62 protein-coding genes and 4 pseudogenes (1 of these 66 only partly in view) are annotated in these 54747 nt (G+C 59.6%); 26 read left to right on the top strand and 40 right to left on the bottom strand.

From position 1 onward, the window contains the following. Positions 1 to 203, top strand: the final stretch of a protein-coding gene (gene ltrA / locus FS819_RS17700; protein WP_156629749.1) for a group II intron reverse transcriptase/maturase. Its footprint begins 1324 nt before the window's first position; the window shows 203 of its 1527 coding nt (coding positions 1325-1527); the start codon falls outside the window, past its left edge; it ends in the stop codon at positions 201 to 203. A 128-nt stretch (positions 204 to 331) separates the two neighbouring features. On the opposite strand, the gene trbK-alt is transcribed toward ltrA, so the two are convergent. From trbK-alt to FS819_RS17665, 7 genes are all read right to left on the bottom strand, one after another. Continuing rightward, positions 332 to 619 (bottom strand): putative entry exclusion protein TrbK-alt, encoded by a 288-nt coding sequence (gene trbK-alt, locus FS819_RS17695; RefSeq protein WP_156629750.1) that lies wholly within the window; start codon positions 617 to 619, stop codon positions 332 to 334. Positions 620 to 633: 14 nt separating this feature from the next. Then, positions 634 to 1380 carry a P-type conjugative transfer protein TrbJ gene (gene trbJ / locus FS819_RS17690; RefSeq protein WP_156629751.1) on the bottom strand — a complete coding sequence of 249 codons (747 nt, stop codon included), beginning with the start codon at positions 1378 to 1380 and terminating at the stop codon, positions 634 to 636. Then, positions 1377 to 3875 carry a conjugal transfer protein TrbE gene (trbE, locus tag FS819_RS17685; RefSeq protein WP_156629752.1) on the bottom strand — a complete coding sequence of 833 codons (2499 nt, stop codon included), beginning with the start codon at positions 3873 to 3875 and terminating at the stop codon, positions 1377 to 1379. The genes trbJ and trbE overlap by 4 nt, the downstream gene beginning before the upstream one ends. A gap of 10 nt (positions 3876 to 3885) precedes the next feature. Next, positions 3886 to 4167, bottom strand: coding sequence for a VirB3 family type IV secretion system protein (locus FS819_RS17680; protein ID WP_006724616.1), 282 nt, complete (start codon positions 4165 to 4167; stop codon positions 3886 to 3888). Next, positions 4167 to 4511, bottom strand: a complete 345-nt coding sequence (locus FS819_RS17675; protein ID WP_156629753.1) for a TrbC/VirB2 family type IV secretion system protein — start codon at positions 4509 to 4511, stop codon at positions 4167 to 4169. The genes FS819_RS17680 and FS819_RS17675 overlap by 1 nt, the downstream gene beginning before the upstream one ends. After that, positions 4508 to 5512 (bottom strand): P-type conjugative transfer ATPase TrbB, encoded by a 1005-nt coding sequence (gene trbB / locus FS819_RS17670; RefSeq protein WP_156629754.1) that lies wholly within the window; start codon positions 5510 to 5512, stop codon positions 4508 to 4510. The genes FS819_RS17675 and trbB overlap by 4 nt, the downstream gene beginning before the upstream one ends. Before the next feature lie 190 nt (positions 5513 to 5702). Further along, entirely contained in the window at positions 5703 to 6695 is a 993-nt protein-coding gene (locus FS819_RS17665) for a GlxA family transcriptional regulator (protein WP_156629755.1), read from the bottom strand. A gap of 53 nt (positions 6696 to 6748) precedes the next feature. Between FS819_RS17665 and FS819_RS17660 the strand changes: the two genes are divergently transcribed. Continuing rightward, positions 6749 to 7060 carry a DUF1272 domain-containing protein gene (locus FS819_RS17660; protein WP_156629756.1) on the top strand — a complete coding sequence of 104 codons (312 nt, stop codon included), beginning with the start codon at positions 6749 to 6751 and terminating at the stop codon, positions 7058 to 7060. Between the two features lie 25 nt (positions 7061 to 7085). Here FS819_RS17660 and FS819_RS17655 read toward each other — a convergent pair whose 3' ends face one another. The 4 genes from FS819_RS17655 to FS819_RS17640 all read right to left on the bottom strand — a co-directional run bounded on the left by FS819_RS17655 (position 7086) and on the right by FS819_RS17640 (position 10423). Continuing rightward, positions 7086 to 7523: a ribbon-helix-helix domain-containing protein gene (locus tag FS819_RS17655; RefSeq protein ID WP_156629757.1), complete on the bottom strand. Its 438-nt coding sequence runs from the start codon at positions 7521 to 7523 to the stop codon at positions 7086 to 7088. 12 nt (positions 7524 to 7535) lie between these two features. Beyond that, on the bottom strand, positions 7536 to 9530 hold the full coding sequence (locus tag FS819_RS17650) for a conjugal transfer protein TraG (RefSeq protein WP_156629758.1): 1995 nt from the start codon (positions 9528 to 9530) through the stop codon (positions 7536 to 7538). A gap of 141 nt (positions 9531 to 9671) precedes the next feature. Continuing rightward, positions 9672 to 10118, bottom strand: coding sequence for a hypothetical protein (locus FS819_RS17645; protein WP_156629759.1), 447 nt, complete (start codon positions 10116 to 10118; stop codon positions 9672 to 9674). Beyond that, positions 10115 to 10423 (bottom strand): DNA -binding domain-containing protein, encoded by a 309-nt coding sequence (locus FS819_RS17640; RefSeq protein WP_156629760.1) that lies wholly within the window; start codon positions 10421 to 10423, stop codon positions 10115 to 10117. Before FS819_RS17640 ends, FS819_RS17645 begins: the two co-directional genes overlap by 4 nt. A 106-nt stretch (positions 10424 to 10529) precedes the next feature. On the opposite strand from FS819_RS17640, the gene FS819_RS17635 reads away from it, so the two are divergent. Continuing rightward, positions 10530 to 10763 carry a helix-turn-helix domain-containing protein gene (locus FS819_RS17635; protein WP_156629761.1) on the top strand — a complete coding sequence of 78 codons (234 nt, stop codon included), beginning with the start codon at positions 10530 to 10532 and terminating at the stop codon, positions 10761 to 10763. 65 nt (positions 10764 to 10828) lie between these two features. On the opposite strand, the gene FS819_RS17630 is transcribed toward FS819_RS17635, so the two are convergent. Continuing rightward, entirely contained in the window at positions 10829 to 11773 is a 945-nt protein-coding gene (locus tag FS819_RS17630; RefSeq protein WP_234624749.1) for a LysR family transcriptional regulator, read from the bottom strand. Between the two features lie 487 nt (positions 11774 to 12260). Between FS819_RS17630 and FS819_RS17625 the strand changes: the two genes are divergently transcribed. The 3 genes from FS819_RS17625 to FS819_RS17615 all read left to right on the top strand — a co-directional run bounded on the left by FS819_RS17625 (position 12261) and on the right by FS819_RS17615 (position 14215). Continuing rightward, positions 12261 to 13178 (top strand): LysR family transcriptional regulator, encoded by a 918-nt coding sequence (locus FS819_RS17625; protein ID WP_156629762.1) that lies wholly within the window; start codon positions 12261 to 12263, stop codon positions 13176 to 13178. Between the two features lie 80 nt (positions 13179 to 13258). Further along, the gene (locus tag FS819_RS17620) at positions 13259 to 13747 is read left to right on the top strand and encodes a DUF6152 family protein (RefSeq protein ID WP_156629763.1); all 489 of its coding nucleotides are present in this window, start codon (positions 13259 to 13261) and stop codon (positions 13745 to 13747) included. 6 nt (positions 13748 to 13753) lie between these two features. After that, on the top strand, positions 13754 to 14215 hold the full coding sequence (locus tag FS819_RS17615) for a hypothetical protein (protein ID WP_156629764.1): 462 nt from the start codon (positions 13754 to 13756) through the stop codon (positions 14213 to 14215). Between the two features lie 31 nt (positions 14216 to 14246). On the opposite strand, the gene FS819_RS17610 is transcribed toward FS819_RS17615, so the two are convergent. The 17 genes from FS819_RS17610 to FS819_RS17530 form a co-directional block, all read right to left on the bottom strand. Further along, on the bottom strand, positions 14247 to 15101 hold the full coding sequence (locus tag FS819_RS17610; RefSeq protein ID WP_234889340.1) for a DMT family transporter: 855 nt from the start codon (positions 15099 to 15101) through the stop codon (positions 14247 to 14249). A gap of 80 nt (positions 15102 to 15181) precedes the next feature. After that, complete coding sequence (locus tag FS819_RS17605; protein ID WP_197434073.1) at positions 15182 to 16540, bottom strand: amidase; 1359 nt, start codon at positions 16538 to 16540, stop codon at positions 15182 to 15184. Between the two features lie 43 nt (positions 16541 to 16583). Further along, on the bottom strand, positions 16584 to 17603 hold the full coding sequence (locus tag FS819_RS17600) for an aldo/keto reductase (RefSeq protein ID WP_156629767.1): 1020 nt from the start codon (positions 17601 to 17603) through the stop codon (positions 16584 to 16586). A 28-nt stretch (positions 17604 to 17631) separates the two neighbouring features. Continuing rightward, positions 17632 to 18807, bottom strand: a complete 1176-nt coding sequence (locus FS819_RS17595) for an AMP-binding protein (protein WP_156629768.1) — start codon at positions 18805 to 18807, stop codon at positions 17632 to 17634. A gap of 78 nt (positions 18808 to 18885) precedes the next feature. Beyond that, a complete protein-coding gene (locus FS819_RS17590) occupies positions 18886 to 19167 on the bottom strand; it encodes a hypothetical protein (protein WP_156586939.1) in 282 nt (93 codons plus the stop codon). Further along, positions 19168 to 19557 (bottom strand): hypothetical protein, encoded by a 390-nt coding sequence (locus FS819_RS17585; protein WP_156629769.1) that lies wholly within the window; start codon positions 19555 to 19557, stop codon positions 19168 to 19170. Between the two features lie 11 nt (positions 19558 to 19568). After that, positions 19569 to 21182, bottom strand: a complete 1614-nt coding sequence (locus FS819_RS17580) for a prenyltransferase/squalene oxidase repeat-containing protein (RefSeq protein ID WP_498724154.1) — start codon at positions 21180 to 21182, stop codon at positions 19569 to 19571. A gap of 137 nt (positions 21183 to 21319) precedes the next feature. Then, a complete protein-coding gene (locus FS819_RS17575) occupies positions 21320 to 22618 on the bottom strand; it encodes a phenylacetate--CoA ligase family protein (protein WP_234624721.1) in 1299 nt (432 codons plus the stop codon). A gap of 430 nt (positions 22619 to 23048) precedes the next feature. Further along, the gene (locus FS819_RS17570; protein WP_498724465.1) at positions 23049 to 24170 is read right to left on the bottom strand and encodes a DUF3363 domain-containing protein; all 1122 of its coding nucleotides are present in this window, start codon (positions 24168 to 24170) and stop codon (positions 23049 to 23051) included. Between the two features lie 1222 nt (positions 24171 to 25392). Beyond that, positions 25393 to 26319 (bottom strand): lytic transglycosylase domain-containing protein, encoded by a 927-nt coding sequence (locus FS819_RS17565; RefSeq protein WP_234624722.1) that lies wholly within the window; start codon positions 26317 to 26319, stop codon positions 25393 to 25395. Positions 26320 to 26323: 4 nt separating this feature from the next. Beyond that, complete coding sequence (locus tag FS819_RS17560) at positions 26324 to 26659, bottom strand: DUF736 domain-containing protein (protein WP_156629772.1); 336 nt, start codon at positions 26657 to 26659, stop codon at positions 26324 to 26326. Between the two features lie 67 nt (positions 26660 to 26726). After that, positions 26727 to 27272 (bottom strand): S26 family signal peptidase, encoded by a 546-nt coding sequence (locus FS819_RS17555; RefSeq protein ID WP_156629773.1) that lies wholly within the window; start codon positions 27270 to 27272, stop codon positions 26727 to 26729. Next, a complete protein-coding gene (locus FS819_RS17550; protein WP_156629774.1) occupies positions 27269 to 27790 on the bottom strand; it encodes a DUF2840 domain-containing protein in 522 nt (173 codons plus the stop codon). Before FS819_RS17550 ends, FS819_RS17555 begins: the two co-directional genes overlap by 4 nt. Continuing rightward, positions 27787 to 28041, bottom strand: a complete 255-nt coding sequence (locus FS819_RS17545; RefSeq protein ID WP_156629775.1) for a hypothetical protein — start codon at positions 28039 to 28041, stop codon at positions 27787 to 27789. The genes FS819_RS17550 and FS819_RS17545 overlap by 4 nt, the downstream gene beginning before the upstream one ends. Continuing rightward, positions 28038 to 28676: a ParA family partition ATPase gene (gene parA / locus FS819_RS17540; protein ID WP_156629776.1), complete on the bottom strand. Its 639-nt coding sequence runs from the start codon at positions 28674 to 28676 to the stop codon at positions 28038 to 28040. The genes FS819_RS17545 and parA overlap by 4 nt, the downstream gene beginning before the upstream one ends. After that, the gene (locus tag FS819_RS17535; RefSeq protein ID WP_156629777.1) at positions 28673 to 29767 is read right to left on the bottom strand and encodes a replication initiator protein A; all 1095 of its coding nucleotides are present in this window, start codon (positions 29765 to 29767) and stop codon (positions 28673 to 28675) included. The genes parA and FS819_RS17535 overlap by 4 nt, the downstream gene beginning before the upstream one ends. Beyond that, on the bottom strand, positions 29768 to 30037 hold the full coding sequence (locus tag FS819_RS17530; RefSeq protein WP_156629778.1) for a helix-turn-helix transcriptional regulator: 270 nt from the start codon (positions 30035 to 30037) through the stop codon (positions 29768 to 29770). A gap of 348 nt (positions 30038 to 30385) precedes the next feature. Here FS819_RS17530 and FS819_RS17525 point away from each other — a divergent pair, with 348 nt between their 5' ends. Next, the gene (locus FS819_RS17525; protein WP_234624723.1) at positions 30386 to 30724 is read left to right on the top strand and encodes a RidA family protein; all 339 of its coding nucleotides are present in this window, start codon (positions 30386 to 30388) and stop codon (positions 30722 to 30724) included. Positions 30725 to 30735: 11 nt separating this feature from the next. Here FS819_RS17525 and FS819_RS17520 read toward each other — a convergent pair whose 3' ends face one another. The 4 genes from FS819_RS17520 to FS819_RS17505 all read right to left on the bottom strand — a co-directional run bounded on the left by FS819_RS17520 (position 30736) and on the right by FS819_RS17505 (position 33880). Then, positions 30736 to 31227 (bottom strand): DUF2285 domain-containing protein, encoded by a 492-nt coding sequence (locus FS819_RS17520; RefSeq protein ID WP_156629780.1) that lies wholly within the window; start codon positions 31225 to 31227, stop codon positions 30736 to 30738. Between the two features lie 46 nt (positions 31228 to 31273). Next, on the bottom strand, positions 31274 to 31528 hold the full coding sequence (locus tag FS819_RS17515; protein WP_156629781.1) for a transcriptional regulator domain-containing protein: 255 nt from the start codon (positions 31526 to 31528) through the stop codon (positions 31274 to 31276). A gap of 307 nt (positions 31529 to 31835) precedes the next feature. Continuing rightward, positions 31836 to 32678: a DUF932 domain-containing protein gene (locus FS819_RS17510; protein ID WP_156629782.1), complete on the bottom strand. Its 843-nt coding sequence runs from the start codon at positions 32676 to 32678 to the stop codon at positions 31836 to 31838. 317 nt (positions 32679 to 32995) lie between these two features. Continuing rightward, positions 32996 to 33880, bottom strand: a complete 885-nt coding sequence (locus FS819_RS17505; RefSeq protein ID WP_156629783.1) for a LysR substrate-binding domain-containing protein — start codon at positions 33878 to 33880, stop codon at positions 32996 to 32998. Between the two features lie 70 nt (positions 33881 to 33950). Between FS819_RS17505 and FS819_RS17500 the strand changes: the two genes are divergently transcribed. Continuing rightward, entirely contained in the window at positions 33951 to 35135 is a 1185-nt protein-coding gene (locus FS819_RS17500) for an MFS transporter (RefSeq protein ID WP_234624724.1), read from the top strand. Positions 35136 to 35233: 98 nt separating this feature from the next. On the opposite strand, the pseudogene FS819_RS17495 reads toward FS819_RS17500, so the two are convergent. After that, positions 35234 to 35329 (bottom strand): annotated as a pseudogene (locus FS819_RS17495) (DUF736 family protein); the annotation flags it as partial. A gap of 194 nt (positions 35330 to 35523) precedes the next feature. Then, positions 35524 to 35781 (bottom strand): site-specific integrase, encoded by a 258-nt coding sequence (locus tag FS819_RS17490; RefSeq protein ID WP_234624725.1) that lies wholly within the window; start codon positions 35779 to 35781, stop codon positions 35524 to 35526. A gap of 98 nt (positions 35782 to 35879) precedes the next feature. Here FS819_RS17490 and FS819_RS17485 point away from each other — a divergent pair, with 98 nt between their 5' ends. From FS819_RS17485 to FS819_RS17470, 4 genes and pseudogenes are all read left to right on the top strand, one after another. Beyond that, positions 35880 to 36059 carry a hypothetical protein gene (locus FS819_RS17485; protein ID WP_197434074.1) on the top strand — a complete coding sequence of 60 codons (180 nt, stop codon included), beginning with the start codon at positions 35880 to 35882 and terminating at the stop codon, positions 36057 to 36059. 452 nt (positions 36060 to 36511) lie between these two features. Next, positions 36512 to 37075: a TetR/AcrR family transcriptional regulator gene (locus tag FS819_RS17480; RefSeq protein ID WP_156629785.1), complete on the top strand. Its 564-nt coding sequence runs from the start codon at positions 36512 to 36514 to the stop codon at positions 37073 to 37075. Then, positions 37072 to 37944 (top strand): DMT family transporter, encoded by an 873-nt coding sequence (locus FS819_RS17475; RefSeq protein ID WP_156629786.1) that lies wholly within the window; start codon positions 37072 to 37074, stop codon positions 37942 to 37944. Before FS819_RS17480 ends, FS819_RS17475 begins: the two co-directional genes overlap by 4 nt. A gap of 252 nt (positions 37945 to 38196) precedes the next feature. Further along, positions 38197 to 38443, top strand: a pseudogene (locus tag FS819_RS17470) (transposase); the annotation flags it as partial. Positions 38444 to 38528: 85 nt separating this feature from the next. On the opposite strand, the gene FS819_RS17465 reads toward FS819_RS17470, so the two are convergent. The 4 genes and pseudogenes from FS819_RS17465 to FS819_RS17450 all read right to left on the bottom strand — a co-directional run bounded on the left by FS819_RS17465 (position 38529) and on the right by FS819_RS17450 (position 41015). After that, positions 38529 to 39176, bottom strand: a complete 648-nt coding sequence (locus FS819_RS17465) for a DUF1403 family protein (RefSeq protein ID WP_475392903.1) — start codon at positions 39174 to 39176, stop codon at positions 38529 to 38531. Further along, on the bottom strand, positions 39163 to 39258 hold the full coding sequence (locus FS819_RS17460) for a hypothetical protein (protein WP_234624750.1): 96 nt from the start codon (positions 39256 to 39258) through the stop codon (positions 39163 to 39165). Before FS819_RS17460 ends, FS819_RS17465 begins: the two co-directional genes overlap by 14 nt. 15 nt (positions 39259 to 39273) lie before the next feature. After that, positions 39274 to 39790, bottom strand: a pseudogene (locus FS819_RS17455) (DUF932 domain-containing protein); the annotation flags it as partial. Positions 39791 to 40103: 313 nt separating this feature from the next. Beyond that, positions 40104 to 41015, bottom strand: coding sequence for a LysR substrate-binding domain-containing protein (locus FS819_RS17450; RefSeq protein WP_156629787.1), 912 nt, complete (start codon positions 41013 to 41015; stop codon positions 40104 to 40106). An 84-nt stretch (positions 41016 to 41099) separates the two neighbouring features. On the opposite strand from FS819_RS17450, the gene FS819_RS17445 reads away from it, so the two are divergent. The 9 genes from FS819_RS17445 (at position 41100) to FS819_RS17405 (ending at position 48647) form a co-directional block, all read left to right on the top strand. After that, positions 41100 to 41819: an FMN-dependent NADH-azoreductase gene (locus FS819_RS17445; protein WP_156629788.1), complete on the top strand. Its 720-nt coding sequence runs from the start codon at positions 41100 to 41102 to the stop codon at positions 41817 to 41819. A 291-nt stretch (positions 41820 to 42110) separates the two neighbouring features. Beyond that, complete coding sequence (locus tag FS819_RS17440) at positions 42111 to 42539, top strand: MerR family transcriptional regulator (RefSeq protein WP_156629789.1); 429 nt, start codon at positions 42111 to 42113, stop codon at positions 42537 to 42539. Continuing rightward, positions 42475 to 42894, top strand: coding sequence for a carboxymuconolactone decarboxylase family protein (locus FS819_RS17435; protein ID WP_156629790.1), 420 nt, complete (start codon positions 42475 to 42477; stop codon positions 42892 to 42894). Before FS819_RS17440 ends, FS819_RS17435 begins: the two co-directional genes overlap by 65 nt. Then, positions 42891 to 43721, top strand: a complete 831-nt coding sequence (locus FS819_RS17430; protein WP_156629791.1) for an NHL repeat-containing protein — start codon at positions 42891 to 42893, stop codon at positions 43719 to 43721. The genes FS819_RS17435 and FS819_RS17430 overlap by 4 nt, the downstream gene beginning before the upstream one ends. 337 nt (positions 43722 to 44058) lie before the next feature. Further along, the gene (locus tag FS819_RS17425; protein WP_156629792.1) at positions 44059 to 44436 is read left to right on the top strand and encodes a helix-turn-helix domain-containing protein; all 378 of its coding nucleotides are present in this window, start codon (positions 44059 to 44061) and stop codon (positions 44434 to 44436) included. Then, positions 44436 to 44726 (top strand): hypothetical protein, encoded by a 291-nt coding sequence (locus tag FS819_RS17420; RefSeq protein WP_234624726.1) that lies wholly within the window; start codon positions 44436 to 44438, stop codon positions 44724 to 44726. Before FS819_RS17425 ends, FS819_RS17420 begins: the two co-directional genes overlap by 1 nt. A gap of 360 nt (positions 44727 to 45086) precedes the next feature. Further along, entirely contained in the window at positions 45087 to 45701 is a 615-nt protein-coding gene (locus tag FS819_RS17415) for a type IV toxin-antitoxin system AbiEi family antitoxin domain-containing protein (protein WP_156629793.1), read from the top strand. A gap of 178 nt (positions 45702 to 45879) precedes the next feature. Beyond that, the gene (locus FS819_RS17410; protein WP_197434076.1) at positions 45880 to 46608 is read left to right on the top strand and encodes a nucleotidyl transferase AbiEii/AbiGii toxin family protein; all 729 of its coding nucleotides are present in this window, start codon (positions 45880 to 45882) and stop codon (positions 46606 to 46608) included. A gap of 497 nt (positions 46609 to 47105) precedes the next feature. Further along, on the top strand, positions 47106 to 48647 hold the full coding sequence (locus tag FS819_RS17405) for a Fic family protein (RefSeq protein ID WP_197434077.1): 1542 nt from the start codon (positions 47106 to 47108) through the stop codon (positions 48645 to 48647). An 88-nt stretch (positions 48648 to 48735) separates the two neighbouring features. On the opposite strand, the pseudogene FS819_RS17400 reads toward FS819_RS17405, so the two are convergent. Then, positions 48736 to 49592 (bottom strand): annotated as a pseudogene (locus tag FS819_RS17400) (recombinase family protein); the annotation flags it as partial. Between the two features lie 755 nt (positions 49593 to 50347). On the opposite strand from FS819_RS17400, the gene FS819_RS17395 reads away from it, so the two are divergent. From FS819_RS17395 to glsA, 5 genes are all read left to right on the top strand, one after another. Next, entirely contained in the window at positions 50348 to 51004 is a 657-nt protein-coding gene (locus FS819_RS17395; protein WP_156629795.1) for an outer membrane protein, read from the top strand. Positions 51005 to 51410: 406 nt separating this feature from the next. Continuing rightward, positions 51411 to 52454: a helix-turn-helix domain-containing protein gene (locus tag FS819_RS17390; RefSeq protein ID WP_234624727.1), complete on the top strand. Its 1044-nt coding sequence runs from the start codon at positions 51411 to 51413 to the stop codon at positions 52452 to 52454. 328 nt (positions 52455 to 52782) lie between these two features. Beyond that, entirely contained in the window at positions 52783 to 53115 is a 333-nt protein-coding gene (locus FS819_RS17385; protein WP_156629796.1) for an STAS domain-containing protein, read from the top strand. Positions 53116 to 53166: 51 nt separating this feature from the next. Continuing rightward, positions 53167 to 53325: a hypothetical protein gene (locus FS819_RS17380; RefSeq protein WP_156629797.1), complete on the top strand. Its 159-nt coding sequence runs from the start codon at positions 53167 to 53169 to the stop codon at positions 53323 to 53325. Positions 53326 to 53456: 131 nt separating this feature from the next. Further along, on the top strand, positions 53457 to 54740 hold the full coding sequence (gene glsA, locus FS819_RS17375) for a glutaminase A (protein ID WP_234624728.1): 1284 nt from the start codon (positions 53457 to 53459) through the stop codon (positions 54738 to 54740). Positions 54741 to 54747 lie beyond the last annotated feature (7 nt).

Genomic DNA, 54747 nt, shown 5'->3' with positions numbered 1-54747 from the left:
GCTACTTCCACAGCGCCCCGGGACGACCGCGACAATGGACCGAAGGATCGAAACGCCTGCGGCTCCTCTATGAAGGAGGAACCATGCGGTACCCACACCAGAGTATAGAGAAAGCGAACGGATGGAATGCCCAGACGAAGTTTAGGCAACGCGAAAGCATGCTTGGCTTCCTGGATGCATTGGACCGCCTCAGACACGTCTGAGGCCCACCCATGGACGAGAAATCGCCCATGCATGGAGAGCCGGATGCGAGGAAACCCGCACGTCCGGTTCGGGAAGAGAGATGGAGAAACTTGTCTCCGAAAGGGGATGTAGCGCTTCATCTCTACTTTCACGGCGACGGCACCTCGCCGGTCTTCGGCGCGACCGGCCGATCGGTTGCGAAGAACCGGCGGCGATTTTCCGCCCAGGCATTGCGGCAGGCAGCGTCATCGGCAGCGGCCACGCCAAGGTCGCGGCAGCGCGCGAGCCCAGTGTTGACAGGCTCGCCGCCCGGACGCCCGATACTGGGGGCTTTTGCATCGGCTGCGTCTTCATCTTGCAGGGCCACGATTGCGGCGGTCAGCCCCGCACCAAGTGCGAAGACGGCAAGTATCCGGGCGGCGATCTTAAGGTCCATTGTCTCCGTGCTCCTCAATCGTGGAACATGCGGACGCTGGACGGACTATAGGCCGAACCGGTCATGAAGCGGCTGAACTGCTCGCGGGCCTGTTCCTGTGCCGCCGCAGCGCGTGCCTGCTCCAGCGCACTGGCCCTGCCCTGCGCGGCCAGCATGGATGTCAAATCGGCGATCTGTCTCGCCTGCACGGCCATGAGCTGGTTGCCGGCCTGGGTTGCCTGAAGCACACCAGCCGCCGACTGGCTGGCATCGACCAGTTCGCTGGTCTGCGCTTGTGTGCCCTCGATATTGTCGACCGCGACGGCACCCGCCTTCAGCGAATGCTCGAATGCGGAAACCGATTGCTGCCAGCGCTGTTGCGCTGCCGAGACAAGCTGCATTGCCGTCTGGTCACCGCTGGCAAAATCGCGATAGGTGGCGTTGAACTGCTCTTCGATGTTCTGAACATCGTAGGCAAGCTGATCAGCTTCCCCGAGCAATCCCTTCATCTTGGAAAAGTTGTCCTCGATCTGCGACAGAACCGATGTCGGCAGGTTGGTGAGGTTCTTCGCCTGATTGATCAGCATCTGCGCTTCGTTCTGAAGAGACGTGATCTGGTTATTGATCTGCTCCAGCGCCCGGGCGGCCGAAAGCAGGTTCTGGCTGTAGTTCGTCGGGTCGTAGACGATCAGCGCCGATGCGGGTCTGGATGCCAATGTGACGGCAAGAGCACCGGTGGCGAGTACACGGCGCAAGCTAACGCCCAGGGATAAATGCTTCATGGTGTAACCTCCTGTTCGGACGGGTCATCGGCAAACGGTCGGACCGTCGGCGCGGACTGATCGATGACGTTGGCAAGATCGGGAATAAGGTCGGACGCCCAACGCAGACCGTTGGCCTCGAGCCAGGCTTCGAGGAAGGTGGCCCGGGCACCTTTACGGATCAGTTCGTCCATCACCCCATGGTCAGCCTTGGTCGATGCGGCGCAAAGCGCCAGCGCAACGGAGCCAAGGCCCAGCTCGAACAGCCGGTTGCCTCTGCGGCTCTGGCAATAATAGTCCCGTTTCGGGGTCGCTCTTGCGATGATCTCGATCTGGCGCGCATTGAGCCCGAAGCGCTCATAGACAGAGGTGATCTGTGGCTCGACAGCCCGCTCGTTGGCGAGGAAGATGCGCGTCGGACAGCTTTCGACGATGACGGGCGCGATCGGCGAGGCCTCGATGTCGGCAAGCGACTGCGAAGAGAAGACGACGCTGACATTCTTCTTGCGCAGCGTCTTCAGCCATTCCTTGATCTTCTGGGCGAAGCCGCCGTCATCCAGTGCCCGCCAGCCTTCGTCGATGATGAGCAGGCTCGGCCGTCCGTCAAAACGGGATTCGATCCGGTGGAACAGGTAGGAAAGGACGGCGGGTGCTGCTCCCGTGCCGATCAGTCCTTCCGTCTCGAAAGCCTGCACCGACGCGTCTCCAAGCCATTCCATTTCGGCATCGAGCAGGCGACCGTAGGGGCCACCGATGCAATAAGGCCGCAAAGCCTGCTTGAGTGCCTGCGACTGCAACAGCACCGTCAGGCCAGTGACGGTTCGCTCCGCTGCCGGTGCAGAAGCCAGGGACGTCAACGCCGTCCAGAGATATTCCTTGATATCAGGCGTGATGGTGACGCCCTCACGGATCAGGATATCGACAAGCCAGTCGGCGACCCATGCACGTTCCGGCGTGTCCTCGATCCCGGCGAGCGGCTGGAGTGACACGGCATTAAGAAGCAATGTCTCGTCGGAGAGCGAACCGCCCAAATCCTGCCAGTCGCCATTCATGGCGAGCGTTGCGGCCCTTATGCTTCCGCCGAAGTCGAAGGCGAAGACCTGGGAACGGAGATAGCGGCGGAACTGCAGGGCCATCATCGCCAACAGCACGGACTTTCCGGCACCGGTCGGGCCGACGATCATGGTGTGGCCGACATCGCCGACATGCAGAGAAAACCGGAACGGCGTCGATCCTTCGGTACGGGCATAAAACAACGGCGGGGCGTCGAAATGCTCGTCCTTCGCTGGCCCCGCCCAGACCGCGGACAGTGGGATCATGTGGGCGAGGTTTTGCGTCGAGATCGGCGGCTGGCGGACATTGGCATAGGTCTGGCCGGGAATACTGCCGAGCCATGCTTCGATGGCATTGACGCTTTCGATGATTGCCGTGAAGTCGCGTGACTGAATGACCTTTTCCGTCAGCCGGAGTTTCTCGTCGGCGATCGCCGGATCGGTGTCCCAGACCGTAACCGTGGCAGTGACGTAGACTTCACCAACCTGATCGGAGCCGAGATCCTGCAGGGCTGCATCGGCATCGGCTGCCTTGTTGGCGGCATCGCTATCGACCAGCACCGATTGCTCGTTGGTCAGCACTTCCTTGAGGATCGCGGCAATGGATTTGCGCTTGGCGAACCACTGCCGCCTGATCTTCGTCACCAGCCGTGTCGCGTCGGTCTTGTCGAGCATGATCGCCCGGGTGCTCCACCGATAGGGAAAGGCCAGCCGGTTGAGATCTTCGAGGATGCCGGGAAAGGTGACCGTCGGAAACCCGATCACCGTCATCGTACGGAGATGGAAGTCGCCAAGCCTCGGCTCCAGGCCGCCGGCCAAAGGCTGATCTGCCAGCAGCGCATCGAGGTGCATCGGCGTTTCCGGAATACGGACACGATGGCGTTTGGTGGAAATGGTCGAATGCAGATAGGTGAGCGTCTCAGCGTCATCCAGCCATCCGGCGTCCGGAACGAAGCCTTCCACGAGATGGAGGACACGATCCGTCCTGTCGATGAAACTGTTCAGCAGTTCCCATGGATCCACACCGCTTTTCTCCCGGCCCTCGTAGAGCCAGCTTTCCATGCGCGAGGCTTCTTCCGCAGGCGGCAGCCACACGAAGGTCAGGAAATAGCTGCTCTCGTAGAGAAGGCCGGATTCATCGAATTGTTCGCGCCGCTCTATGTCGAGCAGCGCAGATGCCGAATCCGGAAACAGGCTTTCCGGATAGTCGGTGGCCGGATTGCGCTGTGCTTCGACGAAGATCGCCCAGCCCGACCCTAGGCGGCGAAGCGCATTGTTGAGCCGCGCCGTGGTCCCGACCAGTTCCGCTGGTGTGGCGCTGTCGAGATCCGGACCGCGAAACCGGGCGGTGCGCTGGAACGACCCGTCCTTGTTCAGGACGACGCCCGGAGCGACCAAAGCGGCCCAAGGCAGGAAGTCGGCCAGATGTGATGAGCGTTTGCGATATTCTGCGAGGTTCATCATCGGCAAATCCTCACACGCCCATGTGCGCCGGATAGCGCAGGTGCCTGCGCCCGACATCGACGAATTGCGCATCGCGTTTCGCAGCCCAGACGGCCGCGAAATGGCCGATGGCCCAGATCACCAGTCCGGCGATCCACAGGCGGAGGCCGAGACTGACTGCAGCCGCGAGCGTGCCATTGGCGATGGCCACCGCCCGAGGAGCACCACCGAGAAGGATCGGTTCGGCCAGCGAACGATGCACGGTGGCGTAGAAACCACGCACCTCGTCTTCCTGTTGAAAGCCACCCACCATCAGACCAGCGCTCCGCCGCCGAAGGAAAAGAACGACAGGAAGAAGGAACTGGCCGCAAACGCGATGCTCAGCCCGAAGACGATCTGGATCAGCTTGCGGAAGCCGCCGGACGTGTCGCCGAACGCGAGCGCCAGGCCGGTGGCGATGATGATGATCACCGCGACGATCTTGGCGACCGGCCCTTCGATGGATTCCAGGATCTGCTGCAGCGGCTCCTCCCACGGCATGGACGAGCCGGAAGCATGCGCGGGTGCCGCCGTTAGCAGCGTGCTAGAGGCAAGCGCCGTCGCATTGACAAGACGATTGCGGGAGTGGTGAAGGACAGACGAGACAGACGTATTCATTGCGGGTCTCCTTTCGGGAGAGGTTGGTGAGCGGGAGAAAGGTGAGCATTGAGGGTGCGGTAATCGCCGGAGACGGGATCGAGTCCGTCGACAAGAGCGATTTCCACGAGGCGGCGGGCAGCGCCACGGCCGGACAGAACGGCGATGATGTCGATGGTTTCGGCGATAAGCGCGCGGGGAACCGTGACGACGGCTTCCTGTACGAGCTGCTCAAGGCGCCGCAGGGCGCCGATCGCCGTATTGGCGTGAATTGTGCCGATGCCACCGGGATGGCCGGTGCCCCAGGCTTTCAGGAGATCGAGGGCTTCTGCGCCGCGCACCTCGCCGACCGGAATGCGATCCGGACGCAGGCGCAGCGATGACTTCACCAGATCGGAGAGCGATGCCACGCCATCTTTGGTGCGCAGCGCCACGAGGTTGGGGGCCGCGCATTGCAGCTCTCTGGTATCCTCGATCAGCACCACGCGATCGGAAGTCTTGGCGACTTCGGCCAGCAGCGCGTTGGTAAGTGTCGTCTTGCCGGTGGATGTGCCGCCGGCCACCAGAATGTTCTTTCGTTTCTCCACCGCCAGCCGCAGCACCTCGGCCTGGTCCTGCGTCATGATGCTGGCCCCGACATAATCGGAGAGAGTGAAGACAGCGACGGCGGGCTTGCGGATGGCGAAGGTCGCGGCGGCAACGACCGGCGGCAGCAGTCCCTCAAAGCGTTCGCCGGTTTCCGGCAACTCGGCGGAAACGCGGGGCGCGCCAGCATGCACCTCGGCGCCAACGTGATGGGCAACCAGCCGCACGATGCGTTCGCCATCGGCGGGAGCGAGCCGCTCACCGGTATCGGACAAGCCTTCCGACAGGCGGTCGATCCACAGCCGCCCGTCCGGGTTCAGCATCACCTCAACGACGGCGGGGTCTTCCAGAAATCGCGCGATGGCGGGGCCGAGCGCGGTGCGCAGCATCCGCGCGCCTCGCGTCAAACTCTCCGAATTCTGGTGCGATACCGCCATCCGATCCCCGATCTCGCCGGGGACGACACAGACGCTCCCCGGACGGGGATGATTAAAAGAGCCGGAAGTTTGGCCGATTCAACAAGTATCTAATTCCCGGCGGCCATAGCGAAGAAAAGGCGGCAGTCGGCGGGATCAGTATATAATCGGTTTTGCATTTCGTCCGGAGAATGTCGTTCCTCAGACTATCTCAGTCCACATTCCAACTTTTGCGATAGTCCTGCGGCGATGTAGATAAAAGTCGAGTAAAGCTGCAGCGCAGCGTTTCCTCGTTCTGGAACCCGCACCGCTTCGCCACACTCTTGACCGGGAGTTTCGTGCTGCTCAAAAGTATTCTCGCTGCTTCGATCCGAAGGTGTTCCACCGCGCGGGCTGGCGTTGTGCCGGTCTCCTCGACATAGCGCCGACTGAAGCTTCTCTCGCTCATGCCGCAATGCGTCGCGAGCTGATTGAGACTGAGTTCGCCAGCCAGGTTTTTTCGCATCCAATCGTGCAGATCAGCAAAACGATGCGAGCGCTGAAAAGAAAGCGTGGCACTGTATTGTGCCTGTCCGCCTGGGCGTTTCAGATACACAACGAGGTCGCGCGCTATCGCCAAAGCAAGATCGCGCCCCAAATCTTCTTCCACCAATGCTAGGCAGAGATCGATGCCGGCTGTGACGCCAGCGGAACTCCACATTGAGCCGTCCTTCACAAAGATCGGATCCGCTTCGACCGTAATAGACGGATAGCGGTGAGCGAGATCCTGACACCGCTCCCAGTGAGTTGCCACGCGACGATGATCAAAGAGGCCGGTAGCAGCAACCAGAAAAGCCCCTGTACAAATCGAGGCCGTCCTGCGTGAGGCTAGGGCACGTGAATGAATCCATGCGACGAGATTCGCCTCTGCCATGACATCATCGACGCCCAGACCACCGGGTATTATCAGTGTATCAAGCGATGCATGCGTTTCGGGCAAATGTTCCGTTATCAAAGGCAGTCCTGCCGAGCAGACGACTGGTTCGCCATACAGCGAGACCACCTTTAGCGCGTAGGGCGGCGACAGCCGCTTCGCCTTGGTCAACTCGTTGGCACAGGCGAAGACCTGGAGTGGTCCTGTGACATCAAGAATTTGCACATTCGGAAAAGCCAGAATCTCAACGGTTCTTGACATGTTTGGCGAGAATGGTGGGGTCTTTGTCATTCCTGCCAAAATATAGACTGATACGCCTTGTGTCTAATGATTGGAGACGCGAGATGGCATTGAAGCTAAGACCAAACTGCGAATATTGCGATATCGACCTGCCACCTGATGCAGAGAATGCACGTATCTGCTCGTACGAATGCACATTCTGCGAGAATTGTGTCGAGACCAAACTTCACAATGTGTGCCCGAATTGTGGTGGGGGATTTGTGCCGCGCCCTATTCGACCATCGCATGAATGGCGAAAAGGCGAGTCTCTTCGTGATAATCCGGCGTCATTGGAACGAGTGAACCTGCGTTATACGGCCACTGAGGTGACGGATTTTTCTGAGAAAATCAGACACATCCCGCCGTCTTTGAGGTGAATGTGGCTCAACCAGCGCGTCAACCCTAGTCGACCTGGGATAAGTCCTTGCCAGTCCGATCTATATCCCGCGACAGTTCCTTCAGGAACCGATCGCCGGTCGCGAGCTTCCGGCCAAGCGATTGAAGAAACCCGTCGAAGCGCTCTGCGCCCTTTGCTCGTGCCGACGCCTGGGCGCTGTCGGGCAGCGGCGGCGTCACGGTCAGCCAGAAGCGGATGAACAGCGACAGCGTCTCCCCGAGGATAGCGAGATCCTCGTCCAAGCCATCGACCTGCCGACCGAGCTTGTCCATGCGTCGGGCGAACACCGCCTCCAGCCGCTCGGAGGCATCGGCCGACAGGAAGGACGCGACGGCCGCCTCGATCACGGCCGACTTGGAGACGTTGCGGCGCAGCGCCAACGCCTCGACCTTCTTCAATAGGTCGGGTTCGAAATAGACGTTCATGCGGGTCTTGGTCTGCATGGCGGCGTCTCCTTACAGTTCGATGCCGTCGGCGGGGTCCATCGTCGCCTGGCGGGCTACGGATGTGACCTGCTGGCGGATGGTGCGGGATTTGGCGGCGTCCACATCCGGTTCGTCGTCGAGCACGTCGAACTCGCCGGCCACGGGGCGTTCGTCGGGAACGATCTCCTCATGCTCGGGCAGTTCCGGCTCGCGGCGGATGCCGGCATTGGCGGGATCGGTCGCGGCGGCGTCGGGCGGCGGCGGAGCGGACGACGCCACGGGTGCCGGAATGGTCAGGGCCGACCAGTCATCGCCAGACGGCGCTTTCGGCGCCTTGACCCCGGCGGACAGGTCCGGCGGTGGCAGCAACCGCTCCTTGAAGCGAGCATCCTCGTAATAGCGCGCCTTCCTCGCCCGGATCGGCGGCACGCCCGCGACCAGCAGCAGTTCGTCGGTGGGCGGAAGCTGCATCACCTCGCCAGGGGTGAGCAGCGGCCGGGCCGTCTCCTGCCGCGAGACCATAAGATGGCCGAGCCAGGGCGACAGCCGGTGGCCGGCATAGTTGGTGGAATCGCGCATTTCGGTCGCGGTGCCGAGCGAGTCCGACACGCGCTTGGCGGTGCGTTCGTCATTGGTTGCGAAGGCGACGCGGACATGGCAGTTGTCGAGCACCGAATTGTTCGCGCCATACGCCTTCTCGATCTGGTTCAGCGACTGCGCGATCAGAAAGCTCTTGATGCCGTAGCCGGCCATGAAGGCCAGGGCGGACTCGAAGAAGTCGAGCCGCCCCAGCGCCGGAAACTCGTCCAGCATCAGCAGCAGCCGATGGCGACCGGCGGAAGCGTTCAATTCCTCGGTCAATCTCCGCCCGACCTGATTGAGGATCAGGCGGATCAGCGGCTTGGTGCGGGCGATGTCTGACGGCGGCACGACGAGGTAGAGACTGACCGGCCGCTTACCCGAGACGAGATCGGCGATGCGCCAGTCGCAGCGCGCCGTCACCTTCGCCACCACGGGATCGCGATAGAGGCCGAGGAAGGACATGGCGGTGGACAGCACGCCCGAGCGCTCGTTGTCGGATTTGTTGAGCAGTTCGCGCGCCGACGACGCGATGACGGGATGGACGCCGGCTTCACCCAGATGCGGCGTGGACATCATGGCGCGCAGCGTCGCCTCCATGGGCCGCTTCGGATCGGAGAGGAAGTTGGCGACGCCGGCCAGCGTCTTGTCCGGCTCGGCATAAAGGACGTGCAGGATCACGCCGACCAGCAGCGAATGGCTGGTCTTTTCCCAATGGTTGCGCTTGTCGAGCGCGCCTTCTGGATCGACCAGGATGTCGGCGATGTTCTGGACGTCGCGCACCTCCCAATCGCCGCGCCTGACCTCCAGCAGCGGATTGTAGGCGGAAGATTTCGCATCGGTCGGATCGAACAGCAGCACGCGGCCATGCCCGGCGCGGAAACCGGCCGTCAGCCCCCAGTTCTCACCCTTGATGTCGTGGACGATGACGCTGCCCGGCCAGGTCAGCAGGGTCGGCACGACGAGGCCGACGCCCTTGCCGGAGCGGGTTGGCGCGAAGCACAGCACATGCTCCGGGCCATCGTGGCGCAGATAGTCGCGCTCCATCCTGCCGAGCACCACGCCGTCCGGGCCGAGCAGACCGGCCGCCTTCACCTCCTCGGGGGAGGCCCAACGCGCCGAGCCATAGGTGGCGACGTTCTTCGCCTCGCGCGCCCGGATGATCGACAGGGTGATGGCGACGGCGATGGAGAGGAAACCGCCCGACGCAGCGATGACCGCGCCCTCGACGAAAATTGCGGGCGCATAGGCGTCGTAGGAATACCACCACCAGAAGAAGGCGGGCGGATAGTAGACCGGCCAGCCGGCCAGTTCGAACCACGGCGCGCCGAGTTGCTCCTGAAACCCGAGCCGCCACGCCGTCCACTCGGTCGCGCCCCAGATCGTCGCCAACACGATGGTGGCGACGATGGTGATCTGGCCCCAGAGGACACGGCTTCCCGACATACAGGCTCCAATCGGCAAAAGAGACGGAGCCGATCAGAGAATAGGCGGTTTCGCGATAGGCAACAGGAAAGACCAAAAGGCGTGCTGCCGGATACCATGGCGTAGAAATCGGACGGTCTGCGGAGGCGGCGGTCGCGGTGTTCAGTGCTCGTTTGCCAGCCAAGTCCTCACGATGTCGAGTTGTCGGCTCAACAGGCGCACCGCTTGAGCCGGTTCGGGCATAGGCCCGTGAAGCCATTGCGGATAGCGAAGCGCCTGCATTGCGTGAGGCTGATCCAGCGCTTCCACGAACGCGGCGAGATCCTCGTCCTCAAGACGGTCTGCGCCACCCCGGATCGCCTGGGCGTAACATCGCTCAAGGCTGTGCCCCATCATCATCAGCCTTTCCTCATCGCGCCCCTGGCAACTGAGCACGGCTTTCAGCATCAGTTCCAGGGCGTGGGCGACGAGATGAAAGAACGGCGTGCTCACCACATCCATATCATCCGCACGGTCGGCCAACCTCTTGGCTGCTTCGGTATAGGCTTCTGCGTAGGCGAGATATTGCTGATCGCGGCCTGCGCTGGCTTGCCCCGGCGCGCCTGTCATGGTTGCTCGCGCGGTGCAGAGCGCGCTTCTTCGATGGCCTGTTCGAGGATGCGACGATAGCCGATCTTCGTCATCCACTGCGCGCGGGCGAGATGACTTTCCCAGCACGTCCTCGTCCTTTTGGACTCCGCGACAGGATCGCGATGCAGCACGATCCGCGCGACCTCCGTCCAGTCGGCGCCATCGGTCTCGGCGTCCAGCAGGCGCAGATAGGTGACGAAATGCGCTTCGTCATAGAGCGACACGTCCGGCTCCGTGGGGGCTAGGTCATCGACGTCAGGATCGAGTTCGGGTTTGACGCGCATCTGGCGGTCCTCCCTCGGACCTACGGAAACAGCAATCCTGAAATGGGATAATCCTGAATCAGGATTAGCGGATTGGCTCCCCTTTTTCAATGGAAAGCCGTTCCGAATGCAGAAATCCTTGCGCTCGCCCCGCCAGAAACTCCTTCAGACCCTACTCTCGGCAGCGCGTAAGGATAGAAATCTGACTCAAGCAGAGCTTGCCGACCGGCTGAACAAACCGCAATCCTTCGTCGCTAAGTATGAAAACGGCGAACGGCGGATCGATGTCATTGAATTTCTCGATATTACCGGTGCACTCGATATTCGACCAGCCGATATCCTCGACCAACTCAGCGCGTAAAGAAGAGTGCCGCAATTGGCCAACTGGGATGCGGGGTCTTTAGCTTGCGTCAGGCAAGTTTGATCCTATTTGCTCATCTCGGCTGCGATATCGAGTAGATGCCTCAGCGCCGAACTCCGATTATGTGGCGACCATACCGCGCTGAACCGCGCACGCTCCTTTTCATCGGCGATCTTAAGGAACGTGACGCCGGGAAATGGCACATGAGTGGCAGCATCGGTCGTCAGTGTGATCCCGTCGCCATCAGCAACCATGTGCATCAAGGTGTCGCGCCCAACATCGAAGCGGCGAATGTTCGGCGTCTTTCCCTGTTCGGCGATCCGCCTGACGATGTGGTTCTGCACCTCTTGTCCAGCACCGCCTCTTCGGACAAGGAAAAGGTTTGATGTTAGATCTTGCCATCTGACATGCCCGGCCACAGCGAGCCGATGGTCGGACGGAACGGCAATCACAAACGCCTCGGTCCAGGTATGGCGGGAATGGCAGTCTCCCCAATCCACCGCGCCTAGGACGAAAGCGACGTCAAGCACGCCTTCTCGGACTTGCCGGATGGTGTCTGCCGACGGCCCCTCGGTGATCACAAGTTCGATGTTCGGATACCTCCCCCGATAGCGGCGGCGCAGGTCAGCGAGGAAGCCAGCGGCGATTGATGAATGTAACCCAATGGATAGACGCCCGATTGTGCCAATCGAAATTGCGCCAGCCGTCATGATGGCGTGATCGAGATGCTCGATGCCAGCTGCGACCTCCGCTATGAAGCTGCGTCCCGCCGCGGTCAACCTCACTCCGCGATGGCGCCTCTCGAATAGCAAGATGCCAAGATCCTCTTCCAATGCCTTGATCCGGGTACTTACGCTGGACTGGCTCACGCCGAGCCAGTTAGCCGCGTGCCGGAAGTTGAGATATTCGGCTACGGCAATTGCCTGTTTCAGAGCAATGAGCGGTATTCTCGACGCACGGCGGCTCGGCATATCTTCATCATCTTGTACGCTTATTGAAATTCGTCTCATCGTCACTTTTGCTCGAAGCTACCATTCAGCGCGAGCACTGGCTCGCGCGCAGTGCGATCTCGACGTCGTCGATTCCGCTGAGTTTGGATAAATTCATGAATCTGCCCTGCCGGTGCTTCACAGCTACGGGCACGCCGGCGCGTTTAGCGCGCGCTCCTGTCCTCGCCGCACGAGACATCGAATTACGTCATGAACATGTTCGCCGGCGGGGGGGCCTAAATATCTAAAATAGAAATTATAAATGTATTGATCATGAGCATCTTCTCAATTTTCTGGTGAGGGTGAACGGACGCGAAAACAGCCGCGCGGTGGAGCTTTCAATTATGACCTCGAATCCTTAGCGAGGCACCGTTTGCCAATAAGACAAGCAAGAGTGCGCTCACCCACCTAGCGCCGTGGCCCGCCCAAGCAGATCAACTATTGTGGCTTGTTGTCCATACTGCAATGTCCTACAAAATTATCATTCGATACAGATTTGGGTATAGATATGGAGTTCGCACAACTCAGACATTTTGTCCTACTGGCAGAGGTTTTACATTTCGGCCAATGCGCGCAAAAGCTCGGGATTGCCCAGCCTCACCTCAGCAGGTCGATCTCAAAACTAGAGAGCGAAATCGGGGTGAGGCTTTTCGACAGAACCAGTCGGCAGGTTTCATTGACCGACAGCGGTCGAGCATTTTTTGTCGAGGCTCGTGAAATACTAAAATCGGAACAGAGAGCGGTTCAACAGGCGCGGTTGGCAACCGCCAAGGAACGCCATCTCATTCGACTAGGATTCGTCTCCGCAGCCTCGTACATGCTTATGCCCAAGGCTATCCGCTTATCAACCACGATCGACAATACGCACTTCGAACTCCGCGAAGCGACAACCAACGAGCAGATCCAACTGCTCGACAACGGCCATCTCGATATAGGTCTCGGTCATCCGCCTATAGCGCCAAACAGCCGAATTAAATCAGACGTCTTCCTGGTAGATACCTTTGACGCCATCGTTCCAGAGGAACATTATCTTGCCCTACACGACAAAGTAGAATTCGGTCAATTGGCTCGTGAGCAGTTTATCATGTTCCCTGAAAGACAGGGCCCTATTTTATATGCGAAGATCCGCGAACTTTGTCACGCTGCAGGACACGAATTCTCCGTCATTCATGAAGCGTCACGACTTCAGACACAGCTTTTTCTTGTCGCGGCCGGCTTGGGCATCAGTCTGGTTCAATCACAGTCCTCCGCTATTCACGTTGCCGGTACCAAGAGGTTAAAAATAGAGCCCTATCCTAGGGATTTGAACATCCAACTTGCCGCTTTCTGGGATGCGCGACGGCGGAATACACCCTTAAACAAATTTATCAACCACCTTAGAGCAATCGGCAAAGAGCAGACTAATATCAAAATTGATATCGAATAATTCCTAGATGACCATCGATGGTATCGATAGGATGTCGCATACTCCATTAGCCGCTTAAGGCCATTGATGGAGGTAAAGCAATGAAGCTGTTCAGATATATCGCGGTGACCATGATGCTTACCGCGTCACCCACCCAAGCTCATCATGGTTGGGGGTTCTATGCCACCGATCGCCCGATCTACCTAAGTGGGAAGATCACAGCCGTGGTTTGGCGTAATCCGCATCCTGAGATCGTCATCGATGTACTGTCTGCTGCCATTCCAGCATCGCTCGCTCAGTTGCCCGTTCCCGTTGAGCTTCGTGAGCTCGGCTTTGATGAGGTGCTCGCAAAAACCGCAGCGCCCGAGACGATTGGCGAATGGACGCTCGATCTCGCACCGATCAACCGGTCGATGAGTTGGGGAATGCCTCGGGTGCCCAAAGTCGGCGACGAGATTCAGGCTGTCGCGTTTCCCTCATGTTCCGAGAAGAACGTTTCACGGCCGGCACTTATCGTGATTGATGGGATAGGTGTTCGCCAGCAGTCGGTCGCATTGCCGGCGGGATGCAGCGGTCTTCCAAGGGGGTAAGCGGCAATGGATGCCTACTTGCACCTTGTTGAAACATGGCAACCTGTACTGCAGTTTCGTAGCTCTGTTTGGGCCTATCCGATTGCAAGCTGGGTACACCTTGTGGGCCTTGCCATGCTTTTTGGGACCATCACAGCTGTTGATCTCGGCCTTATAGGGATAGCCAAGAATTTGAGAACGCAAACCATACGCTCAACCCTAATTCCAATGGCGCTCACAGGTTTCGGGATTGCCGTCGCGAGCGGCCTCTTGCTGTTCGCGCCAGCAGCGCGAGAATACGCGAACAGCTCGTATTTCCTCGTGAAAATAGGCCTCATTGTTGTCGCAGGAGCTAATGCTATTCTCCTGCATCAAGCCTTAAGACGGGGAGTTCCAGATACCGCCATTGGATGCAAGCTTCTCGGCACAGCATCTATAGCGATATGGGGCATGGTAATCTTCTGCGGGCGGATGCTGGCATTCGGGTAACCCATTTAATTCCCCGCGCGTCGATGATGGATCAGATCTTTCCAGGCGGTTGCTGCAGTGACCGCCTGACTATAACAACCCCAACTATGGACACTGCCATTCCAGTGATTTGAGCAGGGGTCAGTGTTTCTCCGAAAATGATGAAGCTCGATGCCGCCGCGATCGGGGGCGTTGACAAAACCAGCGATGTCACGCTGACGATATCCTGACTTCGGAGCAACCAGAGAAGGAGAGCATACCCGCCTACCGACAATCCCATTGATGCCCAAAAAAGTGAGATCCAAAGCACGGGATGAGATGACCAGGACCAAAGATCCCAAAATGTTGCCGCCGACAGAGCCACCGCCGCGGCTCCAATATTTTGCAGCGCGCCCGCAGGTGCCAGATCGCATTGATTGAGCAACTTACTTTGCAACAATGTTCCCAGCGTCACTGAGACAACCGCTATGGCTGCAGCAGAGTATCCAACCCAATTCGCCTCCTGATCCGCAGCCGAAAACTGAGGCCCGAGCACCATGAACACACCGAGCGTTCCGACGAGAAGCCCTTGCCAAACGAGAACTCGTGGTGGCGAACCCGACAGAAGGCTCACGACGACGGCGGTAATCGTGGGCTGGAATGCTCCGATTAGAGTCATGGCACCTACGCTCAAACCGGTTTCGACGGCGCGATAACCAGCGACTAAATAGCCCCCCTGAAGCAAGGCACCGGAAAGACAGTGCAACAGAAAGTGCTCCCTGCTGGGCCAAGTGGCGCGAGAAACAGCACTCAAAACCGTGAAGAAACAAACAGCTATCGAGAACCGCAACAAAAGGAAAACGCCAATCTCTGAAAACGGACTTGCCGCCTTCGCGACTAGAAAGCCCGATGACCAACACAGAACCATCGCGACGGCGGCCAGGGATTGGTTAAGTCCAGAGCGTCGCATGGAACCGTGGAAGATCGTCCAATCGCGGCCCCTTCTTCTCATGACAACGCTTTGACCGCTTGAGCGGCGATCCGTAGAAGGTTGTCATCATCATCTGGCCGACCAACAATCTGTAGTCCGATCGGGAGACCGTTGCTACCGACGCCGGCAGGAATGGTGATCGCCGGACACCCAACGAAGTTGGTCCACCAGAGGTTTGAAAGGTAACGTTGGGCGAAATCGGGACTCCCCTCAATTTCCGCGATGCGCGGTGCTACCATCGGAACAGTCGGCGAGAGTATGAAATCAAACTTTTGAAAGATCTCTGAGCAGTAGAGGGATGCCAGCCCCCGCTCATACATTGCAAGGGAATATTCGCTACCTGTCCGCTTGCGGGCCCGCTCGAGACGCTCACGGGTCTCGGCCGAGAACAGATGCTGCTGCTTCAGCGAACCCATTCTCCCCATTTGAGAAAGCCTGTCCGCATCCGAAATTACACCAAAAGCGGCGCGATAGGGGCTCATGTCGATCGTCTCTTGCTGCAGCGATGATGATATCGACCCACGCGATATCTGTTGAGCCGAATCGCGAGTGATCTTCAGTACGTCGCTGTCCGGAGGGCATTGCGGATCAAAGGTTGTAACCCATGCGAACCGAGTTGGGTGGCTTCCTCCGTGTGTGGCCTCGACGTCAAGTTCATCCCGCGCTGGCAAGGTTTCCGGATCGGTGGGATCGTAACCTGCCATATGGAAATGCAGTTTTGCGGTGAGTTCGACCGTGCGCGTGAAACTGCCGATGCCCGTGAAAAAGAGGTTCGTGCCGAAACTGCCTATTTTGGGCACTTTTCCATTTGAGGGGCAGAATCCGATGACCCCGCAAAAGGCTGCGGGTCCTCTGATCGAGCCCCCACTGTCGGTCGCGATGGAAGCATCCCCGACGCCAGCCGCGACAGCGGTGGCTGAACCGCCACTAGACCCACCAGCGGTGCGAGATCGATCAATAGGATTTAGGCACTCTCCTCCCAACGGGCTCCAGGGTCGGACGTGCATCGCGAACTCTGCCAGATTACATTTTGCGAACACATCGACGCCCGCACGCCGAAGTCGAGCAATCGGAACGGCATCATAGGCGGGCGTAAACTCGGAGAAAGCCTGCGACCCTCCTGTCGTCAGGAGGTCCTTGGTGAAGAGGTCATCTTTGACCGACACTGTAATTCCGGACAGTGGGCCATCACGCACGTTACCCAAGCCTTGATCGGATATGGCAAGAAAGGCGTGGTGCTTTTCCCGAAGCTCACGCGCCCTTAGAAGCAAATCAGTTCGTGCTTGTGGGAAACCACGCGCATTCGAAGATCTATCGAATGCCGCAACCGTGAGCGCTGCCGCCGTTCCAAGAAATGCATCCCTTCGTGTCAGCATTCTCTGCGTATCCTCATCATGCAGAAAGGCTCCCCGGCCACAATCAGCAGCCCCCGACCGCATTCTCAACTATCCGCGATGACACTGCACTTTCAACTGCTTGCATGATATCAGTTGTCAGAAGATCCACTTTTTCCGTGGCGCCTAGATTCTCCACGAGTTGCTCACGGGTGCTCCCGCCTATAATCACAGTGGACACCATGGGCTGCTTGAGGCACCAGGCAACAGCGAGCTGTGCAGGACTTATCTGAAGCTCGCCCGCTATGCGGGTCAGCACCTTCGACAATGCGAGAATACGACTGCGGTTTTTGCCAAACGCAAGAGCTTGGACCCAACTCGTGCTCCGATCGTTCAACCGGCCCTCAGCGTCCGGTCGCTCACCATACCGACCGGACAAGATGCCTGAAGCGAGCGGGGACCAAGTCATCAATCCCAGTGCGGAGACCGCTCCGCCCCAGCCAACGAGCCGTTTATAAGTGTCCCGATGCACGACATTCAACTGGGGTTGTTCGATACTTGGACCAATGAGATGGTTTTTCCCTGCGATCTCGATCAGGCGTTCGATTTCCTCAGGCGGCCACTCGGACGTTCCCCAGTAAAGAATTTTGCCTTGGAAGACGAGACTGTGCATTGTCCACGCGAGTTCCTCAAGTGAGGTGTCGGGATCGTAACGGTGACAGAGCAGGATATCGATGTAATCGGTCTGTAGTCGGTGAAGCGAAGCGTCACATCCCTCCAAGATATGCTTGCGGCTCAGACCTTTCTGGGTCGGCCGAAGCATTGCCCTGTTTTCCCGAGTTGTAGCGCCGAAATAGATTTTTGTGCAAATACAGTAAGCATCGCGTGGAAAGGGACCCGTAGACAGGACGTCTCCAATCAACCGCTCCACGTCTCCCCCTTCATATGATTCTGCCGTATCGATCAGATTGACGCCAGCTTCAAGCGCATGATTGATATAGTCATGCGCATCGTTTCCCGAAATCTTTGTAGAGAGATTGAGCCAAGTCCCTAGGGAAAGCGCAGACACTTTGAGAGATGTTTGGCCCAAACGCCGATATTGCATTTAAAAACCTCTGTCTTAGAGTTTATGATTATGCGACATCCACTCTGTTCGACACCTCAGCTGACAGAGGGCCAGTGATCTTCCCAGCCGAGCTTTTCCGGAAAGGCGATGTGCTGTAGTGAATCTCCAGGGGATATACGTTGCGCGGAAATTCCTCGTGCAGCGCCCGGCCAATTTCTCTCCAAAGCCGTTGGATGACAAATCGGCTGCCCCTGCAGTGAAAGTGTACGACAAACCCAGCCCCGCGGAGTGTGTCGGATGCGGCAGCGACATAGAACTCAGCCTGCGAAAATCGCCGATTAAGAAACTCCTGAAGAAAATCAAGATCGGTATTTGCGCCGTTTATCTGGATCACCCGGTCCAGCCGACCACAGAGAGCGAAGTGGCGCTCACCCGTGAACCGCACCAGATCACCAGTGCGAACGTGAGGCAGAACGTTCGTAATCGCTTCGGCTGCGCTCGTCCGAGGCTGAACACATCGGGGACCGGATACAATAAGCTCGGTCAGCAGGTCAGCCTCGGTGCGATTGGGGAGCACCTCCACGTCTGAAAACAATTCCCAGTCGTTCGGAAATGACGATGTTCGCCGATGGGCAATCGCACCCGCCTCGGTCGATCCGTAAATCTCTACTCCATCGACCGCAAGGTTCGTCATGTCGACGATGGCATCGACATACGCCGTTGAGATCGGGCCGCCCGATTGCAGGATCGTCGTATGCTCGTTGCCCGAGAGCTTATCCCTGTCGCGCTCGATCGCCTTGTATGCCGCTGGTAAAGCAACGATGAGGAGCTGTCTTTCGGACCGATTGATCGGACCGATGCCCAAAGAGATGGGGCAATACTGATAGGGAATGCCATGCCGAAGGGCGAACGCGAGACCACAGAAAAACCCGAAAGCATGATTCGCAGGAGCAAAGGAAATCACCTCGTTCGGAGTCGCTGGCATACAGCCAGAGACTGCCGCAACCTCCAGATCGACTTGACGAAGTGTCTTTGAAATAACCTTTGGGCTACCGGTCGAGCCCGACGTGCTGAAATATATCGTACTCGGAAGCTTCGAAAAGAATGGTTCTGCTCCTGCATCAAAAGACCAGGGACTAGTACGCAATGAATCGTCAAGTTCCGATCGGAGGAAATTCGGGGAGCCCGGCTCAAAAATCTCTTCAACCAGTTCGTCGAAAGACAATGTTCTGACATCCGTCATGAATAATCTCCTCTTGCCGTAGCGTAGTTCTTGTCCTTATTTCGATGATTCGAGCGCTGTAAGGATGTGCCGGGGTGACTACGCTCCTGCCAAAACGGCCGCATCGTCGAGCTTCTTCTTGCAAAAGAACGCCAAGGTGTTCAGGTCACGAAAATTGGTTTGAACATCGTCGCTGTAGAGGTCGATCTGAAGATCGAACAAAATCTCGACCATTTCGACAAACTCGAGTGCGCGCAAGCTATCGAAGTTGAGTTCCGGGATTTCTGTGAAGGGGATGTCTGCAATTTCAACGGCAATCGAAACACCGAAATTTTCGTTTATTCCACGCTTGAGTTCGCTTCTGAGCTGTTCGATCTCCATCTACGATACCTCTTGTTGCCGAGATTCTGCTGACGTTGCATTGACGAAATCATCCGGGTCGACCGGTACGAGGCCCATGAAAATGTATTCATCGGACAGGCCGTCAGCGAAAATCTCGCGCGTTTTTCGAAGGATTTCCCGTCGCCATTCCTTCGGCCGCTTCTGCGAAACTTCGATCGTTACTGACGCGAAATGCCCGCTAATTGCGGGATTACGATCGGCCAGTGAGAATGGCCCTGGGTAGACATCTGAAAGCTCAACATGCTGCCAAATAAAAAGCAGGTGAGAGACCTTCACTCCCGATCGGCCGAACGCTACGGTCAGGCGCCGCGCCATTTCTCGGCGCTTCTGCTGTTCAGCAATGTTGCTAACGATGCGGACTGTTGGCATGACGCGCTCCTCTACAAAACCAACTCAGGAAGCCGAAACAGCGGCTCGCCGAGTTTCCGGGAAAGGAGCCCGTGTAGTGGAAGGATAAGTGGGTCTTGCCGCGAGGCACCAAGCGGTGTCCAGCCGATGTATCCCTCACGGGTGATCAGCCGATCCAGGAAGCGTGAAATTTGCGCGGGAATTTCAAGACCGTTCGCCTGCAAGGCCAACACCGTTTGATAAGTAGCATATAGAGTAGGCGGACCGCCGAGTTGCTCGACATAACCGGACAACCGCATCCGCCGTGGCAGATGTTGCACCAGCGAAAGCCCGCCGTCCCTATCGCCGAGCTTGACAAGCAGCCGCGAGGCCTGCGCAGTTGACGATGTGGTGATGGGACCGTTGGGTACATTGGACCCAAGTCCTTCACGGATGCAGTTCCGGACGAACGATGTCAACCGCGCAACATCGACATGTTCGGCGAAAGGTTGTCCAAGAGATTCGAGGGCAGAAATAGCAGCGCTGGTTGACACGAGATCGGAGCCGCGACCTTGCCAGTAGCCAAACCCACCGTCCGGATTTTGTAGTCTCGAGATCCAGTTCGAGAGGCGTCCGGTGTCAGAAAACTGCCGTCCAGCATAGGCAAGAGCGACTGTCGCCCAAAGAGAGCAGCGGATTTCAGCACCCCGGCCCGGCATGTACATGATGCCGTCTTCCCAGGGCATATGCGCCCTTTGAAGCCACGCACTCAATTGCTCAACGCTATCGGTCTCTGCATTGTTTACAGCTGAGAAAAGCGCTGATGCTGTCGTGAGCGCGTCACCGGCCGCTGACGGCTGCCGATATGTGTACCCGGCACCATCGACTGAAAAACTCTCGATTGCGCGCTGCACACGGTCCTTCTGACTGTCTTTGATCGTAACGTTCAGAGCCTGAAGAGCGCCAACAGCTGAGAAGTTTGCCCAAACATCAGATACTTCGTAATCCTCCCAACGCGCAAAACCTTCGGGCCGTTGGCGCTGGACGATCCAATTTTCGCATGCTTCTGGCTCCGAGGGCTGCCAGTTCTGTATTGTTAGTGCCTTTGTCGCCCTGAAGGTTGCCCACAGGCATGGAGTATATTCAGGCGAAAAACGAAATCCGCCGGACGGCGCCTGTTGCGACCGCAGCCAGCCGAGGAGGCGCTCATCATCCCATTTGACGTCGTGATCGAGCCCTGCTGCATGCTTTGCGTGTATCGCATAGTATGCGGCCCTTGTGTCGGTTTCCGCCGTCGCGATGTTCCAGGCAAGCCCGCCATCACCACGCTGAAGCCCTGAGAGCCAATCAGCTAACCTATGCCGGTTTGGAACCGGAAGCTGTAGTATCTCCTTGAAAACCCGGGTCGCATAATAGGTCGCCCAAACGTCTGCAGTCTGCCCCGGCATCATTGCAAAAGCGCCATCCTTGTCCTGAAGCGACGAAATCCATTCCACGAAAGATTCGGTGGAGGCAACGGAATGGCCGATGTCAGCAAGCGTTTGACTGCAATAGAACGTTGCCCAGATGTCAGATGCGAGGCCGCGCTGCCATGAGAAGCTTCCGTCGGGATTCTGGCACGAATGAAGATATCCGGCGACGTGTTCGCGCTTTGCCAAATCAGGCAACCGGCCAATCCAACGCAGAGTACGAGTAGCCGCATAGGTGGCCCATAAGTCAGAGCCGAACGTTCCAGCGCCGCCGTCAGCCGTCCTCAGAAATTCATAGGACGACGGAGCGACCGCAGCTTGAGAGACCGCTACACTCATTTGCGTGCCTCCAAGATATTCGAACGTTTCCAGTTTTTTAGACCAGCTCCGCTCTTTGTTGTAATCGGCAGCTGGCTGACGACCTCAACACGGACGTCGATGCCGGCATCACCAAGTATACGGGTCGCATGCTGCATGATATGGTCGGTGGAAGAACCATCCGGCATTTGTTCAACGATCACCCGCGTGACCGATCCTTCGGCCATATCCAGCAAGTAACCTGTCACGTCTGGGATCTTGTAGATGTGGTTCTCTATGTCACCGGCGAGATAAGGCACGTCCCTGATAAGGATCGCCTCCTCTTTCCGGCCAAGGACTTCTAGGCTGTGAAGGCCAGACTCTGGGGCCGTAATTGATACTGCGTCACCGGTTGCGATGCGCAGCATAGGCCGTGCAAATCCATGGAGCGATGAGATGATGAGTTCGCCTCGTGCGCCCTCCGCAAGCGGTAAGACCTCACCGTCATCGTTTCGTAGCTCGCATAAAAATGAGTATTCGAGGACATTGAGCCGCCCGTTTCGACCTGCTGCCGCGATTGTACCTGTCTCCGTCGACCCATAACTGGCATTGTAGACTTCCGCCTTCCACCAATGGCCAAGTGAGCGCTTCAGGCTTTCTGTCACGACTTCGCCTGAAAGCATGATCTTGACGACACTGCTGGCAATATCATCAAAGCTCTTGCGCTGTCGAAGAACCCGTGTGAACTGCAGTAGCGTGCCGGGTGCGCACCAAATGACGGTTGGTCGAAAATTTCGGAATAAGACTTCCATCCGATCCCAGGAAACTATACCCTGCGTAAACGGATAGCACCGCACTGCGGCAGACCCGATGATCTCACAGCAACCTGCTATTAAGTCGCCAATCGGCGCTATATCCGATGGCAGCAGCACAATGGACCGATCCGACCGATCTACGAGTTCGCCCCAAAGCAATGCGACGCCGACATAATTCCAGACAATATCCTCAAACGTACGTTTGGTCGGCGTCGGAACGCCTGTGGTTCCTGACGTCTCATAGTATTTTATGATTGATGCCACATCGGCTGCGTCGAATGCCGAATAGGATTCCTTGAAAGTCCTTTTGTTGACCGGGGTGATCGAATCAAATTTGTGTTTTGTAAAATTACCGATATGCCGGTAATGCTCGCTGCGAGATGCCCTGTCCCATGCGGACGACAACCACTTGTCGGTTATCTCTCGGCGGAGATCTACATTAGTAGTGTTCCTGAATTGGAGGAGTTCATCGGCACATCGCCCGTGTAAATCGGAATGTTGAAATGGAAACGGGTAGCCCACTGCATTTCTCCAATCTGGTTTAATCGGCTATTCAAGAAACTCCATATGCAAGTCTATTAATTCGGCATCTACACGGCGCTTTGCCCCTCTCATGGGGCGCAAATTTCCTGGCTACGATGATCCTGCTGCGACGCACAATCAATGCTCGAATTGTTATTGTGCGATGCAATATGTGTAATGATTATAGGCGTTGATCTTTTAACGGCACTGCGCTCGTTTGCGTCTGTCAGGGACGATATCCGTACAATCCAGCTTGCGAGACGCTCTCTCCGGTAATTTGGTTTCACGTACCACCATGATTTTCTTTGACCATCAGAGTTTACGCTGTCTGGCGACGCAGTGGTTCAAAGCCGCTAGTGATTGTTGGCAGACAGACCTTTTTGGCTCCGCCAAACCTACCCCGATAAATGCAGACTGATTGGTGCGTTATTCAAAGCCCTAGGCCCCTCTGCCGCCCCATCTGCCACGATACCGATCCGCTCTGAACGATCCCCGTCACCTCTTTGCCATGCTGACGATCGATCACCGGCCGCCATGGGACGAGTGTGAACTCGTGGCTCTTCTCTACTATTGCGAACTTGCCACTGGTGAGTTGAACGGTCCCGGAGAAGGTGCCGCTGACCGTCTCGCCATCGCCGGCCGCGCGGAACGACATCCGCTTTGTCGCCGCCAGTTCCGCCCCGGCGCGGGCGACCTCGCGCACCTCGAGCGTCGATAGAAGATCGCCGCGATAGAGGACGCGACCGTTCTGCTGGCGGGTGGCGTCGCCCTGTTCGATCAGTTGCTCACGGCGACGGTCCATGGCGTGGCTCACGTCCTGCCCGAACCCCGCCGGTGCAATATCTGATGGGCCGCGTCCAACCAGCCTGCGATCCAGCCAGGTCGCGCCATCCGCCGTGATCTGTTTCTCCAGATCGAAGGTTGAGAGGACGCGGATATTAAGCTGGCGACCAAGGCCGGCATCATGGGCAGCCGTGCGTGCCTCGAAATCCTGCGGGATGCGCCACTGATCGGCGTCGATCCGCTCGACGATACCGGCGCGGCGCAGTGCCTCCAGCCGACGCACATGGGCATCGACGAACCCGTCATAGTCGCCGCCGGGCACGCGCCCGTCGAAACGGGCCTGCTCCAGATGGCGGCTCGGTCGGTAGACGCCCTCCTCGGCTATGCCAGCGATGGTGCGGTCGGCCGGGCGCGGTCCGGTGTCGGTCGCGCCTATCTCGATGATGCTGCCGATCCGGGCGTCCGCGACCTTCGCCTGATCGATGCCGGAGATGTGATGCGTGCGGCCGTCGATGCCGTCGATCACCAGCGTCAGGTTCTCGCCCAGCTCGTCTGAGAGATGCTTGTCCACCACGCGGCCGACGATCGGCGTCGCGGGGGCGGCGTCGTGAATCTGGAAGCTCATCGGATCGCGGTCATGGCCCTCGGCGCGCATCGCCTTCTGCATGGTGCGCACGATATCGCCCCGCTCGCCCATCTCGCGCAGCGTCGGCTCAAGCCGAGCGCTCAGTTCCCACACGCCCGGCGACTGCTCGGTGGCGAGGCCCATCTTCTCCAACTTGTCGAGACGGCGGATGCGGAGCGTCCGATCGTCCTGACCGCGCATATCGTCCGCCGTGTGGCGGAGGTCGAGTGCGCCGCTATCGGCCTCGTTGAGCATCGCCCGGTCGATCCGGGTAAAACGGTCCTGGTCGATCTCGGCCGTCAGCTTGCGGCGCTGCTCGATCTCGGTGACGGGGCCGAGCTCCAGCGTCGCCAGTTCGCTCGCCCGTTCACGGATGCCGTTGGCAAGATAGTCGCCGTTGATGACCAGATCCTCGCCCAGGTCGTCGCAGCCATTGACGATGACATGGACATGGGGATGGCCGGTGTTGAAGTGGTTGACCGCGACCCAATCGAGCTTCGTGCCAAGGTCGGCTTCGAGCTGGCACATCAGGTCGCGGGTATGGCCGGTCAGGTCTTCGATGTCAGCTCCGTCTTCCGGCGAGACGATGAAGCGAAACTGGTGGCGATCGTCCTTGCCGCGATCGAGAAAGGCGTCTCCGTCGGCGCGATCCTCGGTCGCCGAATAGAGCCGGCCGCGCTCGCCGTCGCGCGAGGTGCCGTCGCGCTGGATATAGCGCAGATGAGCGGCTGCCTTGCCGCTCTTTCCGGCCGCACGAACCGAGCGCGATTTGACGACGACGCGGCGGCTGCCTGGCTGGCGATGGCTCCAGCCGTTCGACAGATTGCGCGAGCGGACGAAGGCCGCGCCGCGCCCGCGCTTGACGCCCCGACCTGACGCGACCGCGCCGTTCCGACCCGGCTTGCCGCCCGTTCCGGCGCTGCCGGTTCGCGATACCCGCCCTGAGGTCGCGCCATGCTGGCGGGCGATCTTCCGGACCTTGGTGAGGAAGCTTTTCGCCTGGCCTGCCTTCGACGCATCGGAGCGGATGCGGCCGGGCTTTGGGCGAAAGCGGTTGTCGTCGTCGGTGCTCATCGGCACCAATCCGGCCAAAAGCGCCGGTTTCGGGCGAGAGTGCCGCCAAAACCGCGACGGATGTTGGGTTTGCGGCAACCGGCGGCACCATGCCGCCCGGATGACGGTGCCGACCCAAACAGTGTGCAGACAAGGGCTTGCCCCCCGGATCGGACCCACGGGGTGCCGTCCGCTTTAATCTTGCCCTCCCACCTCTCTGCCCGTTCTGTCCGTCCTGACCCTGATTCAGCCTGACCACCCCCACATCTGCTGCACACTGGAAAGGGTCGCCGGGCACGCCGTCGCGCCATGCTCATCGCGGCCCTCCTGTTTCCGCTCGGGCAACGAACAGCCCGCCCGACTGCGGCATGATCGCAGAGACATCGCGCACGGGCGTTGCAGCCGGAGTGTCGTCGGATTGCGCGCCGTGCTGCACAGGTTCGGCGGAAGAAGTGCGGTTGGGCTGTACGACGAACAGCGGCGCGCGGGTCCATGACAGCGGATCGGCCGCCGCGACGACAACCGGCCCGGTGATCTCGCCGCCGCCGATCTGCGGTGCGAGCGTGGCGACATAGGCGCGGGTCTCGGCGGGCAAAGGACGGCCGGCGAGATACTCTTCATAGCGACCGGGACCAGCATTGTAGGCCGCTAGAAAACCCGGCGATCCGTAACGGTCATGCAACTCGCGAAGATACGCCGCGCCCGCCAGAATGTTGTCGCGTGGATCGTAGGGATCGCTGCCGAGCCGATGGCGGGCGCGCAAATCGGACCATGTTGCCGGCATGATCTGCATCAGGCCCATCGCACCCTTGGGTGAGATCGCCCGCACGTCGTTGGCGCTTTCGACGCGCATGACCGCCCTGATCCATGCCGCCGGGATGCCGAACTGCTGCGCCGCCTTGGCGATGGCGGCGGCATAGGGATCGACCGCCGTCTGACGCTGGACCGGCTCAGGCTGCGCCCGACAGGGAAGCGGCACCGCGACGGTGAGCGCAGCGGAAAGGAGAAGGACCGCCGATCGGACGGGCGTTCTTTCTCCGCATCGATGCCAGCCTGCCAGCGTGCTCGCTGCGGTCAAGGTTTCGCGCGAAGCGCCGACCTTCGATCGCCCTTGACCTTCGCTGCGCGCGCCGGCCGACGGCTCGTCGAGCGGGACGAAGGGATGAGACGGCCTGTTCGCGAACAAAGGGATGGGGCTTGTTCGCACGATCCCGCACGCGATCCTGATGATTGATCGCATGACCTCAGTCCTTCTCGCCGCGCTTGACCGGCCGCGTCCAGTGCAGCGACCAGGCGGCACCGCCGTCATCGTCGCGGAACAGATTGGCGCGGATCGGCTGCGGCAAGGCGGGATCGTCGATCAGCAGCGAGATATATTCGCCCGCGCGCTCACCGGCACGTTTCCAGCCCGCGCCGATCTCCGGCCCGTCGTCGGCGCCGTGATGGATGCGATAGTCCGGCGCGTTCTCGGCATCGGACGGCTCGGCCGGAACGATGGTGAGTTCGCGGTAGAGCGTGAGCGTATGAACGCGCCCGACGAAGCCTGTCGTCTCACGGGTAAACTGGCCGATCTGCGGCATGGGAAAGTCCTTGGTGCTGGGGTTGAGTGGAGGCCGGCGCGCGCCGTGCCCGCCGGAATCGTGGCGCTCAGCGCGTCGCGGCGCGCCAGACGAAGCGGCCATCGCCGTCCTCGTCGGTGTAGATCGGCGTCGCGCGGCCGATGACGGTGCTGGTCGGGATCGGGCCGAAGTAGCGGCCGTCCAGGCTGTCGCGGACATCCGCGTTCATCAGGAAGATCTCGTCACCGCCGATGCGGCGGCAGCCCGACCAGATCGGCAGCTCGTGGCCCGACCGGTCGCGGTCGAGCGCCGCGCCGAGTTCGACGCCATCGACGGTGATGGTGCGGCGGAAGCGGCAGACCTCTTGCCCCGGCAGCCCCATGACGCGCTTCAAGAGCGGCACGCCGCGGCCGATGTAACCCCGTTCGATCATGAAGCTGGCGAGTGGCTCGGGGGGATCGACCGCGACCAGATCGGTGACGTTCAGATCGCCGGGCAGATTGATGTCGTAGAGACCTATCGGCGCACTGGCGGAGACGTTCCACACCAGCCGGGTCGGTGTCGGGATGAAGGACGCGATGGCGACGCCCATGATCGAAAAATACGTCACCATCACATAGCCGAAGCGGGTCATGGCTCGGCCCTCCGGCGCAGAAGGAACGCCCGGTGCTGATCGACTGTGTAGGCGCGCGGCTCGTGTCCGGCGGTCAGACGGTTGTGGACGTGCCGCCAGTGGTCCGGCGAAACATCCTCCGGATCGATGCCGATCGCCTGGATGGCGTCGATATGCCGGAGCACCCGTTCTACCCTGGGCCAGCCGTCGATCTTGAGCAGGATGTCGCCGCCGGGGCGCACGAAGGGCAGCGTCTGATAGGGTTCGTGCGGCTCCACGGCGCGCACTATGTCGATGCGCGAGAGGATCGTGCCGAAGTCGTTCGACGCCCAGCGGACGAAGGCGAAGATGACACCGGGCCGGAACGCGAAGATGCGCCGCCGCCGGTCGATGATGGTTTCCGCCGCCAGACGGCCGAAGCGAACCCAGTGCTCGATCTTCTTCTCGACATGGGTGAGTTCGACATGGGTCAGGTCGTCTGACGGGTGCGCTGACGGCACGGGGTCGTCGCGCACGCGGGGAGCCGCGTTGCCGATCATGATGGGTCTCCTTCGGTGGTTGGGAATTCGCGCGCGAGCAGCTCGCGCAGCATGTCCGCGACGGTGATGCCGCGCTTGAAGGCGACGATCTTGATCCGGCCGCGCAGCTCCGGCGTGATGTCGATCGTCAGTCGCGCCGTGAACGCAGCACCGTCGCCAGCGCGGGCTGGTGGCGGTTCATTGGCCTTGATCCAGCTCTCGGGATCAGCGGGACGGGCCGCGAAGCCGCGTTTCGAGGAACGCTCGCTCATGGGGCAAGCCTCCTGATCTCGGCTGCAAGTGCTGCGATCTCGCGCGCGGCCGGACTGTCCGCGTCGATCTCCGAGGCGAGCCGACCGGACTGCGCGGCGTCGGCGAAGACGACGCGCTGGCCGATGGTGGCGGCGAGCAAGGGCGGATCGTGATCGGCAAGCGTCTCGGCCATCTCGCGGGCGATGACGGTCCGCGCGCCACAGCGATTGAGCACGAAGCGGGCGGCCAGCTCGGGCCGGTAGATGCGCGCCTCCGTCAGGAGCGCCAGCATCTCGGCCGAGGCCCAGCCGTCGAACGGCGACGGCTGCACCGGGATCAGCACCAGGTCGGCGGCGAGCAGCGCCGAGCGCATCAGGCCGGCGACGCGCGGCGGTCCGTCGATGACGATGTGGTCGACATCGCGCGCCAGCTCGGGGGCTTCCCGGTGCAAGGTGTCTCGGGCCAGGCCGACAACGCCGAACAGCCGTGGGCAGCCTTCACGCGACCGCTGTTGCGACCAGTCGAGCGCCGAGCCTTGCGGGTCCGCGTCGATCAGCGTGACCCGCCGACCGGTTCTGGCCCATTCCCCAGCGAGATGCAGCGCCAGCGTAGTCTTGCCGACACCGCCCTTTTGATTGAGCAGGGCGACGATCATGGCGCCCGCCTCGATCGTCTGACGACACCGGCACCATGGCTCGCGCCCGCGCGCGTCAAAGAAAAAGAGTTAGATTCTTGGTTAGACTCTAAGTTAGCGGTCGGATTCTGCGTTTCGGGCCAAAGGTTTAACTGTGGTCCTTGCGCCCGAAATCCCGATAGTCCTGCGCCCGAAGTCCCGATACAGTTTGCGCCCGAAGTCACGAGCGTTTCCACAGCCTCGTCCACAGGCACTGTGGACAACATCGTCGGCCGGATATGCAGCAGTTCGCGCCGCCCCTGACGGGAAATCTTGAGCTGATAGCCGGGCAGCGGTTGGCGGGCGACGATGCGTCGGATGTCGAGCGCGAAGTCGGACGGCCGCGCCAGGCTACCGGACTTCTCGTGGAGATGCGCGACCTCGAACAACCAGCCATGCGGCTGGCGACCGGCGTGCTTGCGGGCGACGCGATAGAGCCAGCGTTCGATCCCGCCCGTCAGCCGGAAATAATCGGGGTCGATGGTCAGGACCAGCGAGCGGTCGATGACGCCGCGATAGAACCAGTCAGGCAGCACGAACTCCATGCCCTCGACGCGGCCGTCATGGGTGGTCAGTTCCTCCCATTCGTTGATCCAAGAGAACTGATGCCGACGCCAATGCTCGCCGTGGCGGATGGTCGTGCGGATGACGGTCGATTGCAGGCGGGCGAACGCGCCCTTGAGCAGCCGGTATTCGCGCGCGCCCTTGCCCCGGCCGATCGCCATCAGGAGTTGGTACGGCGTGAAGCGCAGGAAGCGCGAGGTCTTCAGGCCATGGTTCTCGGCCTCGACGATCTGCGAGCTCGCCCAGATCAGCACGTCGGCGTCCCAGATGGTTGCCATGCCATGCTCGGGCATGGCGAAGACCTCGACGCAGACGCCGCCGGATTCATAGAGGATCGGCGTCACCCGCCTAGCCTTGGCGAGCGAGAAGAACGGCCGCTCCATCAGATCGCGCTGGTCGCGGGGCGACGCATCGCCCGTCGCGACGACGAAGGGATCGAGCCGCGCTCGCTCGCTGCCGACGAGGCGCTGTGAGCGCTGTCCGGCGTCCTGGGGTAAACCGCCGGACATTCAGCGTGCGCCCCGCTCGGCGGGCGTCAGGGGACGCGCCGGGAACACGCGGTCGGCATCCTTGTCGGTGGTGGATTTGCGGGCGGCGACCGCCGTCCAGGCTTGCAGGTCGTCCAGCGCATAGACGACGCGCCCGCCGATCTTACGATAGGTCGGGCCGGTGCCGTAGGTACGATGCTTCTCCAGCGTCCGCAGCGAAATGCCGAGGAAGCGCGCTGCATCGGGCGTGCGCAGGAATCGGGGCGGCAGCCCCGTCTTCGGGTCGATCATGATCGGCTCTCCGGGTGAGGTTCGGCGGCTGTCGGCAGCGACAGCGGGCTATGGCGAACCGTGGCGGAGGATCGGCGGCTTGCAGCGTGCCGGAATCAGGGGGGTGCGATTCCGGCACCCCCGGCGAGGCTAGGCTCACCACCCCGATTTTGGACTGTCTCTGAACTCGACCGATCGCCAAAATGCAGTCGATCTGAGAATTAACTGGAGAAATGTCGCTCAAATCACATCGAAGAGGGCTATTCGTCGTCTTGAAATTTGCTGACGTTCACCCCCCAGCAGTGAGGGATCAAGATGTTACGCCCGATCAACCCGCCCGGTCCCTCCATTCCTGGAATCTCGCAAGCGATGCTGATTTCGGAAGGTCGATTGCTCATCCTGTCCGGCCACGTTCCTTTCGATGGCAAGGGCGAAGTCGTCAGCGACGATCTGGCCGCGCAACTCGATCGGGTCTTCGAGAACATGCAGGCGACGCTCCATGCCGCAGGCACCGATTTCAGTGCGGTGGCACGTCTAACGATCTACGTCCGAGACTATGATCCGAGCCAACTCCCTACGATCCGAGCGGTGCGTGATCGCTGGATCAACGGCGAATGCCCGCCGGCCAACGCATTGATCGGTGTTGCGGAGCTCGTATTCCCCGAAATGCTGGTCGAGGTGGATGCGATGGCGTTCCTACCTGCCTAGTGCAACGCCGTTCAGCGGCGGCGTGGCGGACGAACGGGATAGTGGAGAAGCTCGCGATAGCCGCCGCGCATGTAGAACAGGCCATCGGCGACCAGGCGGCGCACCTTGTTCTTCAAGGGGCTGACTTCCCAATCGTTCTTCCATTGACCGCGAAAGCCGAGCAAGGCTTCGGCGATGACGCGATAGCTGACCCCGGCCAGCTTCGCGTCGAGCGCGCGCAGGATCAGGATATGACGCTCGCGGGTCTGGGGCGGAAGGTCGTGCCGCCGGTCGCCGGGCGGCCGTCCGGCCAGCGCGAGCCAGAACCGCAGCGCGGCCTCGGCACGCAGCTCGAACAGTGCGTCGAGCGGCAGGACGACAACGAAGCTCGTCGGACCGTCCGGCGGGGCGTCCGCGACCCAGAAGCGATGCTCCCCGTCCAATCCGCGCCAGAGGCCGTGCCAGGCGCTGCCGATCGCCGATCGTGCTGCGAGACCGGGAAGCCCCGGCAGTGCGATGGGCATGGCGAAGTCACCAGGCGAATCGCGTGATGGGCGAAGCTGGAAGGCGTCAGGCTGAAGCGCGGGCGTCCAGAAGAGCGCGGCGCGATCGGCGGGTTGGTCCGGGTCGGTCGCGAAATCGTAACCCCCAGCGGTTGGAGAACGCGGTCTGCGCCTCGGTGTCGTGACGGGGCCTGCGCTTCATGCGATGGAAGTCGCGGCGGTACTCGTCGTCGCGGCGGAGATATTCCCAAGCGAAGCCGGCGGCAGGAATGCTCTTGGCATGTCCGTAAGCTGCCGGCGCGCGCCAGTCAAAACTCGGCATGGCGTCACCTCTTTCTTCCCAAGCGCCGTCGGCGCCGGAAAGATGAAGTGTTCACAACTTGAGGTATATTTTGAACTTGCCGTTATCGTATATGTAGATCGCACAATCCGATCAATATTGGTGAATAATTACTTAACATCTCAAATGTCATTTGGCGAGCTGGGCGCAACCCGGCGAGCGGCGGCCGTGTCATCAACATGGCCGCGCCCGCCGATCCGGCTCCACGGATCGGCGGAAAATCTGAGATGTGCGGAACCGGAAAGACGCAAAGCCGTGCAACCGCAAATCCGGCTGCACGGCTCCACGATCATCCGCGTTTCAGGCGCTGCATCCCTTCCGCCAGCGTCCAGAGCGCACGGTTCAGCCCGACATTCTGGTCGATGCCGTTGATTGCACGGGTCTGGCTGCGGCGGATACGGCCCTCGGCATTGATGCGGCGACCGTCCAGCCCGCCGCGTATCATGTTCTCCTGAATGACGTTGAACGTGCTCCACAGGCTTTGCCCGACATCCTCGCGGCGGCGCGGCGCGATGATCTGATCCGGGCGGACGGGGCTTTCGTCCTCGCCATAGCGGGCGACAAGGCTCGCCTCCGCCAGCACGCGCTGTTCGTCCTCAGACAACCTTGTGTCCTTCATCGTCTCCGTCGCGTCGATCAGACGCGGAAAATCCTCCGCGACCGTATCGACGCCCTCGATGATCTGATCCTGAATGCCGCCCTTGTGGGGGACGCGGACTTCCTCGAACCGCTCGCCCGCGATCATGCTGTTGGTGCAGACGAAGCGCAGTACACCGGCAAACATCTGATAGGCCGACGTCCCGTCATGGCTGTTGACGATGATGACTTCCGCCGCTTCCGGCTTGCCGATGCCGTCATCGCGGCGCAGGCGCAGCATGTGCTTGGCGTGGCCGTGGCGGCTGCCGTCGCGCGGCACGGACTGCACTGCGAAGAACGGGAACCATCCTTCCTTACGCAGCCCCTCCACGATCTCGATGGTGGGGACGTAGACATAGCGATCCGACCGGCTGTCATGCGCCTCGCGGGCGAAGACGGACGGAACGTGACGATAGAGGGCTTCGTTGTCGAGCGCCTCGCGCCCGCTGATCTGGTGAGAATTGCGGCCGAACCGGGTGGCGAGTTGATGATACATTTTCTGTCTCCGTGGGCTTGGGTTGAAGCGCAGCGCTGCGCTGCAACCTTGCCCGTCGGCGAGACCGGGGTAGCAAGGCGCAAGGGCGCCGGGCCGGAGGGGGATCACCCGGCCTGCACGGAACGGAGGAACGACGTGGAGGAAGGTCGGGGACACCGGCCCGGACGAGCGTCAGCGATCCCTTGCGCCGCGCGGGGGCAGCGCCCCTAGCCAAACCCGCCCGGCATGAGCACCAGCGGGCGCCGGGCATCGGGATCTGATCGGGATGTGCAAAGCCGCAAACCCTGAAAACCGCATAAGCTGATTGCTATTGATCCTTATGCAACTCCTGCCTCGCGCATGATCCATTGTCGGAATGCTGCGATCTTGGGACTCGTCCTATCGGACCGAACGACAATGAAATAGCTCGCTGGAGTCGGAACAGGCGCATCGATCGCAAGCATGATACCGCCGGCTTGCAGGGCACGCGCGGCGTAGACATCGCGCACGATGGCGAGGCCCTGTCCGGCAATCGCGGCTTGGATCAACAAGGCATCGTCGGCATAGCTTGGCCCCTTCGTCGCGCTGCGGGTCGGCTTGACGCCTTGCGCCTCCAGCCAGCTCGGCCAGTCGGTGCGCTCCCTATCCTGAAGGAGCGGATAGCGAAGACAGTCGCCTGGCGACTGCAAGACCCCATTCTCCAGAAGCGACGGACTTCCGACCGCCACGAGCCGAGGCGTGAACAGCAAGGTGGCATCAAGGCCTAGATATTTCCCGGAACCATGCCGGATCGCCAAGTCCACCGGACCGTTAGCCAGATCCGCGAGTTGGACGGAGGTTTCGATCTGAACCTCGATCTGCGGATGTCGTGCGGTGAAATGGCCAAGGCGCGGGGTCAACCAGCAGGCTGCGAATGACGGCACGGTGCTGATGACCAGCGTTTGCGGACCCGGCCGACGATCCTCGAACAAATGCACGGCCGCGTCGATCTGCTCGAAACCCGGCGCGATCTGTCCAAACAGAAGAAGACCGTGAGTCGACAGCCTCACCTCACGATTCCCGCGCTCAAGAAGCTGAATCCCGAAACGGAGCTCCAGCGCCTTAATCTGCTGGCTGACTGCGCCCGGCGTCACGTTCAGCGCAAACGCGGCGCGCTTGATGCTGCCTTGCCGGCCGACCTCGACAAAGGTGCGAAGAGCACCGAAGGAAACAGGAGACGTCATTTCACGAGTTTAGCTGAACTAAACTATTCAGCAACAGATATGGTTTGCCTCGATGAGGGTGGTGGGATGTATGTCTGCAGATATGAAAACGAACCACGACACCCGATCCGAACACCGGTCGGCAGCCCTTGTCCGCCTCCTGTCCATCGGAGCCGGCGCTGCCGTTGCCAACAGCTATTACAATCAAGCGTTCCTCGGCCATCTCACTGCGGATTTCGGACTGGTGGCGGGGGCAGCAGCCGTGGTCCCCGTTCTGACCCAGGCGGGGAATGCGCTCGGCGTTCTTTTCCTTGCCCCGCTTGGGGACAGGCTCGAACGAAAATCCCTGATCCTTGTGACCCTGGTCGCACTGGTGGTGGCGCTGATCGGCGCGGCGCTTTCGCCGGGCTTCCTCTGGCTTGCCACCGCCAGCTTCGCGGTCGGCCTGTTCGCCACCGTTGCGCAGCAGCTTGTCCCGCTCGCCGTGCATCTGGCCCCGCCTGCGGAGCGCGGGCGCATTCTCGGCAAGGTCACGGGTGGAATCCTGATCGGCATCCTGCTGGCGCGGACCGTCAGCGGCACGATCTCCGACCTGTGGGGCTGGCCCTTCGTGTTCTGGTTCGCGGCCGCCCTTACAATCGCGATCGGAACTGCGCTTGCGCTTTGGCTGCCGCGCGTCCAGCCGACGACGGATTTGAGCTATCCGCGCCTGATCGGTTCGCTATGGACGTTGGTGCGGACGCATAGCTTTCTCAGGCAAGCAGTCGCGGTGCAATTTCTGATCTTCGCCGCCTTCATCGGTTTCTGGTCCAACCTCTCGCTTCTGTTGATTGAGCCACCCTATCAACTCGGCGGTACGGCGGTCGGGCTTCTGGCGCTCGTCGGCGTCGCCGGCGCACTCGTGGCACCGATCGCGGGCGGCCTTGCTGATCGGCGTGGACCGGCCGTGGTCGTGTCGATCGGCGCTGCTCTGGTGGTGATCGCTTTCGCCATCTTCGGATTCTGTCAAGGCTCTCTGGTCAGCCTCATCATTGGCATTCTGGTCATGGACCTCGCCGTGCAATCCTCGCAGGTTGCCAATCAGGCGCGTGTCTATGCGCTCGATCCGACCGCTCGCAGCCGGCTCAATACGGTGTTCATGGCAACCATGCTGCTCGGAGGGGCGGTCGGGGCCGGTCTCGGTGGCGCTGCCTATGCCGAGTGGGGATGGACCGGGACATGCGCATTCGGCGCGCTCTCGGCCGGCTTGGCGTTGGTATTGTCGCGGAAATCCTGAACTTCGCTAACGGCTTTTGACCATTGAGCAATTCGAGACAAGCCATGACCATGACGAAGCCCCGCTCGGGCGAGCGGGGCTTCTGGAGGTGTCCGGTCTCAGTCGCCGTTGCGGCGCGACCAGATGAGATTGTGGCCTTCGCCGTCCTCGCCCTCGACCAAGCTGGCGTAGATCGGTGCGGGAAAGCTCGGATCGGTGCGACGTGAAGTCGCCTGAATAATTGTTCGAAAGAGAAAGGAGAAGGCATGAGAAGAACCTGACGTTCCGTCGTCAGTAGCCTACCGGCACATGCGGGACTGGCAACGGTCCGGTGTGAAGCTGCCGGGACAATGCAGCCGGGCCTTCGGGCCATGCCGATGCCGTGAGGTGGAGGTATCTTCTGCGAGCATCAACGCGGATGGGGCGCTAGGCTGGACGCGCTATTGCCGCGATCGTGTTCAATGTAACCAAGGAAGGCGACGATCAGCGGCGCGTCGAGGTCCTCAATCGTCAGCAAAGATGGACGGGTGCCCAGCCGTTTAGCGGCATAGTCGAACAAAAGCTTGAAGCAGTACGCATAGGTCTCGCAGGTTTGCGGACTGTAACCTCTTTGGCGGGGCATATAGTCACGCAGAAAGCCGGTGATGAGTGGAGCGAGCTTCGTCATACGTTACTCTCCTCAACCAGCTTTTCCGCGGCCGCTGCGATGTCGACCATCATTTCTGGCGTCGCCTGAAGATACCAGTATGTATTGTGGATACTGACATGACCCAAGTAGGTCGACAGGGCGACGAAGTGCTTGGCAATCGTGCCGCGCTCGGCGCCGCATTGTTCCAGAACACGGGTTGCGAAGGTATGTCGAAGATCATGGATGCGCGGCTGTCGACTTCGATCCGGCGCGATGCCCGCTCGTCGCAGGATGCAGCGGAATGTGGTCGGGCATGAGATCTCCCGGTTCCCATGCAAGGAGCGTCTGCACATGCCAGGGTCTACGACCACGCCGGGCCGTCCGAGCATTTGCGATAGCGTGCTCGTGCGTATTGCCTTCCGTCTTGCGAACAACGTCGGCACCCGGAACCTTGGGTATTTCGCGGCTCGATGGCTGGCCTATGCATTCCCCTGCCGACGCTTCGCCGACGTCCTCACGGACGCCGACGCACGGCTCGGGGCCGGTGTGGGTCGCTAATCCTTCACCGTAATGGACTTGCACCATATACTCCTTGCCGGTCTCCCGGCGCACTCGCAAAACTCAGTCGCGATGATTCGACTTTTGCGACCGAGATTTCTCTTGTTTTTCAGCGCTGAGCAACCTGTTGCTGACCCAGGTTTTCGCGGCGGCCTCCGACCAACCACCGTTGAGCTTGACGATGCTATAACGATCGTTCTATTTTGCCGGTATGAGCACCAAGCGCCAAGATATCATCGATGCCGCAAATCGTACCTTCTATCGATATGGTTTCGCAGAAATAGGCATAGACCGGGTAACGGGCGAGGCCAACGTTGCCCTGGGCACCCTCTATCGGCATTTCAAGACCCGCTCCGATGTAATTGCCGCTGCGCTAGGACAGCGACACGACGATTTTCTACTGGCCCTGGGAAGCTCCGTCAGCGAGCAAGGTGCAGAGTGCGTGCTTGAACTTTTCGACGTTTTGGCAGGGTGGAGCGACGAGCATGGGGGCAATGGTTGCTTCTTCCTTCGGGCCGCCGCCGATTACCCGACGGACGAGGTCATCCGGAACACTGCGCTCATCCACAAACGCAAATATCGAGAGCTTATCGAAGAACGGTTGCGGCAAGGAGGATGGCCGAATAGTCAGGCGCAAGACCTCGCAGACGTAATATTCGTGCTGCTGGAGGGTGCGGTTGCGTCAGCGTTCACGCTGGGCGATAGGACCTCTATAGCAATTGCCCGGAAAACGGCGGCGCTCGTTCTGGCGAGCGCACCGCCGGTGTCACCATGAAAGGGGCTGTGCTTCCCCTTGCCGCACTCGAAGCTGGCCTCGTCATCGCATGGAGTTCCGGATTTATAGGCGCGCGACTTGCAGCCGAAGCAACCTCCGTGTTCCTGGTGCTTTTCTGGCGCTTTGTCATCGTATCGCTCATTCTCATGCCGTTGCTGATCCGAGCGATCCAGAATGGCCTTCCAGCAAGATCATTGATCCTCCAATCCGTTTTGGGTATTTTTGCGATGTTCGGCTATCTTGCGCTGGGGGTAAAGGCAATCGAACTCGGGGTTCCCGTGGGTACGGCGGCACTGATCTCCGCGCTGCAGCCGATAGTGACAGCGGCCCTCGCCGGTGCCCTCTTGCAAGAGCATGTAAACCGCTCCCAATGGATCGGGATCAGCCTTGGCCTGGCCGGTGTCTCGCTTGCCGTCGGTGGTTCGCTCGGCGGAGCATCGCTGGGAGCTTATGTGTTATCGGGCGCTTCCACATTGAGCCTGGTCATCGCCACCATCATTGCTAAAGCGCTATCGGACAATACGCCATTGTTGCCGTCCCTGGCCGTGCAAAGTTTGGTCTCGGCCGTCCTGTTTGCGCCGCTGGCGCTTCTGGATGGTGAAATCCTGCCGAGTCCTGACATCCGGTTCATCGCTGCTGTCGCTTGGTTCATCCTGTTCTCAACCATCGGCGGCTACGGCCTTTACTGGCTCTGCCTTCGAAAAAGCACTGCAACACGCGTTGGAAGCCTGATCTATCTTACGCCTCCCGTGACCATGATTTGGGGTTGGCTGATGTTCTCCGAGCCGATCACCACTCTGGCCGTTGTGGGCTTTGTCATCTGTATCGTCGGCGTGATGTTAACGCGGCCAGAAGTACGGCAGAGATGAACTGAACGGCATAAGAGATCGTGGTCAATGTGCGACGGCGACATCGCTCTGATGTCCGTTGTCAATGCGTTGGGCGCGAGGAAGCTACCGCTCCGGAGAAACGGCTGTTCATGATGATGATCGCGTATGGGTGGAGGCGGAACTCAAGGACGTCGGTGATCAAGCTCTGATGCGCGGGTTGGCTACCGCAGAGCTGGCTCGGGAAATTTGAACAGCTGGGATAAGTGGAATTTCTGCCTGGCTTCGGCTTAGATGGCGGGAACAGGAGATACCATGACGAGACGACCGCGCTAGGCGCCACAGCCCGGCTTTCAAGGCGAAGGTGGCTCTCGCCGCCATCCGAGGTGAGCAGGCGCTGGTGGAATTGTCCCAACAGTTTGACGTGCACGCCAACCAGATCAAGCAATGGAAAGACCAGCTCCTTGAGGGGGCGACAGGCGTTTTTGGTGATGAAGCGAAGGCGGAACCGGCGAGTCCAACCGTCGATGTCAAAACACTGTGTTAATTTTTCGTGTGAATTTCATCCATTTTTTCATTTCGCCGTGATCCACTCAGGCCGAATAAAGTTGTTTGCGGACAATTCACTACACCGGATCTGGTGGGCTAATGCGAAATGAAAAAACGGGGCAAAGCCTGTTGAAACTCAACAGCGGAGCGAAGGGCGGCGTCGACGCCATCGGCCAGCGCCGGGCAGATCGCTTTGGGATACGCCGGCTCCCCGGGTCGAACGCGGCCTCGACCGCCGCCGATCGTGCGGAAGGCCGGGCCAAACCGTTCGGGGAGCAGCAGCGGCACGGGTTTCGGCAGTTGAGCTTTTGCGCCAAGATGAGATCGGCGAGCCCCAGTGCCAGCGCTTCGGCATCCGGGCAGGCAACGCAAATCGCCGCTATAAGGTCCGCCGCGACGAAAGGCGCTGCTTGCCCGGACTGATTTGCAGAATCGACGATTGCGGGAATCGAGGCAAGGCTGTCGTGCCAAACGATCCCCAAAAGCCCGGCAAGTTCCTTAACGAAGGGTGTGGTGATTGTCCCAGATCGACGCGCCACCAATCGTGTTGCCAAAAACAGGTTGCCGCCCGCACCGAGATCTTCGCCGGCAGCTGTTAGCAGAACCGCATCCCGGATGGCGGCGTCTCCCTCGTTCCGACCGAGCATCCGAGCGGCGGCGGCGGCCGATTTGAGTGCGAGACGATCGCACCAGCAGCCGAGCCAGGGCGAGTCAGGGCGATTCAGGCCGGATCAGATCATCAAGTGATTTCAAGCCGATACCAGCGGCGAAGGCGGCGTCGGATTCGCTGATGTCACGGCCGCGCACCAGCGCCCAGCTCGGCAGGCGGGGTGACCAGTTAGCTGCCGTCGCGTCGATCAGGCGCGAGAAATCCTCCGCGACCGTATAGACGCCCTCGATAATCTGATCCTGTATGCCCCCCCTTGTGGGGGACGCGGACTTCCTCGAACCGCTCGCCAGCGATCATGCTGTTGGTGCAGACGAAGCGCAGTACACCGGCAAACATTTGATAAGCCGAGGTTCCATCGTGGGAATTTACGATGATGACTTCCGCCGCCTCGGGCTTGCCGATGCCGTCATCGCGGCGGAGGCGCAGCATATGCTTGGCGTGGCCGTGGCGGCTCCCATCGCGTGGCACCGACTGCACGGCGAAGAATGGAAACCAGCCTTCTTTCCGCAACCCCTCCACGATCTCGATGGTGGGAACGTAGACGTAGCGGTCCGACCGGCTGTCATGCGCCTCACGGGCGAAGACGGAGGGGACGTGGCGGTCGAGGGCTTCGCGCCCGCTGATCTGGTGACTGTTCCGGCCGAACCGGGTGGCGAGTTGATGAACCATGATCTGTCTCCGTGGGTCTGGGTTGGAGCGCAGCGCTGCGCTGCAACCTTGCCCGTCGGCGAGACCGGGGTAGCAAGGCGCAAGGGCGCTGGGCCGGAGGGGGATCACTCGGCCTGCACGGAACGGAGGAACGACGAAGGCCGGGGACACCGGCCCGGACGAGCGTCAGCGATCCCTTGCGCCGCGCGGGGGCAGCGCCCCTAGCCAAACCCGCCCGGCATGAGCGCCAGCGGGCGCCGGGCATCGGGATCTGATCGGGATGTGCAAAGCCGCAAACCCTGAAAACCGTACATCCTGATCGCTGCGATGCCCCTCAAGACATCGCGACGACTTCCTTCAGCCAATCGCAAACCGCCTGCACGTCGGCACAGGCCAGGTTTTCGGGTGTAGCCACGAGATGATAGGTTTCGCCTTCAATGGCTGGCCCGAAGGGATGAACCAGAAGTCCTGCCTCGATCTCCGGAGTGGCGAGTACGAGGCTGCCGATCGTCGCGCCATGACCGGCAATCGCCGCCTGAAGACTGTGGCCATCGTCGGTAAAGCGCGGCCCCTCGTCGATAGCGAGATCGGTAATACCGGCAAGATTCGTCCAGCGACGCCAGTCGGGGGCCATGTCGCGCCGTTTCCATTCGGTGTGGAGCAGCGTCGTGCGTTTCAGATCGTCCGGACGGGAAAGGTTGAGTTGAGGACTGCACAGGACGCCGAAGCGCTCCGACAGAAGCGGCTCCGCCACCAGCCCTTGGAACGGTCCCGAACCGTAGCGCACCGCGATGTCGGCCAGACCGGAAGTGAGATCAATCGGTTCGTCGGCGGCGTGCAGGCGCAAATCGAACTCCGGGTGACGGGCACGGAACGCGCCGAGGGCGGGGAGCAGACGACGCGCTGTGAAGAGCATAGTCGCGGTCAAGGTCACAGCCTTGCGCCGGTTCTGTGGCGACAGTTCCGCGATCGTTCGCTCGAACCCATCGAACCCGTCGCGCAAGGTCGGATACAGCCTGAACCCGGCCTCGGTCAGCGCTACGCGCCGGACATGGCGAGCAAACAGCGCCAGTCCCAGCGTGTCCTCCAGAAGACGGATCTGATGGCTGATCGCCGTCGGCGTGACCGCCAGTTCGTCGGCAGCCCGCTTGAAACTGAGGTGGCGCGCTGCTGCCTCGAAGGCGCGCAAGGCGGCCAGCGACGGAAGCCGTCTTCGTCGCACGATAGATGAATTAGTCTCATTCATTAAGTGAGAAATCCGCGTTGGCCGTCAGAGATAGCAAAGGATTATATCATCGTCGAACAGTGTAACACATGAAATGGATGTATCATGACATTATCCGATGATGGCGTTTTCCGTATCCTTCATATTGATTCCAGCGCGCGGTCCGGCATCTCCGGCCGCGATCGTCACGGCTCGCACACTCGGCGGTTGAGCCGGCGGTTCATCGATCTTTGGTCGGCGGCGCGGTCACATGATGCCATCACCTATCGGGATGTCGGATCAACTCCGCCGGCGCCGGTGAGCGAGGCATGGATTGCGGCGGCCTTTTGTCCGCCCGAGCGGCGCACCGACACTCAAAAGGCTTTGCTCGCCGAAAGCGACCGTCTGGCGTCCGAACTTGTCGCAGCTGATCTCATCGTCATCGGCGCGCCGATGTATAATTTTGGGGTGCCGGCCCAACTCAAGGCGTGGATCGACAATGTCGTGCGCGTCGGTGTGACGTTTGGTTTCGACCGTGCCCGAACGGGTGAGCCCTATTGGCCGATGCTTCCGCCAGGCAAACGCCTTGTCATCCTGACGGCGCGCGGCGATTTCGGATATGACGCGGGTGGGCGCCTTGCGGCGATGAACCTTGTCGAGCAGGGACTGAAGGTTCCCCTCGCTTATCTCGGTCTCCACACCAGCGACGCCATCGCCATTGAATATGACGAGTTCGTTGACGAACGGCTGGCCTCGTCCATTGCGACCGCCGAGAACAACGTCGATCGGCTTGTGGAAAAGCTCCTTGCGGGACTTCGGCAAGAGTCGGTCTTCGCATCCGCCTGAAGACCGCACATCCTGATCGCCGTATTTCCTGAAAGGCGTGTCGGCCATGACCATGCTGAAGCCCCGCTCACCAGAGCGGGGCTTCAGCATCATAAGGGCTATTACCGCCGCCCTTTGCGTTAGCGATTGAAGCCGAATGGCGGAAACGCGCCCTTGGCGTGGTTCCGGCGCAGCCGAAAGCGCGGCCCGAAGGGCAACGCCCAGACCTTCATTCTTCATCGGAAAACGCCCTTGACTTAGAGTGCGCTCTAACTCGTATCTGTTGATGCGTCGTGACGAGAACAGGTGCTCATGAAGATTGGTGAACTGGCGAAGCGTTCGGGATTGTCGGCCCATACCATCCGTTACTATGAGCGGATCGGGCTGCTTCCCTATGCGGACAGGAACCAATCGAGCCAACGGGACTACGACGCATCAATCCTGATCTGGATCGAATTCCTCGGGCGTCTACGAACGACCGGGATGCCGATCCGGGAAATGCTGCGTTATGCAGCTTTGCGGGAACGCGGCGTCGGCACGGAGACGGAGCGGCGCGAAATGCTGGAACAGCACCGCGAGCGCGTCCGCACCCATGCAGCCGAACTCCAGGCCTCTCTTCTCGTCCTCGACACCAAGATCGCCGGTTACGCCGGCCAGGAACAGAGGATGAAGGACTATGACGCAACACCACCAGAGCGTCGGCGAAAGCCGGCTGGAACGCGGGCGGCGCGCGCTCGCTGAAATTGACGGCCAGGCCGGAGAGAAGGTTGTCGCCTCGCTCGCGGACATCGCGCCGGACTTTGCAACCTATCTGATCGAGTTTCCGTTCGGCGACATCTACAGCCGCCCCGGCCTTGACGTGCGCGACCGTGAGATCGCCACCATCGCTGCGCTGACGGCCATGGGCAACGCGGCCCCGCAATTGAAGGTGCATATCGAGGCCGGCCTGAATGTCGGTTTGTCTCGCGGCGAAATCACCGAGATCATCATGCAGATGGCGGTCTATGCGGGCTTTCCGGCTGCGCTCAACGGACTGTTTGCCGCGAAAGAGGTGTTCGCGCACCGTCCCGCTCAAAAAGAGGAGCGTGCGGCATGATGAGCCTCCTTCGCTCTATCGCTATCGGCAGCGCTGTTGTCCTCGTTACGGTTTCTGCCTTCCCGCTCATGATCCCGACAGCCGCTCAGGCCAGTGCGGCGACGCCCGAAAAACTCTGGGACGGCTTCAGTTCCCCGGTCGGTATGGCGTTCGATGCGGCTGGCCATCTCTATGTCGCGGAATGGGGCGCCGGCCGCGTGTCCCGGATCGCACCGGACGGCACCCGCTCGACGTTCGCAGATGGCCTTTCAGGTCCATCGGGCCTTGCGGTCGGGCCGGACGGCGCGATCTATGTGGCGTCCTATTCCCGCGACGAGATCTACCGCTTAACCCCGGACGGCGTGCGCAGCGTGCATGTGACGGGGCTGGCGACGCCTGCCGGCATCGGTTTCGACCGCACCGGCAGACTGCTGATCGCCAACCGCCGAACGAACCAGATTCTTGGTCTGACCGATAATGGTCGGCTCACGCCTGTCATCGACGGGTTGCAAACACCGGTGGGCGCGGTGCAAACGCCGGACGGCGGCTATGTCGTCTCCAATATCGGCGGCGGTGTTACAATCGTTCGGCCCGATGGCATACGCGTCGAGGCTGGAGCAGCCTTCAGTACGCCGGGACCCGGCGTTGCGATGACCAAGGATGGTCGCGTTTTTGTGGTCGATTACGGCGGCACGACCGTTCGGGAAATCCTTCCCAACGGCCAATCGCGTGCCATAGCGGATGGTCTCAGGAGCCCCGTCGGTCTGGTGCTCGCGCCAGATGGGGCGTCACTGCTGACGGCTGCGTGGGGTGACGGGACTATCTATCGGATTCCGATCCCGCGATAGGGGCAGGACAGGCAGCAGCGGAAAAGCTCGGTAGATCGTTCAGGTTTTCTCCGAAGGGATTGGCGCTTTCTGACGGTTGATGGGACAGAAGTTGGACGGAGACGTTGTTCCACGCTTTTCCACTGCTTTGTGTCAGCAATCTGCCGTGGATATGATCTCGGAATGTTTCGGGCGATGTGCGTTCATACATCTGAGCTCTTTATCCACTTGTTGGCCTTTACCATAGCGGCATGTCATCTGCGATCACGGAGCGTGGTTGCGAAGCTCTTGTTGAATTCAGCAATTGATCATATATGACGTGATATAGATTTTTAATCATCGTATCTGGGCCATTGCTATGGGGTCGCCGAAATCAATCTCCGCCCTCGAAAGGCTCGGACACGACGTCCGCGGCGCTCGTTTGCGGCGCGGCATTACCGTGGCCGATCTGGCGGTGCGCGCGGGCACGTCGCCGAGCACCGTCGCGCGCTTGGAAAAGGGAGATCCCGGTGTAGGGATCGGCACGCTCGCCGATATCCTGGTTGTGCTTGGTCTTGTCGACCGGCTGGCCGACCTGATCGACATCCGCAAGGACGATCTGGGTCTGGCGTTGACCGCCGAACGCCAGCCGCGTCGCGGACGGTCCTTTGCGGCCACACTGCACAGGCAGAAGGCCAAGGTTAAGACGACACAGGATGAGCCGGATGTCGTTGATCCGGATGGCGTGGCCTTCTGATGCTCGACTTCACTGCCCATGTCGCGCTCGGTGAGGGTCGGCGCCCGCTGATCAGTTGCGTTTCACGCAGGTCGGACCGCGACAGCTCTCGACATTCGCCTATGGCCCCGCCTGGATCGAGACCCCCCCGCGCCTTTGCCGTGCAGCCGACCTTCCCCTTGAAGGGGCCGTTTCACATATTCGGCCAACCCAGAAACGTGCGCGGCGCGCTGGCGGGCGTCTTTGCCGACACCGCGCCGGACAGTTGGGGCTGCAGGCTTCTCGATGCGCCTATGGCCACGGCCTCATGATGCCCTGGTCAGTCCAATTTCTTCGATATCTCAGCACGATCCAAGGTCGACTTATCAGAGCCCGATCCGGAAAAAAGAGACGGAGAATGGCAGCGGTTACTTGGCTATTCACCTTCCATCAATCTCCAACTCTGGTCTATCGACAACGAAAGGGAGTTGGCCACCTCCGTGTTCGCCGCGGGAATGGGCTAGCGCCATAGGTGCTGGTTAAAAAGATCGGGCCGACTGGAATTATCGCGCATGTAAAATGCGCGATAATCAAAACTGCTCAGAGATGGTTCCTGCCTTCACCCATCCTGCCGCTTCTGTTATGAAACCTTGTATATTGCAAATTTAGATCGAGGATTTATAACATTCATTATGACTATCCAAACCCACAGAGATCGCGCCATTGAGGTCGCACGACGACAAGGGATCGCGCGGGGGCGCGATTTCGATGCTGCCGGCGTACCGCGTGTCTACCTGCAAAGACTGCGCGACGAGGGTATTCTCCAGCAGGTCGGCCGTGGCCTCTATAAACTGGCTAACGCTGAGGCCGCTAGCGCCACCAGCTTGGCTGAAGCCGTACGTATCCAGCCAAAAGGGGTTATCGGCCTGCTGTCGGCGCTGCAATTTCACAACCTCACGACCCAGACACCTCAAGCCGTGTGGATGCTGCTCGGGCCAAAGGACTGGGCGCCGATCAATCCATGGGTCTCGCTGAAGGTCGTCCGCGCCAGTGGCGAGGCGCTGAGGGCCGGCATAGAGATTCATCAGGTCGACGGCGTGCCGGTTCCGATCACGTCACCAGCGAAGACCGTTGCCGACTGTTTCAAGCACCGCAACAAAATTGGCCTCGATGTCGCGATCGAGGCACTGCGAGATTTCGTCAAATCGCGAAAGGGACGGGCAGGACTGAACGAGCTTTGGCGGTATGCTGAGATCGATCGCGTCCAGACCGTGATGCGTCCCTATATCGAGGCCATGGTCTCATGAAGGCGCCGAAGAATATTGGCGTCTCTGTACGCGATCGGCTGACTCAGCGTGCTCGCGAACGTCGTGAGAACGCCCAACTGCTGATGACGCGTTATGCCATCGAGCGTGTGCTTTATCGTCTGAGTGTTTCGCCGTACCGGGATCACTTCGTCCTAAAGGGTGCGATGCTGTTTAGCCTGTGGGCGCCTGTGCCTACCGCGCCACTGGCGACCTCGATCTTCTCGGTTTTGGAGAGAATGCGCCTGCGACCATCGCGGCCGTATTTGTAGAAATTCTTGCCACTCAGGTTGAAGATGATGGGGTCATCTTCAGGCCTGAGACGCTGCGCGCCGCCGCGGCACGTGAGCAAGACGAATATGCTGGCGTGCGGTTGGACTTCGTGGCCGAACTCGGTGGCGCGCGCCTGCCCATGCATGTCGACATTGGATACGGCGATGTGATCACGCCGGATCCGATCGACATAGAATATCCTTCGCTTCTGGAGCAGCCGGCGCCTCATCTCAGGGCCTATCCACCCGAAACCGTTGTGGCTGAGAAGTTCCAAGCCATGGTGGCACTCGACATGCTCAATTCGCGCATGAAGGACTTCTTCGACCTTTGGGCCATTGCGGGCGCCTTCACCTTTGAAGGGGAGGTTCTGGCGCGAGCGATTCGAACGACCTTCGAGCGTCGTGAAACACCACTTCCCTCTGAGACGCCGTTGGCGCTGACCGTGGGCTTCGCCGACGCAAAGCAAGTGCAGTGGGCGGCGTTTCTGAGGCGGACCGAGATCGCCCTTGCACCTGAACCGCTTCCGGAAATCCAGGCTCGCATCGCCGAACTCGTTATGCCGCCCACGCTCGCAACGGCTAAGGCTACGCCTTTCAATGCGCGTTGGGCGGCAGGCGCCCCCTGGAGCGAGGGATAGCACTTTCAAGGTTGCGCATGGAACTCCAAGTGCAACTATCCGCTCCTCGAAATTGCGATCGGCGAAACAAAGATGACATTGGCAGGGGACGGCCGGATGAAGGCTGGACGCAGTCGGCTCACATCTTCTGCCAGAACGCGGATCAAGCTCTATACGTGTCGGCTGCCGTGCAAAGGTCGACCGCAGTTTCAGGTTCGTCAGGTAACGGAATTCGTGCTCTTAGCCATGCGGTAAGCCCACTGCCAACTCTACGCCGCCGCTTGCATACTCCATAAACAAGCCAGCGATGCGCGGAGTAGAGCGCGCAGATCGACGCATCCGCCCCAAAGGCGACTCGCGAAATGCCTTGGCCGAAGAAATCAACACTATCTTTTCCGGACACGGCGCAGCAGTGATTAATATTCACAAATTCTTTGATTTGTGATAGATGTACGCAGGTCGTGATAAGGTTTCGCGGCGCGGTCTAGATCCGGTGAATGATTTACGCGAGGATGGGGATGGGTGAGTGGCCTTCGCAAGCGGTGAAAGAGTTTCACGGGCGTGCCCTGAAGGAGCCGGGAGAACCGACTGGTTATGCGGCGTTGATCGCCCGATATGACCTGTCCATCCCTCTTCCCCCACGGCTGACCGCGATTGCTGAGCGCCACCATCCAGATTCCTCGGAGAGCTGGCTGCTACTCACCCCACGACATCGCAGCAGGCCCACCCTTGCTGACCAGTTGACACTCGCATTCCGCTATGAGGGCATCGATCTCCAAGTCCTGCACAAGCTCTTTCAAAGGCTTGAGCCCAGCGAAATCGAGGCCCTTGTTCGCGCCACCCCAACCGGCGCCTTCGCACGGCGCGTCTGGTTCCTGTTTGAGTGGCTGACCGGCAAACTGCTCGATCTTCCGGATCCGGGTAAGGTGCGTTTTGTTCCGGTGCTTGATCCCGATCAGCAATACGCCCTCACAGAGGGCGAACCCTCCTCGCGACATAAGGTCATCAACAATCTTCCGGGTACCCAGATGTTTTGTCCGCTGGTCCGTAAGACACCTGATTTGATACGGTATGCCGAAAAGGAATTCGATCAAGATGCGAGAGCGGCCATGGGGCGCGTCCGCCCTGACCTGATGGCTCGGGCTGCCGCCTTTATTCTGCTGAACGATTCCAAGTCCTCTTTCGCCATAGAGGGCGAGCGGCCGACTGGACCGCGAGCAGTACGTTGGGGGCAGGCCATCGCCCAAGCCGGCAAACGGCCTCTCAGCATTGACGAACTTAACCGGCTCCAGCGCGTGGTCATAGGAGATGACCGTTTCGTCCGTCTCGGTCTACGAGACGAGGGCGGTTTCATCGGCGTGCACGACCGCGACACCAATATGCCAATTCCGGACCATATCAGTGCACGTCACGAAGATCTTTCCGGATTGATGGACGGGCTTGTTGCGTTTGCAGACCGCTCGACACGAGGTGGGATGGATCCGGTCGCAGCGGCGGCATGCCTCGCATTCGGCTTCGTTTACATCCACCCTTATGTGGACGGCAACGGACGTCTGCATCGATGGTTGATCCACCATGCATTGGCAGCAGCGGCCTATAGCCCTCCAGGTCTGGTCTTTCCGGTCAGTGCGGCAATTCTGCGCGACATTGGCAGCTACCGAACCGTGCTTGAATCCTATTCCTCGCCGCTACTGCCCTTCATCGAATGGCGGTCAACCCCAACCGGCAATGTCGAGGTACTGAACGAGACGTCGCTTTTCTACCGCTATTTCGATGCCACTGCACACGCAACCTTTCTCTATAAATGCGTTGAGCAGACGGTCGTTCACGACCTCCCCGAGGAGGTTTGGTTTCTCCAGGCTTTCGATGCCTTCGCAGAAGGCGTTCAGCAGATCATCGATATGCCAACGGCACAGCTTGAGTTGCTCCATAAGTTTCTGGAACAGAACGATGGACAATTGTCACAACGCGCGCGCACCAAAGAGTTTGCCGCGTTAAGCGATGAAGAAACGAGGAGAATTGAAAACCTGTATGAAGACGCATTCAAACCTGCGGCTTGACCGAAAACCATGGTCATGAACTTCTCGGATGAGATACTGAAACTTACCCGCTACGGTCGCCGGACCTGAGTCATTGTGCAATCCTTCTCTAAGTATCGGTAAACATTGGAAGCGAGTCCGCATCAGCACTGCGACACGGGCTGCCCTTTCGGGCTATCGCGGCCTGGACCGTCGCCGACGTGAGGTCGCTGGCCCTGATTTGATACGGTGCATCGCGAACCACCTGTTCGGCGGACAACACCTTCGTCTTGATCAGATGGCGTATCCGATGATTGGTCACGCCCAAGGCCACCGCAGCCTCTGTCATGGTCAGCCATTCGCCTTCCTTGTCGGCTGATTTGTACGCGTGGATGGCGCGTACCCGCCTTACAGAAGCGACCCGGTGCGCGGTCCAGATCTTTCCTTGCCCCGTGGGCATGCCCATTCGATTGAGCGAAGCGGCAATATGTTCATCGGACCAGCGACCAGCCATGCTTCGCATCACCGCCAAAGCATCCTCCGTGGTGGCGCAGCCGTGTTCACCGCTTTGAGGTTTGCGGACCTTGAGCTCTCAATGCTGATCTCCCTTCCAATGGATCGTCAACACCACGTCGCGCACCGCATCGTCGACATCAACGACAATGTCGGCAATCAAGGTACGAAGCAATTGCTGCCGCACCCGCACGGTCACATCGGGCGATTCCCAGGCCGTGTGCAGATTATCGGCGAGGTTTGTAAAGGTGCCTGGACAACCTCTATGGTCGAAGGATTTTCGGTTGGCTTGCGCACTTCCAGATCGCGCACGCGGCGTAATGTAGTTTCCCAACTCTTCTCAAGCTGCGCGGCAATGAGACGGTTGTCGGGATCGCATGCCGCATAGCGACGCTCAGCCAGGCTGGCCTCATAGCGAGCCTGTTGTAGCTCCAGGTCGTGAATGTGCCGCCGGTCTTCTTGCCGCTCCCGGTGTGTTGATTGCCACTGAGATCTTCTGGATCAGATTGATGGTCCTGTGGAGCGCTTTATCGCCGATGGCACCTATGATGGATCGCCGACCCGTGATCTGATCAGTCAGATTAACGGAACCTCGCGCGCTGCCGGAACCCCCTTTGGCGGCTATAGCAATGATCTCGTAGCTCAGATTGATCTGGCTCGCCGGCGGTCCGGTCAGGTCCCAATTTTCCGGAGGGATTTCGATGAGAACGGTTTTGATGTTGTGACAACACCTTGTGATGTTGGCTTGCACTTTCAGAGTGTTTCACGGGGCCAAGTTTGCGCGTCGAGAGAGATTTTGAACCAATACCTTCGTCGCCACTTCCTTTGACGTTCGCATTTCTGTTAGTGCCGAGACATGCATCTGTCTGCATGTCTGCTCTTGCATTGTCGCCAGCGGAACGCCTCTTTTTACCCGCGGCACCGATAAAGAGACGCTCGAAGAACCGTAGCACACGGGGTCGGAGAGCAGCAGGCGGACTTTGGCGGAGGAATGCGGCGGGGCTGTTGCGCTGTTGTTGACTGCCCGTATGAACATGAAGATTTCGGTGTGTCCAAAGGCCGGCCATGCACTAACAAAAATTCTACCCACCACTGGATCAACTCCTTCTTGCCTGCCGACCGCTGTATTAACCGTTAACGCGACCTGTCAGACTGGCTGGTGATCTGCACTGCTAAGCCAAAACACCAGGCAGCTGGTGCGCACCCACTTTAACAAAGGACCTATACTTATGAAAGCAGCTCCAATTTCTTTGTTCATCACCCTTGCGGCATCAACGGCAATGGCTGCGGACGTCGTTAATGAGCCGCCCGTAGCGCCTCCCGCGGAAGTGGTCGCGCCGGCATTTACATGGACCGGCCCTTATCTCGGCATTCAGGGCGGCGGCGGTTGGCTCGATGGAAATTTCAGCGCAGCGGGCGTTTCCGGTTCGGAGAATTTTGATGGCGGGCGGTTGGGCGGCTTTGCGGGGTACCAATATCAGTTCGATAACAATTTCGTCCTCGGCATCGAGGGTGATGTTTCTTACGACTGGAACGACAAGACCTATTCCGGTCTCGGCGTTGCCGCCGGAGTTGGCACCGACTGGAGCGGCTCCGTCCGTGGCCGCGTCGGATATGCCTTCGATAAGGCGTTGATCTATGCCACCGGCGGCTGGGCGGCTACGCGCGCCTCCATTGACGTTTCCGGCCTTGGTGAGGAAAAGAAGACCTTCAATGGATACACCATAGGCGTTGGCGTCGATTACGCGTTCACTAGCAACATTTTCGGCCGTCTCGAATACCGCTATAACGATTATGGAAACAAGGATTTCGAAATGCTTGGCGTACCGGTCAGCGCGGACCTCACGCAACACATCGTCACGGTGGGCATTGGTGTGAAGTTCTGACCGCAGCCGTGCCGACCATCAAGGTCTGGCGCAGTGCTTAACTCCTTCATCAATCCTACTCCTGTGTGGTTTTTGCTGCAAGCAAGATATGTTCGCCTGCGGCGGAGGACTGGACGCACGTCACACAGGAGTTGAAGACTGTTAAGTTATCGGGTTCGGTCAAGGAATGGCAAGGAAGTCTTCTGTCAGGCTACTTGAAGATGAGCTCTCTCCGAATCCGTATCGCAGCGCCCTGCGGTTGCGACATCGTGACAGTGACTTGAGAAACTGATTTCACTCAACTCGTTTAAGTCAGGCTTTACCGACGCTACGCCGTGTCGTTGTCATAACCATCAATCGATTTGACGAGCACCATTCCATACGCAAAGTTGAGATATCAGGTTATTATTCATGCACTGAGGCTAACATGAATCAAGCTTCATCTACTAGTAATATGGCCGGCGACACCCCCACACTTCTGTTCGAAGTGAACACCCGCAAAATGTCGTTGCAATCGGCTCTTGAGTTTTGGCAAGAATCTGCCGGCTCGATGTATGATGTGAAAATCTTTCAACCGGACGCATTTCACACCGCTCACAGCACAGTTCGGTTCGGCGGACTGTTACTGACCCATTGTGCGAGCGTCGCCCAGAAACTGAGCCGTTCCAGCTATCGTATTGGCACGGACGGTTATGATCATTTCACGGTTCAGTTTTTCTTGGCGGGTCAGTGGAGCCGGCAGGATGGGCGGCGTGAGGAAAAGGCTGGGCCTGGCGATCTGATCATTCATGACACGGCACAGACTCATGCGGGAGCGGCGAGCGATTTTGTCAATGTTACACTCTTCGTGCCCCGCTCCCTGCTGGCGCCGCTGCTGAACAGTCCTGACGAGCAGAACATGAGGGTTTTGGCGGCTGATGATCCCATGGTTGGATTGTTGCGCAATCATGTCAGCAATCTCTGGAGGGCACTTCCGCTACTTAGTGAAAGGCAGGCGGCAGCGCTAGCCATGCCGACAACTCAACTTGTAGCGGCCGTCCTCAACGGGGGTTCCAGAGAGGATACGATTCAGGGTGTGGCTACCGCCCAGCTTGCCGAAATTCGGCACTATATTCAGGCCCATATCTGGGACAAGGATCTCTCTGCGGGCCGGATTGCGATGGCTTTTGGTATCTCGCCGCGAAAGCTCGCCTATCTGTTTTCAGGCTGGGGCGGGGTAATGTCCTATGTTCAAAGGCAACGTCTGGAACTGGCGCGTCGCGCTCTGCGCGACCCGGCCCAAGTGCATAAGTCCATCGCCGACGTCGGCCTCGAACACGGCTTCATTTACGCCCATAATTTCACTCGCGCCTTTCAGCGGGTTTATGGTCTGACGCCGCGCGAGGTTCGGTCCATGGCACAAAAAAGCTGGATCGTCGGGATCAGCGGATCGCACAGCTGGTTTGATCGCGCCGCCCGCTGGGGGAGATGATAATTTCCCTATCGGTTTGTGACGCCAAGTTGCGCTTTGGGAGTGTTTCGATAGGCGCCATTTGCGCATCAGGAGAGATTCGCAACAACGCCTTTATCACCACTTCCTTTCGTCGTCGGATGTCTGCTTCTGTGACCTCATTCGCGGGCTCGTCCTCTGCGCTGTCGTGCAGGGCAATGATGCTTGCGTACCTGCAGCAGTGTCCACCTTTTGGTGCGTCGTGATCGGAACAGATATGAGACTGTTATTTCCTTCCTTTTCAACGAGCATGAACGGCCACCGGCCAAGTCTGCAGTTTCGTTTTCCTCAACATAGATAGTAGGTTTCCATGAACATTACGGAGCAAGAAATCGGTTCGGTGCGTGTTCTTACGATCGCCGGCCGGATCGATAGTGTGACGTCGAAATCGCTCGAAGATATCGTCATTCCAAAAATGCAGGTGTCTCCCGCACTCGTCATAGACCTCGACGCAGTCCAGTATGTCAGCTCAGCTGGTTTGCGTGTTCTTCTGAAGGCCGCAAAGATAGCGAAAGCGACCGGCCATCGGCTTGTTTTGTCGGCTTTAGCGCCGCAAGTTCAGGAAGTTTTCGACATAAGCGGTTTCTCCTCGATCTTCGAAATACAGTTCGATCAGGAAAAATCGCTGAAGGTTCTTGCATGAACGACGGTATCACCCAATCTCATGCGCGGAGTCTTGGAATGTCGGGCGTCGATGCACAGACAAGACGCGCTTAACATCGGCACCGGCGCACTGACCTTCAACGGTGGTATGCTGGATACGACAGATAGCTTCGAGTCTTCCAATAGCGCGATCCTCGAAGAAGGCGGTGGCAGGTTGGAGACCGACGAAGACCACGCTGGCCGTCTCTAGCGACGTTTCTTGGGATGGTTCCCTAACCAAGACCGGCTCGGGACGCTAAAGCTCACGGGAACGGCAGCTATAGCGGCGGCACTGTGATTGACGAGGCAGCCTGATGATCAGCGTCGACGGCACGGTGGCAAGTGAACGGTGAGCGGCGCGGGATTGAGCTGGGAAAACAGCGGCAATCTTTAATGTCAGCTATTCCGGCTATGGCGCACGGAACGGTCGTCAATGGCCGCCTGCGATTGACGTCTGAGGATGTGGCGGCCCCATCGGTTCCCGCACTCGGCTATGCGGAGGAGACCAAACGATCGTCTACGGTCAATCCGCTTCGCCACTTTCGAACACTAGCGCGCTCCCTCAAGAGCCGCCAGAATATTTTAATTTGGCTTGAAGACGCTGGAGTGAACATGACGAAACCTGCCGAACCAGAACGACCTTCCGTCGTTGACCATGCTCTTATCGACATTCACGAAAGATACAGGAATAACAGGTCAGGTGCGTTGGCGGACTATATTCCGGAACTCGCCGTTGTCGATCCAGACAGATTTGGAATAGTCATTGCAAGCGCGGACGGACGTCTGTTCTCCGTGGGGGATACCACAGCCGAGTTTACCATCCAGTCGATATCCAAAGCCCTGGCTTATTGCCTTTCCATCGAACTCGCCGGCCGCGACGTGGTCGCAAACCGTGTCGGCGTCGAGCCAAGCGGCGACCCCTTCAACGCCATCGAATTTGATCCGAGGACCAAGCGGCCCTATAATCCGATGATCAACGCAGGCGCGATAGCGGTCAGTGGCATCATTCGGGACGAATCGGGCGCAGATGCATTTCGTTTCCTGCTTGAGCGCTTTTCCAAGGCCGCGGGAAGATCGCTTTCTCTTGACGAGAATGTATATCGGTCGGAATCCGAGACAGGGCATCGCAACAGAGCAATCGCCCACCTTTTGCTTGGCATCGGCGTGCTCCGCCCACCGGTTGACGATGCATTAGACCTTTATTTTCGGCAGTGCTCCATCAGCGTAAACGTGACCGGCCTCGCGGTCATGGGCGCAACACTGGCAAACCTTGGAGAGAACCCGCTCACGCATGAACAGGTGTTCGACATGGAGGCCGTCCGCCACACGCTGTCGGTGATGTTTACCTGCGGAATGTATGACTATTCCGGGAACTGGGCGCATGATGTCGGCATTCCGGCGAAGAGCGGCGTCGGAGGCGGCATTATGGGCGTTGTCAATCGCCAGCTTGGCATCGGAGCTTTTTCACCCCGGCTCGATCAAAACGGCAATTCCGTCCGCGGCATCGAAAGCTTCAAGGCCCTGGCTGAGGAGTTCGGCCTGCACGCCTTCGATCCCGGCAACCAGGGCTCGGCTTTCATGAGTTCGGTCCTGAGCGGGAAAGGTCTTCGAGATACAGGTGGTTGAACAATTC

Origin of the sequence: Allorhizobium sp. Av2 (assembly GCF_021462805.2) — a bacterium.
Taxonomy (GTDB): domain Bacteria; phylum Pseudomonadota; class Alphaproteobacteria; order Rhizobiales; family Rhizobiaceae; genus Allorhizobium; species Allorhizobium vitis_G.
The sequence above is the reverse complement of the archived record's forward strand: the minus strand, read 5'-3'. Positions and strand labels throughout refer to the sequence as shown.

Bases quoted from the DNA above. Each gene is read 5' to 3' on its own strand.
- FS819_RS17650 (WP_156629758.1), bottom strand. From the start codon at position 9,530: ATGTCGGGAAGCCGTGTCCTCTGGGGCCAGATCACCATCGTCGCCACC.
- FS819_RS17515 (WP_156629781.1), bottom strand. From the start codon at position 31,528: ATGCCGAGTTTTGACTGGCGCGCGCCGGCAGCTTACGGACATGCCAAG.
- FS819_RS17665 (WP_156629755.1), bottom strand. From the start codon at position 6,695: ATGACAAAGACCCCACCATTCTCGCCAAACATGTCAAGAACCGTTGAG.
- FS819_RS17645 (WP_156629759.1), bottom strand. From the start codon at position 10,118: ATGACAGGCGCGCCGGGGCAAGCCAGCGCAGGCCGCGATCAGCAATAT.
- FS819_RS17405 (WP_197434077.1), top strand. From the start codon at position 47,106: ATGGGTGAGTGGCCTTCGCAAGCGGTGAAAGAGTTTCACGGGCGTGCC.
- FS819_RS17640 (WP_156629760.1), bottom strand. From the start codon at position 10,423: ATGCGCGTCAAACCCGAACTCGATCCTGACGTCGATGACCTAGCCCCC.
- FS819_RS17555 (WP_156629773.1), bottom strand. From the start codon at position 27,272: ATGACCCGCTTCGGCTATGTGATGGTGACGTATTTTTCGATCATGGGC.
- FS819_RS17680 (WP_006724616.1), bottom strand. From the start codon at position 4,167: ATGGTGGGTGGCTTTCAACAGGAAGACGAGGTGCGTGGTTTCTACGCC.
- FS819_RS17545 (WP_156629775.1), bottom strand. From the start codon at position 28,041: ATGAGCGAGCGTTCCTCGAAACGCGGCTTCGCGGCCCGTCCCGCTGAT.
- FS819_RS17415 (WP_156629793.1), top strand. From the start codon at position 45,087: ATGACTATCCAAACCCACAGAGATCGCGCCATTGAGGTCGCACGACGA.
- FS819_RS17620 (WP_156629763.1), top strand. From the start codon at position 13,259: ATGAAGCTGTTCAGATATATCGCGGTGACCATGATGCTTACCGCGTCA.
- FS819_RS17585 (WP_156629769.1), bottom strand. From the start codon at position 19,557: ATGCCAACAGTCCGCATCGTTAGCAACATTGCTGAACAGCAGAAGCGC.
- FS819_RS17445 (WP_156629788.1), top strand. From the start codon at position 41,100: ATGACATTATCCGATGATGGCGTTTTCCGTATCCTTCATATTGATTCC.
- FS819_RS17510 (WP_156629782.1), bottom strand. From the start codon at position 32,678: ATGTATCATCAACTCGCCACCCGGTTCGGCCGCAATTCTCACCAGATC.
- trbE (WP_156629752.1), bottom strand. From the start codon at position 3,875: ATGATGAACCTCGCAGAATATCGCAAACGCTCATCACATCTGGCCGAC.
- FS819_RS17550 (WP_156629774.1), bottom strand. From the start codon at position 27,790: ATGATCGGCAACGCGGCTCCCCGCGTGCGCGACGACCCCGTGCCGTCA.
- FS819_RS17600 (WP_156629767.1), bottom strand. From the start codon at position 17,603: ATGCAATATCGGCGTTTGGGCCAAACATCTCTCAAAGTGTCTGCGCTT.
- FS819_RS17475 (WP_156629786.1), top strand. From the start codon at position 37,072: ATGAAAGGGGCTGTGCTTCCCCTTGCCGCACTCGAAGCTGGCCTCGTC.
- FS819_RS17535 (WP_156629777.1), bottom strand. From the start codon at position 29,767: ATGTCCGGCGGTTTACCCCAGGACGCCGGACAGCGCTCACAGCGCCTC.
- FS819_RS17655 (WP_156629757.1), bottom strand. From the start codon at position 7,523: ATGCAGACCAAGACCCGCATGAACGTCTATTTCGAACCCGACCTATTG.
- FS819_RS17505 (WP_156629783.1), bottom strand. From the start codon at position 33,880: ATGACGTCTCCTGTTTCCTTCGGTGCTCTTCGCACCTTTGTCGAGGTC.
- FS819_RS17590 (WP_156586939.1), bottom strand. From the start codon at position 19,167: ATGGAGATCGAACAGCTCAGAAGCGAACTCAAGCGTGGAATAAACGAA.
- FS819_RS17480 (WP_156629785.1), top strand. From the start codon at position 36,512: ATGAGCACCAAGCGCCAAGATATCATCGATGCCGCAAATCGTACCTTC.
- FS819_RS17610 (WP_234889340.1), bottom strand. From the start codon at position 15,101: ATGGTTCTGTGTTGGTCATCGGGCTTTCTAGTCGCGAAGGCGGCAAGT.
- FS819_RS17390 (WP_234624727.1), top strand. From the start codon at position 51,411: ATGAATCAAGCTTCATCTACTAGTAATATGGCCGGCGACACCCCCACA.
- trbK-alt (WP_156629750.1), bottom strand. From the start codon at position 619: ATGGACCTTAAGATCGCCGCCCGGATACTTGCCGTCTTCGCACTTGGT.
- FS819_RS17635 (WP_156629761.1), top strand. From the start codon at position 10,530: ATGCAGAAATCCTTGCGCTCGCCCCGCCAGAAACTCCTTCAGACCCTA.
- trbB (WP_156629754.1), bottom strand. From the start codon at position 5,512: ATGGCGGTATCGCACCAGAATTCGGAGAGTTTGACGCGAGGCGCGCGG.
- FS819_RS17420 (WP_234624726.1), top strand. From the start codon at position 44,436: ATGCTCGACTTCACTGCCCATGTCGCGCTCGGTGAGGGTCGGCGCCCG.
- FS819_RS17570 (WP_498724465.1), bottom strand. From the start codon at position 24,170: ATGGGCCTCGCCACCGAGCAGTCGCCGGGCGTGTGGGAACTGAGCGCT.
- parA (WP_156629776.1), bottom strand. From the start codon at position 28,676: ATGATCGTCGCCCTGCTCAATCAAAAGGGCGGTGTCGGCAAGACTACG.
- FS819_RS17605 (WP_197434073.1), bottom strand. From the start codon at position 16,540: ATGCTGACACGAAGGGATGCATTTCTTGGAACGGCGGCAGCGCTCACG.
- FS819_RS17615 (WP_156629764.1), top strand. From the start codon at position 13,754: ATGGATGCCTACTTGCACCTTGTTGAAACATGGCAACCTGTACTGCAG.
- trbJ (WP_156629751.1), bottom strand. From the start codon at position 1,380: ATGAAGCATTTATCCCTGGGCGTTAGCTTGCGCCGTGTACTCGCCACC.
- FS819_RS17440 (WP_156629789.1), top strand. From the start codon at position 42,111: ATGAAGATTGGTGAACTGGCGAAGCGTTCGGGATTGTCGGCCCATACC.
- FS819_RS17560 (WP_156629772.1), bottom strand. From the start codon at position 26,659: ATGCCGCAGATCGGCCAGTTTACCCGTGAGACGACAGGCTTCGTCGGG.
- FS819_RS17625 (WP_156629762.1), top strand. From the start codon at position 12,261: ATGGAGTTCGCACAACTCAGACATTTTGTCCTACTGGCAGAGGTTTTA.
- FS819_RS17485 (WP_197434074.1), top strand. From the start codon at position 35,880: ATGACCCAAGTAGGTCGACAGGGCGACGAAGTGCTTGGCAATCGTGCC.
- FS819_RS17380 (WP_156629797.1), top strand. From the start codon at position 53,167: ATGCACAGACAAGACGCGCTTAACATCGGCACCGGCGCACTGACCTTC.
- FS819_RS17450 (WP_156629787.1), bottom strand. From the start codon at position 41,015: ATGAATGAGACTAATTCATCTATCGTGCGACGAAGACGGCTTCCGTCG.
- FS819_RS17520 (WP_156629780.1), bottom strand. From the start codon at position 31,227: ATGCCCATCGCACTGCCGGGGCTTCCCGGTCTCGCAGCACGATCGGCG.
- FS819_RS17385 (WP_156629796.1), top strand. From the start codon at position 52,783: ATGAACATTACGGAGCAAGAAATCGGTTCGGTGCGTGTTCTTACGATC.
- FS819_RS17565 (WP_234624722.1), bottom strand. From the start codon at position 26,319: ATGCGATCAATCATCAGGATCGCGTGCGGGATCGTGCGAACAAGCCCC.
- FS819_RS17630 (WP_234624749.1), bottom strand. From the start codon at position 11,773: ATGAGACGAATTTCAATAAGCGTACAAGATGATGAAGATATGCCGAGC.
- FS819_RS17595 (WP_156629768.1), bottom strand. From the start codon at position 18,807: ATGACGGATGTCAGAACATTGTCTTTCGACGAACTGGTTGAAGAGATT.
- FS819_RS17490 (WP_234624725.1), bottom strand. From the start codon at position 35,781: ATGACGAAGCTCGCTCCACTCATCACCGGCTTTCTGCGTGACTATATG.
- FS819_RS17660 (WP_156629756.1), top strand. From the start codon at position 6,749: ATGGCATTGAAGCTAAGACCAAACTGCGAATATTGCGATATCGACCTG.
- FS819_RS17395 (WP_156629795.1), top strand. From the start codon at position 50,348: ATGAAAGCAGCTCCAATTTCTTTGTTCATCACCCTTGCGGCATCAACG.
- FS819_RS17675 (WP_156629753.1), bottom strand. From the start codon at position 4,511: ATGAATACGTCTGTCTCGTCTGTCCTTCACCACTCCCGCAATCGTCTT.
- FS819_RS17435 (WP_156629790.1), top strand. From the start codon at position 42,475: ATGACGCAACACCACCAGAGCGTCGGCGAAAGCCGGCTGGAACGCGGG.
- FS819_RS17500 (WP_234624724.1), top strand. From the start codon at position 33,951: ATGTCTGCAGATATGAAAACGAACCACGACACCCGATCCGAACACCGG.
- FS819_RS17525 (WP_234624723.1), top strand. From the start codon at position 30,386: ATGCTGATTTCGGAAGGTCGATTGCTCATCCTGTCCGGCCACGTTCCT.
- FS819_RS17530 (WP_156629778.1), bottom strand. From the start codon at position 30,037: ATGATCGACCCGAAGACGGGGCTGCCGCCCCGATTCCTGCGCACGCCC.
- FS819_RS17430 (WP_156629791.1), top strand. From the start codon at position 42,891: ATGATGAGCCTCCTTCGCTCTATCGCTATCGGCAGCGCTGTTGTCCTC.
- FS819_RS17425 (WP_156629792.1), top strand. From the start codon at position 44,059: ATGGGGTCGCCGAAATCAATCTCCGCCCTCGAAAGGCTCGGACACGAC.